The following is a 57,671-nucleotide window of genomic DNA, read 5'->3' on the forward strand; positions in this document are numbered from 1 at the left end:
TTCAGTTTCCGCAATGCCAACAATGGCTATATCGGCTCGGTTAATAACCGCGGCACCACCATGGTGAAGAAATCGCAAATCCACTACTCAAGCAAGCCTAAAACCGTCACCAGTTCACGCGGTGGTTTTGGTCGTCGCGCCGCATCTCGCAGCAGCTTTGGTGGTTAGATGTTTCGCCAACCCATCACTGAGCGGTCAGACTTGGCCGCTCAGGCCGATTACTTCGGCTTCGAGTTCTGCAATATCGATGGCGAAAAGTATTGGGACGAGAGCGCCTATTATCAATTTACCCTGAAGCAAATTGAAAACGACCTGGAAGACCCGACCAACGAGCTCGAGCAGATGTGCCTGGAATTGGTCGATAGGGTGGTTAGGGACGAATACTGGCTAAAGAAGTTTGCCCTGCCCGAGCGCTTTTGGGATTTTGTCGCCACCAGTTGGCATAACAAAGAGCCCAGCCTGTATGGGCGCATGGATTTTAGTTATCAGGGCACAGGCCCGGCTAAACTGCTGGAATACAACGCCGACACCCCCACCTCCATCTACGAGGCGGGTTTTTTCCAATGGCTATGGCTGGAGCAACAGGTAGACAGGGGCGTACTGCCAAGGCGTGCTGACCAATTCAACAGCATCCAAGAAGCCTTGATCAGCCGCTTTAACCACTTCAGCAACCAGGATGCCATCCACCTTGTTCACAGCCGCGATTCGCTGGAAGACAAGGGCACGGTCGCCTATTTGCAAGACTGCGCCTATCAGGGGGGTATGCCAACCATAAGAATGGCCATTGAGGACATAGGCATAGACGCCAAGGGCCAGCTTACCGACCTTGATGACACGCCAATCTCCCTGTTATTTAAACTTTACCCCTGGGAAGAGCTGTTTTTTGATGAATTCGCGCCACAGCTGTTAAGCACGGGTACCCTGTTTGTGGAGCCGCCGTGGAAGGCAGTGCTCTCGAATAAGGCTATTTTACCGCTGCTTTGGCAAATGTTCCCCGGGCATCCCAATTTACTACCCAGCTATTTTGCCGGGGAAGAAGGCGAAGGGCTCGAACAAGGCTATGTCAGCAAACCCTTATTTAGCCGTGAGGGAGAAAACATCACCTGGGTACACCCCAGCAAGGGCCGGGTTCATCAAGGCGGCAGCTACGGCGGTGAGGGCTTTATTACCCAGGCCTTAGCGCCTCTGCCCGTATTTGCCGGCAACCACACCTTGATAGGCTCCTGGGTCGTGGGTCATAAAAGCTGTGGCCTGACTATTCGTGAGGATAATGGCCCCATTACCAAGGACACCTCGCGCTTTGTACCCCATATTATTCTTGGCTAAACATCGGACACAAAAAAACCGCTAACTTAAGCGGTTTTTTTATCGGCATTAAAGAATCTGATTCTCTTTCCAGGCTTGCTCTTTGGCCATGCGCTTTTTACGCTTGTCGCACGGGTCGTCGCAGTCACAGGCTTTTTCTATGCCTACAGAGCCCAGGCCACCACAGCTGCTGGCCATTGATTTGCGTTGAACGATAACACCTACCGCCATCGCCGCGATAATAATCAAAAGCAGACCAAAGGTAAGAAGAAATAGCTGCATTGTCTGTGCCCCTTAAAAATGACAATCAACGGCTGAGTCAGCCACGGGCGTTATTATACGCCCGCTTTAACCTGACTACAAATATGGCTTAAACGCCGGACTTGAATAGGTTTTTAAACCTTCCGATGTTTTGCTGATCAAATACACGGGTAAGTTATTGGCCTCGGCATAGGCTTTAGCGCGCTCCGTACCCATTACCGTTAGCGCCGTAGCTAGGCCGTCGGCAGTCATGGCACTGGGGTGTAACACGGTCACAGACACCAGGTCGTGCTTAATCGGCATACCGGTTTGCGGGTCAATCAAGTGCGTGTATACCTCGCCGTCCATCTCATAGAAGATACGATAATCACCTGAGGTCGCCACGCCCATAGAGCCCGGCTCTAAGGTACGATGGATTTTACGTTCACCCTTTGGCGCATCCGGTTGCTCAATGGCAATCACCCAAGGCTTGTTCCCCGGTTTGTGCCCGGCAATACGCATCTCGCCGCCAATCTCAACCATATAGTTGGCTATGCCTTGGCGCTCAAGTAAGTCTGCCACCTTATCTATACCGAAACCTTTGGCGGTCGCCGAAAAGCTCAGCTCCAAACCGTCTACCGACTTAGCTAAGCCCTGCTCGTTCAGGGTCAGCTTATCAACGCCGATATTGGCGACCATGGCATCAAGCTCAGCCTGCGTAGGTCGCTGCGTCGGGCGCTTATCCGGGCCAAAGCCCCAGAGGTCAATCAAGGGTCCCATGGTCACATCCAGGGTCTTGGTAGAGAAGCCCAAACGGATAGACTCCGCCGTCACGGTGCGAAAGTCCGCACTGATAGCCATCACCTCTCCCGCGCTCAAGCGGTTAAACTGGTTGATTTCCGAGTCGGGTATATAGGTCGACATGGACTGATTCACGGCTTTTAAGGCCTGCTCTATGTCGCCATGTAGATTCAGCGCTGCCAAATGCTCGCCGGTGGCATACAGCTTGATGTTATAGGTAGTGCCCATGGTTTTACCATGCAGCAGTAACTCTTGCTGCTCGGGCTCACCGGCCTTATCACAGCCGCTAAGTAGGCCAAAGGTAAGGGCGAAAATCACTAAGGCCGTGACACGTAGAATAGGTTTCATCTGTAATACTCGCGTGAGAAAAAAGAAAAGGCTCCCTAACCTTAGCTAGGAAGCCCTTATACCTAATGTTAACGAATATACATCGTTAAATTAGCCGCCGAAGTCATCCAGTAGGATGTTCTCGTCTTCAACACCTAAATCTTTAAGCATGTTGATAACGGCCGCGTTCATCATAGGTGGTCCACACATGTAGAACTCACAATCTTCAGGCGCGTCGTGGTCCTTCAGATAGTTGTCATACAATACGTTGTGGATAAAGCCAGTGTAACCTTCCCAGTTGTCCTCTGGTTGAGGATCTGAAAGGGCTACGTGCCATACGAAGTTATCGTTTTCAGCAGCTAGGCCGTCGAAATCTTCTACATAGAACATTTCGCGCTTAGAACGTGCACCGTACCAGAAGCTCATCTTACGCTTAGAGTTAAGACGCTTAAGCTGGTCGAAAATGTGTGAACGCATAGGTGCCATACCTGCACCACCACCTACGAATACCATTTCTGCGTCTGTGTCTTTGGCGAAGAATTCACCGAATGGACCAGAAATAGTTACCTTGTCACCTGCTTTAAGCGACCAGATGTATGAAGACATCTTACCGCAAGGTAGGCTTAGGTTGTTTGGCGGCGGAGTCGCAATACGTACGTTAAGCATGATGATGCCGAACTCTTCTGGGTAGTTAGCCATTGAGTACGCACGGATTGTTTCTTCGTCAACTTTTGACTCTAGTTTGAAGAAGCCAAAACGATCCCAGTCTGCACGATATTCTTCAGGAATATCGAAGTCAGCGTATTTAACATGGTGAGCAGGCGCTTCGATCTGAATGTAACCACCGGCACGGAAAGGTACAACCTCACCTTCAGGGATAGCTAGTTTCAGTTCTTTAATGAAGGTTGCCTTGTTATCGTTAGAGATAACAGAACATTCCCACTTCTTGATACCGAAGATAGACTCTTCAAGTTCAATTTCCATGTCGCCTTTAACGGCAACCTGACACGCTAGACGACAGCCATGACGGGCTTCACCTTTAGAGATGTGGTCAAGCTCGGTCGGTAGGATATCACCACCACCCGATTTCACATCTACGCGACACTGGCCACATGAGCCACCGCCACCACAAGCAGACGATACGAAAATACCGGCATCTGCTAGTGCACCAAGTAGCTTGCTACCCGGTGAAGTTTTAATTGCTTTCTCAGGATCGCCATTGATCCCAATGGTGACGTCACCTGTGGGTACTAGCTTAGATTTAGCTGCAATAATAACTAAAACCAAGATAACCACGATAGCGACGAATACACCTACGCCTAAATATACCTCAAGCATGATTTCTCCTCGCTACCTTATAGTGAAATACCAGAGAATGACATAAAGCCAAGACCCATAAGACCTACAGTGATAAAGGTAATACCTAGACCACGCAGACCGTCTGGCACGTCTGAATACTTCATCTTCTCACGGATACCAGCAAGCAAAGTGATTGCCAGTGCCCAACCCACACCTGAGCCTAGGCCGAAAACCACTGACTCACCGAAGTTGTAGTTACGCTCTACCATGAAGGATACCGCACCGAAAATCGCACAGTTTACCGTGATCAATGGTAGGAAGATGCCCAGCGCGTTGTATAGCGGCGGGAAGAACTTATCCAGAGCCATCTCTAGAATTTGTACTAGGGCAGCAATAACACCGATGAAGGTTAGGAAGCGTAGGAAGCTTAAGTCAGCTTCTGGGAAACCCAACCACTCAAGTGCACCTGGTGCCAATACCGCGTGATAAACCACTTGGTTTACCGGTACCGCAATACCTAGTACGAAGATAACCGCAATACCTAGGCCTAGTGACGTTTTTACTTTCTTAGATACAGCTAGGAAAGTACACATACCCAAGAAGAAGGCAAGCGCAAGGTTTTCAATGAAAACCGCTTTAACAAATAAGTTAAGATACTGTTCCACAACTCGCCCCTTATTTCGCTTCTACTTGGTCTTTCTTATAGGTACGAAGTACCCAGATGAATAGACCGATGATGAAGAATGCACTTGGTGGAAGGATCAATAGACCCATAGGCTGGTACCAGCCACCGTTTTGCACCAGTGGAATGATTTCCACATCGAATAGTGAACCTTTACCGAATAGCTCACGAATGAAACCAACAGTCAGTAGCACTACCGAGTAGCCAAGACCGTTACCAATACCGTCTAGGAATGACATCAAAGGCGGTGACTTCATTGCGTATGCTTCGGCACGACCCATTACGATACAGTTGGTAATGATTAGACCAACGAATACCGATAGCTCTTTTGCAGTTGCATAAGAGAAGGCCTGTAGCACCTGGTCAACCACGATTACCAATGAAGCGATAATCGTCATCTGTACGATAATACGAACGCTTGATGGGATCTGGTTACGGATCATCGAGATAAACAAGCTTGAGAAGGCTGTTACCAAGGTCAATGCGATTGACATGATCAAGGCATTTTTCAAGCTTGAAGTAACCGCCAGCGCAGAACAAATACCTAGTACTTGCAGGGCGATTGGGTTATTGGCGAAGACAGGTCCAAATAGAACCGACTTCATTTCTTTAGTATCAGCCATTATTTCAACGCTCCTTCACGTACTTTCGCAAGGAAAGGACCAAAGCCATGATCGCCAGTCCAGTAGTCAACCGTGTTATCAACACCGTTAGACGTCAGTGTTGCACCAGATAGACCATCAACTTGGTGAGCATTCTTGGCACCACTTTTCACTAGGTCAATAGGAAGCTCTTTTTCTTGCCACTGAGCCGTCCAAGTTGGGTTTTGGATTTCGCCACCCAGGCCTGGAGTTTCGTTGTGCTTGTAGAAGATAAGGTTTTTAACAGTTTCACCGTCGTTTTCTAGCGCTAGGAAACCATACATTACACCCCAAAGACCGTAGCCCTGGATAGGTAGAATGATAGAGTTTACTGAGCCGTCGTCGGCGCGGCTAATGTATACCGGCGCTTCAGTAGTACGACGTTGAATACCCGCTTTATCTTGAGCTTTAGTTAGCTTGATGCTCATTGCCGCATCGAACTTACTTTTCTCAAAATCGTACGCTTTAATCCAAGCGCTACGAGCGTCTTCGTTGTCAAACTGCACTTGTTGGCCGCTTTCAACATTAACAACTAGGGTTTCGATGTTTGCATCAAACGTAGATTGAACGTTTGTAACGCCTTCAAAACCAGCTGCAGCCAGGATATTGCTTTGAATATCTTTAAGCTTGTTTTCTTGCTGTAGTGGACGTAATTGTACTGATGCAAACGATACGATAACCGCACACACCAAACATAGTGACACTACTACACCAAGCGTTTTACCGATTGATTCGTTTTTACTAGCCACGTGCCAATCTCCTCTTGATGTTTGACTGCGCTACGAAGTGGTCGAATAGCGGCGCGAATAAGTTAGCAAATAGGATTGCTAGCATCATGCCTTCTGGGTACGCAGGGTTCACTACGCGGATCATTACCACCATGAAACCAATTAACGCACCGTAAGCCCACTTACCTTTATCGGTGAATGACGCTGAAACCGGGTCGGTTGCCATAAAGAACATACCGAAGGCGAAGCCACCCAGCACTAGGTGCCAATGCCAAGGCATAGCAAATGCTGCGTTAGTTTCAGAACCGATGAAGTTAAGTAGCATTGATGTAACCACCATACCTAGGAAAGTACCTAGTACGATGCGCCACGAAGCAATACGCACATAAATAAGGAATAAACCACCGATAGCAAGCGCTAGCGTCGAGGTCTCACCTACAGAACCTTGAATGAAGCCGTAGAAAGCATTCCACCAAAGTTCCATGTTGGCGTAATCCAATGCACCTGTAGCCGCTTGGCCTAGGTAAGTTGCACCAGAGAAACCGTCAACCGCTGTCCATACCGTGTCACCTGAAATCTGCGCAGGGTATGCGAAGAATAGGAAAGCACGACCCGCTAATGCCGGGTTTAGGAAGTTACGGCCAGTACCACCGAATACCTCTTTGGCAATAACAACACCGAAGGTAATACCTAGGGCTACTTGCCAAAGTGGAATAGTCGCCGGCAGGATTAGCGCGAACAGCACTGAGGTTACGAAGAAACCTTCGTTTACTTCGTGCTTACGAACCGATGCAAATAGCACTTCCCAGAAACCACCCACAGCAAAAGTGACAGCGTAGATAGGTAGGAAGAAACAGGCACCGTAGAACATCTTCGCACCCCAACCCGAATCAGCGGTTAGTTCACCACCGAACAGTTGGAATAAAGCTACTTGCCATGAATCGCCAAGTGCAAAGCCGTTCGCGATTGCGTCAGCCGCTTGGTGACCAATGTTGAACATGCCAAAGAACATGGCTGGGAACGTTGCCATCCACACTAAAATCATAATACGTTTTAGGTCGATGTTATCGCGAACGTGAGTACCGCCTTTGTTTACATAGCCTGGTGTGTAGAAAATAGTTGCAGCTGCTTCATACAGGGCATACCATTTTTCGTGTTTACCGCCAGGTTCAAAATGCGGTTCGATGTCTTCTAAAAATTTCTTCAAGCCCATCTTAACCTTCCTTCTCGATGGTTGTCAGGCAGTCACGAAGGATTGAACCGTACTCGTATTTACCAGGACAAACGAAGGTACACAATGCTAAATCTTCTTCGTCTAGCTCCAATGCGCCTAGGGTAATTGCGCTGTCTAAGTCACGTGCAATCAGGTCACGTAGCAGTAGCGTAGGCAAAATGTCTAGCGGCATTACACGCTCATAGTTACCGATTGGTACCATGGCACGCTTAGAACCACCTGTAGAGGTAGTCATATTGAATAGACGACTTGGTGCAAGGTGACCAAGGAAGGTGCGTGTTACAGAGAACTTGTTGCTACCTGGTGCAATCCAACCAAATAGTTCCTTCTCACGACCTTCAAGCAGTACCGACACTTGCGTGTGGTAGCGACCTAGGAAGGCGTGTGGACCAGTGGCGTTAGTACCAGAAAGTACAGAACCAGAAATCACACGGTTGTCACCGTCTTCTAGTTCGCCCGCAACTAAATCGTCTAGTGCAGCACCCATGTGGGTCTTAACTAGGCGCGGGTTCTTAACGCGAGGACCGGCTAAAGAAATCACACGAGCTGTGTAAATTTCGCCAGTTAGGAAAAGCTGACCGAAAGCAATCCGTCCTGGTAGCCTAGGTGCCAAACCTGCTTAGATGCAGATACTGGATCTAGGTGATGGATGTGAGTACCAACAAGACCGGCTGGGTGCTTGCCACCAAACTCATGTACTTCAACAGAAGCAACTGATGAGCTAGGTACTTGCGCGCCCGCTTTCTTACATACGTACACTTTACCTTCGGTAAGGCGTGAAACCACGGCCAGACCGGCTTCGAAAGCATCAGCATTTTCGGCAATCACAACCACTGGATCAGCGGCTAGCGGATTGGTGTCCATAGCAGTTACGAATACTGAGCTAGGCTTAGCATCTACCGCAGGAACTTTGCTGAAAGGACGAGTACGTAGTGCGGTCCATTGACCAGACTTAACAAGTTGATCGACAACTGTGTCGCGATCTAGGCTTGCTAGTTGGCTTTGGTCGAACTTGGCAAACGTTTCTTGCTCAGTGCCATTAACTTCAATAACAACTGATTGCAGTACACGTTTTGCACCACGGTTGATTTCTTTTACTACGCCGGCAGCCGGTGCAGTGTAGATTACGCCAGGATTCTTTTTATCTTCAAAAAGAACTTGGCCTTTTTTGACTTGGTCATCCACACGAACTCGCATGGTTGGACGCATGCCGATGTATTCTTCACCTAGCACAGCTACTCGTTTAACGGGTTGACCGTCATGAATAACTTGCTGAGGTGCGCCCTCTATCGGTAGATCCAGACCTTTTTTTATGTTGATCATACGCACTTGCATTACATTAAAGGAAAGAAACTTAAAATCTCACCAACCGCGCCGCTTAGCATCGACCGACTGGTACCAAACCGCGTTGTAAATGTAAGGCCAACTCCCCCTAACGACGTTTTAAAAACATCAAAATGAGTAATTATTAACCTACATCAGTAATACAAACGGTATAAAAGAGCACCTATGTCAGCCAGTGTTTCAAGCAACGCAGCGAACTTGTCACACATCTGCCGAATTTTAACATCATTCACGGCGACTATGCGAGTTAAAAAGTAAAAATTATCCAAGGATCAGCGGCGTTCTCGAATGAATAAACTTCAATATAGACCAAAGTCTTAATTCCGCGTGTTCAATTGTAACTACTTGCTAATTAATCACATAACACCGTTACCCAGATACAAAAAAGCCAGTCTTAAGACTGGCTTTTTTAGCAGATACAACCCAATTACAGCAGGTTGTTGATGGCCACATCCGGGTTCACATCCGCGTCATAGTCAACGCCGGCTAAATCAAAGCCGAATAGATGTAAGAACTCTTTGTGGTAACCCACGTAGTCGGTCAGCTCGTCTATGGTATCGGTATCAACCGTATCCCAAATCGTCTGAATGCGCTGCTGCACATCGTCTTCAAGCTCTTTGTAGTTCTGGAACAGGTGACCGCCGTCATCAAAGCGTGGTGTTTCACCGTACAGGTTCTCTTTGAATAGCGCGGTAATTTGCTCTATGGTGCCTTCATAGGTACCGTCTGCTTTCATCACTTTGAATAGTGCTGAAATGTACAGAGGCATAATTGGAATAGCCGAGCTTGCCTGCGTCACTACTGCATTCAGTGAGCTTACATAGGCTTCGCCAGATAACGCAGCAGTCGATGCTTTGATCTCTTGTGCCGCACGGTCCAGGTCTTCTTTGGCTTTACCAATAGTCGCGTGACCATAGATAGGCCAGGTCAGCTCTTTACCAATATAGGTGTAAGCAGTAGTTTTGAAGTTGTCGGCCAATACGCCTGCTTCATTAAGAGCATCGATCCACAGCTGCCAGTCTTCACCACCCATCACTTTAACTGTGTTGGCAATTTCTTCTTCGCTGGCCGCTTCAACGCTCACTTCGTCGATAACACGCTTGGAGGTGTTAAGGTTTTTAGTGGTTACGCTTTCACCGATAGGCTTAAGCGTTGACGAGTAAGTTTCACCTGTTTTCGGGTCGGTACGACGCGGTGACGCCAAAGAGTAAATAACCAGGTCTACTTTACCTAGTTCATTCTTAATGGTGTCGATGGCTTGCGCCTTGATTTCATCAGAAAACGCATCGCCATTGATGTTCTTAGCCCAGATGCCGGCTTCGTCGGCAGCCTGTTGAAAGGCCGCAGTGTTGTACCAACCTGCTGAGGCGGTTTTCTTCTCTGTGCCTTCTTTTTCAAAGAACACGCCCAGCGTTTTAGCGCCATGGCCAAATGCCGATACGATACGAGATGCTAGGCCGTAACCTGTTGATGAACCAATGACCAAAACGTTTTTTGGACCCTGGCCCAAGTCACCTTGGCTTTTTACATATTCTATTTGTTGTTGTACATGTGCCGCACAGCCTGCTGGGTGTGCGTTAGTGCATATAAATCCACGGATTTTAGGCTTAATGACCATGATAAAATTCCATATCTTGCCGAAAAATTAGCGCTAGTGTAGCGACTATTCTTCACTACACAGGTCTGATGACTCGCGCCGGGTGTTTAGTTATCAAATTTAGAACCACCTAAACAGCTCGGCGACTCAGGGGCTTGCCCTTGCTTTTCGCTGAACTCTTCGGGGGTATAGGCATGGATAGCCAGCGCATGAATATGCTCACGCAGCTCCTGTGCCAAAATATCGTTTATAGCGCGATGACGTTGCAGCAGCCGCTGACCGGTAAATTGCTCACTGACCACCACCACCTTAAAATGGGACTCGCTGCCACGGGCATGCATATGGCTTTCATTTTCAACCCGCAGATGTTTGCAGGGAATGGCGGCGCTGAGTTTTTCCTCAATACGCGTTTGCATAGACATAAATAGAGTGCCTGCCAAATACTTAGGTGAGGCTACTATAGCAAAGACGAATCAATGTGGCGAAAGGTTAAATTGATACGCCCCTGAGTCACCTTGCGTTGTTTAGGCAGGCTATGAGCGTAGCAGTGCTGGCTTTGCCCCTTCATAATAAGCAGGCTGCCATTGGTCAAGGCCAAGTCAGTTACCTCACCACTGGCTTTATGGCGTAATTTAAACTTGCGCAGCGCTCCTAAAGATATTGAGGCGATTACAGGATCCGGTCCTAATTCGGGTTCATCGTCACTGTGCCAACCCATACAATCCAGGCCATGGCGATAGTAATTAATCAAGACCGCATTAAAGTGACAGCCCAAGGCACCGTTGAGACGCTGGCGCATGGCGTCGAGCTCAGGTACCCAAGGTGCGGGCTCAAAACGCTGCTGGGAATATTCATAGGCACTGTCGGCATCACCCATATAAAGCTGCAAGCGCGGGATAGCGTGCCACTTGCCATAGACCAAAATACTGGGTTGCTGCCAGGGCAAGGTATCACGTAAATGGGCAAACAATCGCTGTGCCTTAACCTCATCAAGGGCATGAGGCTGATAGCTAAACATGCCTGCTGGCAAGCTCGCCGGTAAGCTCGCAGGCAATTGGTCGTTGTTTTGGGTGTGGGTGTTGGCACGCATCGTGATAAACTAGCGCCATTGTCAGTTAAACCTAAGTGCTCATGATAACATCAGCTCAACTAGGTGGTAATACCTACCACTTACATCGCTTGCCATTACAACAGAAAAACCGCAGCCTGCAGGCCTGGGATGCGGCGGATGAATACCTTGTCGACTATATTAACGAGCATCATGCTGATGCCAAGCGCTTGCTGATCCTCAATGATGACTTCGGCGCCCTGGCCTGCGCCTTTAACCAATTAACTTCAGATTCAGTTAGCGACTCGTACATTGCTATACAAGCATGGCAGCATAATCTCAAAGAAAATAACTTGAATACCGAGCAACTTACGCCGCTGACCAGCCTTGAACCGCTTGCCGACGATTATGACCTAGTGATCGGCAAAATACCGAAAAACATCGGCTATATGCAGCATCAATTGGCGCAATTATCACAAAGTCTGAAGCCGGGTACCCCCGTGGTTCTGGCAGGCAAAACCAAAGCCATTCATACCTCAACCATTAATCTGGTGGAGCGCTATATTGGTCCTGCTACTACCACCTTGGCACAAAAGAAGGCACGCCTTATCACCGCCACCATGCACAATAAAGCGCAGCAAAGCCCCTTCCCCAAAAGTTGGCAACTAGAAGGCAGCGACTTCACCTTGGTCAATCATGCCAATGTATTTTCCCGCGACTCTTTGGATATAGGCGCACGCTTTTTCAGTAATTATCTGCCCCAGTCGAAAAAGCCCATTCGCATTATCGACCTCGGTTGTGGCAATGGTGTGATTGGTCTGCAAACCCTGATTAAATGCCCCGAGGCGCAAGTAACCTTTGTCGATGAGTCGGCCATGGCGGTGGCCTCGGCGCGCCAAACCGTCATAGAAAACCTGCCCGATGAACTGCATCGTTGTGAGTTTATCCATAACGATTGCCTAAGCGGTTTTAATGCCCAAGGTTATGACCTGGTGTTATGTAACCCACCGTTTCATCAGCAAAATGCAGTGACCGATCATATCGCTTGGCAGATGTTTAACGACGCCAAAAAAGTATTGCGTCCCGGCGGTGAGCTTCGTATCGTAGGCAACCGACACCTTGATTACCATGAAAAACTAAAGCGCTTATTCGGCGGCTCCAAACTCCTTGGCTCAAACAAGAAGTTTGTCGTGCTGAGCGCGAAAAAAGTAATAGGATAATTATGTTTAACCGTTTTTCACTGCTGGCTATTATCGCTTTGAGCACGGCACTTACAGGATGTAGCAACCGCTCGGCACAAGCCATCTTAGACCCTTTCTACCAAAGCGGTCAGTTTACTAGCTATAACCAAAGCTTGTCGTTACAGGTGATTGACCAAAGAGCTAAGGCCCCAACCATTTCCATTGCCCAGGGCGAAAATCGTTATCTAATGTCCACCCCGGATTTAAATAACAAGATGCAAAAGGTTTTTACCCAGGCCTTAGAAGCTAACGGCGCACAAATCAGTGCCATGGCTGGCACCCGTATGCAGGTAGCCATTCACACCTTAAACGCCACCGTGATGCAAAATACCGTGGATCACTACAGCGAGGCGCAAATCGCTCTGCAGGTGTTTGTCGAGCGCAATGGTAGTCAGTTCAATAAAATGTATAATGGCCAAAGCCAGTTTCGCGGTCCCTTTGGCTATGATCAGGCCAAGGTTGAGGCGCAACTAAATAAACTTATCGAACAGCTTGTGGCACGCATTATGAGCGACCCTGAGCTTAACAATTACATGCAAAAGGGAGCGATATGAACACTCGCCTCATCAGTGCCTTTTTTACCTTCTGTTTGTTGCTAACGCCCTTGGCGCACGCGGCGGTGCAGGGTGAATTTGTGCAAAAGAGCAATTTATTTCCCCGCGTTGAGTTCACAACCAGCCTAGGCAAAATCACCGTCGAACTGGATCGTTCACGCGCGCCGCTGACGGTGAATAACTTTCTGACCTATGTACAAGACGGCAGCTACAAGGGCTCGGTGTTTCACCGTGTTGAGCGCGATGAAGAAAACGAACGCGACTTTGTGATCCAAGGCGGCGGCTACGACAAAGACTATGACGGCCTGCATGAGAATGACCCCATTTTCAACGAAAGCGGCAGCGGTCTGAAAAATGATATGTACACCATTGCCATGGCCTATCAGGACAGAAAGCCGCACTCCGCCACTCGTCAGTTTTTCTTCAACATGGATAACAACGACCACCTTAACCCAGGCAGTGACTGGGGCTTTTCGGTGTTTGGTTCCGTGGTGGAAGGCTTTGAAACCTTAGATAAAATCATGCGCGTTGAAACCGACTTTCAGGAGAAAATCGGTTACTCCTATGTCCCCAAACAAGCGGTGATTATTTATGATATTAAGGTGCTAGAGGCACAGCCGTACTAACTCTATCAGGGCGAGTCTAATCGCCCTTTTTCTTCTCGCTAATAATAAGAATAAACATGAGCCACACAGCCCTCTCTTTACGCGATTTCACCCAACATTTTCGCGACCGACGCCTGGTCACCGTGTTTATTTTTGGTATCAGCAGTGGCTTTCCCTGGGTGTTGATTGGCTCGGTCATGAGCGCCTGGCTTAAAGACGAAGGCCTCACTCGCTCAATGATCGGCCTGTTCGGCATGGTGTTTGGCGCCTACTCCATTAACTTTTTATGGTCGCCTCTGGTCGACCGGGTGCGCATTCCATTGCTCACCGATTGGCTGGGTCAACGCCGCAGTTGGATCTTATGCTGTCTCTGCATTGTGTTTGCTGCCACCCTGAGCATGGCGTTTGTCGATATCAGCGAGCAACTATTTGTTATAGCTCTGCTGGCACTGATTATTGCCATCGCCTCTGCCACCCAGGATATTGCCATTGATGCCTACCGTATTGATATACTGGCCGAAAATGAAAGTGAAAAAATGTCGGCGGCGGCGGCCATGGCAACCAGCGGATGGTGGACCGGTTATGCTCTGCTCGGCGCCATGCCCTTTTATGCCGCGGATATTCCCGGGGTGGATTGGCCGGATGTGTATTTGGCTTTGGCGGTTATTGTGGCGCTCTTGATCGTCTATGTATTCTTTGCCCAAGAGCCCGAGTCGAATCGCGAACATGTGCATGCTCAATTAGAGCAACAGTATCAGCAACAACTCGGTAAACATGCCTCCATCTTACCGCGCTGGGTGAATATAGTGTTCGCCTGGCTTGGGGTGACCATTATAGAGCCGCTGCGCAGCTTCTTTACCCGTAACGGGGTTAAAACCGCCCTAGCCCTGCTGGCCTTTATCTTCCTCTTTAAGATTGGCGAAGCCTTTTTGGCGCGTATGTCCATCGTCTTTTATAAAGAAGTGGGCTTTAGCAACTCGGATATCGCCACCTTTTCCAAGCTCGGCACCGCGGTGCTGACCATTATTTTTGCCTTTTTAGGCAGCCTCTTTAACAGTCGCTTCGGCATAGTAAAGGGCTTATTTATCAGTGGCGTCGCCATGGCGGCATCGAACCTTATGTTCTCCTGGATTGCCGTCGCGGGCCCTAAACTCTCACTCTATGCGCTGGCCATATTACTTGATGGTTTTACCCAGGCCTGGTCTTTGGTGGCCATGGTGGCCTTTATTTCCATGCTCTGCGATCGCGCCTTCAGTGCCACCCACTATGCCTTGCTTGCCTCTTTGGGCAATCTCGGGCGCACCCTGCTGTCCGGTTACAGTGGTGTCATAGTCGACGATTGGTTGCACGGCGATTGGTCGATGTTTTTTATTCTTACGGCGCTGATGGTAATACCGTCTTTGGTGTTTTTGTTCTTGATACGTAAACGCTTGTATCAGTTAGAGCGGCAGTTTCATGAAAATGGAAGGAATGCCAAGGGGCAGGAATAATACCAATTCTGTTAAGTATGTGCTCAGAGATAGCGCTAGATAAATGATGTGCTAACAAGATTTTTTTATATGTAGTTATTCTACATCGAAAAATTTCAACCTAGTGAGCATGATATTTAGCCCGCTAGAATGATTAGCTATTTAAGTGAATTGGGATAAAACTATAGAGCCCTTCCTGGGCTCCAGAAAATAGGCTTTCAATGCTTATTTGAGTAGCGCTAACCCTTCATAAGGATCCACATCCAGTGCTTCGCAATAACGCATAAATTCAATCACGTCCAAGCGACGTTCCTGATTTTCAATTTTACCTATGAATGAATGCGGCGTACCCAGAACTTGTGCCAAGCTGCGCATGGTATGGCCTTTCTCGTGGCGTTTATCTTTCAGCCACTTGGTTAGTCTTCCATTTTCCTCGGAAGAAACGGTTTTACCCATCATAATTACATCTCCTACTAGATGAATTAAAGTTTCTATAATTATTAGCGAATGAAATTTGCCCGTCTCATTCAGCCAGTATTAAAGCACATGTCCCATTTTAGGTATAGCGTATGTACAAAAGTTTACCTAATTTCGGCGCGAAATAGTTTGCATACCTTATTCAATAAAATACTACTGATAAATTAGATAGATAGCTCTAATTTATCAGGCCTGCGCTAAGTCTTTAATTTTTCTTTAGAGGGTAGGAATTTTGCGCTAAAATTGAGTTAAATCGTCATTTTTGGGGAAAAGATGTTTCGTTTGCTGTTTTTGTTGCCCGTGATTCTCTGCGCCGCTTGGTGGCTGTTTCTCAATGCCAACAATATTCCCCTAAAACAGGGCCGTAAGGGGTTCTTTTATATAATTATATTCTCATTGTTCGTCTTGGGCTTTTTCACCTTGATGGTGTACATAACGAACAGCGATTTATAGACATCAAAAATAAAAAAGCCGCATAAGCGGCTTTTTTCAAATTTATCTTAATTGCGTGGTTAAACGCTAAAGCTGGCACCACAGCCACAGGTGGTCGTGGCGTTCGGGTTGCTAACGAAAAAGCGCGAGCCTTCCAAACCTTCGGTATAATCCACTTCACCATCAACCAGGTATTGCAAGCTCATAGGATCAACAACTAGGGTCACACCATTTTTCACAATTTGCATATCGCCCGGGTTGGCTTCCTCGGCAAAAGTAAAACCATATTGGAAACCAGAACATCCGCCGCCGGTGACATAAACACGCAGCATTAGCGAAGGGTTTTCTTCCTCTTCGATCAACTGCTTAACGCGCGCTGCTGCGGCATCACTGAATTTAATTGGAACTTGCTCGGACATACCGTCTCTCTCACTACCTATTTGTGCAAATTATCTAATACCCGACTAAGTTAATCAAGTATTGGCTGCACCGCCTTGGTTTTTAGCCCCTAAGGCTAAAATACAAAGTCGCAAACCCTGATACTAAACAAGGATTTATTAGATAAGCTTTGATAAACTACTGTTAATAACCCTAGCCCCATCAAAGCCCAGAGGAATTGGTATGCATCTAGAGGCGCTGAGACGTCGCCTTGCCCGGCCAAAAACATCGGCACAACTGTGCTTATTAGGTATTGCCGCCGGCCTTATCGCTGCGGGCCTGATCATCATGTTTCGCCTGACGATTATCATAGCGCAGAACCTGTTCCTCGATGATTTCGACGACTTTACCACCCTCAGTGAACTGCAACGCTTTTTACTCCCGGTAGGCGCCGCCTGCGTTATTGCTTTTTTTGCCTATCTGACCGGCTTTAAGCATTATCGCCTGGGGATCCCTTTCGTTATTCACCGTATGAAGATGCACTATGGGCAAATGCCATTTTACAACACGGTGAACCAATTTTTTGGTGGTGCCCTGGCGCTGATCAGCGGCTTTTCCGTGGGCCGTGAGGGCCCCTCGGTGCATATGGGCGCTACAGGTGCCAGTATTCTCGCCAATCAGTTACACCTGCCTTATAACGCCATGCGTACCTTGAGCGGTTGCGGCGTGGCCGCCGGCATTGCTGCCTCCTTCAATACACCGCTGGCGGCGGTGATCTTCGTAATGGAGGTGGTCATTCGTGAATACAAGGTGCATATCTTCGTGCCCATTATGCTAGCTGCTGTGACCGGTGCCCTGGCCACTCAGTTTGTTTTTGGTGCCGACTCAGAACTGGCATTGATTAGCGTAACCCCCTTGAGTTTTTGGCATTACCCTTACCTGGTGATCTGCGGCATGACCTTGGGTGCCGTGGCCTATGCCTTTAATAAAAATCTGATGCTGATTATCCGTACCTTTAAACCTCTCTCCATGTTGCCACGGTTGTTAATCGCCGGGGTTATCGCCGGTGGCATAGGCTATTTGGTGCCCCAGGCTATGGGCTCAGGCATGAGTGCCATTACCATCGCCATGACCTCCCCGGATAATGTGCAGCTGCTGCTAACCATATTAATCGCCAAACTGCTGGCCACCTTATTCGCTATCGGTTTGGGGATCCCTGGCGGTATTATCGGCCCGGTTATCGGCTTGGGCGTGGTGATGGGCACACTCATGTCCTTCTTTGCCCACCTTGTGGCGCCGGGCACAGATGTGGCCGGTACCTATGGGGTATTGGGCATGGCCGGCTTACTGGCCGCCACCCTACACGCTCCTTTGGCGGCGTTAACGGCTGTGATGGAGCTGACCTCCAGCCCGCAAATTATCGTGCCCGCCATGCTGGTGATAGTGACCGCCTATGTCACCGCCTTGCAGGTCTTTGGCAATCGCTCCATTTTCTTGCAACAGCTGGATTTCCAAGAGCTCACCTATCAGGTTTCTCCCGCCAAAGAAGCACTGCAAAAGGTCGGCATCATGGCGGAAATGAATGAAAACTTTAAGCTGCTGTACTCCGCCGACAAGGAGCAGATCAAGGAATCCCTAGCGCACCTTGATGGGCAAACGCCACTTATCGTCTACGACGAAGATAACGGCTACCGCCTTGCTGAATACGATTTAAACCTGATGTCTGAAGAAAACATCAATATTCTCTATGTTGAACTCGATGGTGTAAGCTCTCAGGCCACCTTGGCCGATGCCTTTGATATTCTTAAAGATAAGCGCAGTGGTGCTGTCTATGTGTATGATATGCACGATGAAAAAGAAATCGTCGGTATTTTACGCTGGGATCAAATTCGCCACATCCTCACCATTCGTAACGCCCTATTGTAAAAAGGAAGTCCCATGACCTTAGTGTTAGTTTACAAAGCCCTGCACCTGTTTTTTATGGTTGCCTGGTTTGCCGGTATTTTCTATCTGCCTCGGCTGTTTGTGTACCATGCTCTGAACGAAGAAAAGTCCTGCAGCGCCATGTTAAAAGTGATGGAGCGCCGTCTGCTGTTTTTCGTCACCCCTTTTGCTATTTTGACCGCCGTTTTTGGGGGGCTACTCATAGCGGAATATGGCCGCGAATGGTTCCGCGCCAGCATGTGGCTGCACTATAAACTGGCGCTGGTCTTGGTGCTCTATGCCTACCACGGCTACTGCTTTAAATTACTGGCCGATTTCAAGCATGATCGCAACACCCGCAGTGATCGTTTTTACCGCATTTTTAATGAATTCCCGGTGCTTATCCTCGCGGCCATTATCTTTTTAGCGGTATTGAAACCAGTACTCTAAAAATACCGAAAAATTTGCTATAGTGCGCAGCCAAACGCGGTGGCGTTTAAATGCCAGGGGCGCACTTGCAAATTCGCCCCTTGGTAGAACACCGAATTATTTACTTTAACGTTTGGGACGACCTCCATGCTACGCTTTCAAGGTGAACACATTCTCTCTGTAAATCAACTCGATAGAGACAGTATCGAGCATATATTTGCAGTCGCAAAACGGATGGAACCTTATGCCAAAAAACAAAAACGCACTAAGGTGCTAGAAGGCGCCATTCTTGCCAACCTGTTTTTTGAACCCAGTACCCGTACTCGCGTGAGCTTCGGCACCGCATTCAATCTGCTTGGCGGTTTAGTGCGCGAAACAACCGGCATGCAAAGCTCGGCACTGGCCAAGGGCGAGTCTTTGTATGATACCGCCCGGGTTATTTCCGCCTATGCGGATGCGGTGGCCATGCGCCACCCGGATGCCGGCTCGGTCGCCGAGTTTGCTACCGGCTGTAGCGTCCCCGTTCTTAACGGTGGTGACGGTCCTAATGAGCACCCAACTCAAGCCCTGCTTGACCTTCTAACCATAGACCGCGAACTCAGCCGTTTTGGCCAAAAGGTCGATGGTATGCACATTGCCCTGGTGGGTGATTTAAAATACGGTCGCACCGTACACTCCTTATCTAAGCTGCTGTGTCACTACAAAGATGTTCGCTTTACCATGGTGGCGCCGGATGGCCTGCAAATGCCGCAGAGCATTCTTGATACCGTGACCAATGCCGGTCACCAAATCGAACTGGTGGATAAAATGGAAGGCAATCTGGCCGCCGATATCGTCTACCAGACCCGTATTCAGGAAGAGCGTTTCCCCAGCCAGGAAGAAGCCAATAAATACCGCGGTGGTTTCCGCATCAGCCAGGCGATTTACAATGCCCACTGTAAGCCAAGCTCGGTATTGATGCACCCATTGCCGCGCGACAGCCGCAGCGATGCCAATGAGCTGGATAACGACCTAAATAGCAACGACAACCTGGCCATCTTCCGTCAGGTACAAAATGGCGTGCTGATCCGCATGGCCTTGTTTGCACTAACCCTGGGCGTTGACAACCTGGTCGAGAAACATGAGACCACTGTGCCCTGGTTCAGCCGTAAACGTGAAGATTAATTTGCCAACCTAATAGGAAGCAACATGAGCAAAAGCCAAGATTTATTTACCCGCGCCCAAGCCTCGATCCCTGGTGGCGTGAACTCTCCAGTCCGTGCTTTCAACGGCGTTGGCGGTACCCCATTGTTTATCACCCATGCAGAAGGTGCCTACACCTTTGATGCCGACGGTAACAAATACATAGACTACGTAGGTTCTTGGGGACCTATGATTTTGGGTCATAACCACCCGGAAATTAAGCAGGCCGTGCACGAAGCGGTTGAGCGCGGCCTAAGCTACGGCGCGCCTACCGAAGCGGAAATCGATATGGCCGAAAAGGTCAAAGAACTGGTACCGTCTATCGACTCGGTACGCATGGTAAACTCGGGCACCGAAGCCACCATGAGCGCCATTCGTCTGGCTCGTGGGTACACGGGTCGCGACAAGATTTTAAAATTTGAAGGCTGTTACCACGGTCATGCCGACTCACTGCTGGTAAAAGCCGGCTCTGGCGCCCTGACTTTAGGTGTGCCTAACTCACCGGGTATTCCTGAAGACTTCGCCAAGCACACGCTGACCGTGTCTTTCAACAACCTAGATGAAGTAAAAGCGATTTTTGCAAAGTACCCAGAAGAGATCGCCTGTATCATCATCGAGCCGGTTGCCGGTAACATGAACTGTATTCCGCCGGTTGAGGGCTTCTTAGAAGGCCTACGTGCAATCTGTGATGAATATAAGAGCGTGTTGATCTTCGATGAGGTAATGACAGGTTTCCGCGTCGCCCTAGGTGGCGCCCAGGCTTATTACAATATCACTCCGGATCTAACCTGTTTAGGTAAGGTGATCGGCGGCGGTATGCCGGTGGGTGCCTTCGGTGGTAAGAAAGAAATCATGGATTACATTGCCCCGGTAGGCCCGGTTTATCAGGCCGGTACCCTGTCTGGCAACCCAATTGCTATGGCCGCAGGTCTAAAAGCCCTTGAACTTCTTAGCGAGCCAGGTTTGCATGAAGAGCTGGAAGCGAAAAGCAAGGCCATCTGTGAAGGTTTCCAAGCCGCTGCAGACAAAGCCGGTATCCCACTTACTACCAACTATGCCGGTGGTATGTATGGCTTCTTCTTCACCGATGCCGACAAGGTAACCAGTTACCAGCAAGCCACCGAGTGCGACTTAGAGCGCTTTAAGCGTTTCTTCCACCTGATGCTTGAAGAAGGCGTATACCTTGCTCCTTCTGCGTTTGAGGCGGGCTTTGTGTGCCAGGCACACGATGACGAAGCCATCGCCCAAACCATAGCGGCGGCCGAGCGCGCCTTCGCTAAATTGTAAGCTGGCAATGAATACTGAAACCGCCGTCTTGGCGGTTTCACACTACTGCAAAGACTTTTGCTTTACCGCTTACCCCAGTACCCAGTCATTGGTTTGTAGCTCAAAAAACCTTACAGTCGCTTACAGATTAACAGCCCACCCGAGATTACCCATTACCACCCTGTGAGTGCAGCCATCCCATAATGACAGCGCCCGCACCTTGATGCGCACGGCGCCTACTGGGCATATCGCACCTTGTTCACCTTGGCTTATGCCCACCAACAAAGCGCTGTGTCAGGCATTGGCAATGAAATAAGGGCACAAGAAATTGCCCTCTATAATGAGCTGACTCAATTAATGCCAAACCGAGCGACCATGATGGCAAACTCGACGGCGCAGACAATTTCTTTTCTCAACCGCTATACCCTGGGCAACTGCGATTTGATGCTACAGTTTGCCCATCAAAGAAGGAATCAATTGATGAATGAGTTAGCGACCATAGCTCCTGCCACCGAGTAGCCGCACCGAGTCAGTACCTTAGCTAAGCCGAAGGTAAGCCTAAGGTAAGCAACGCATAACACCCATAAAAAAACCGCCGATGGGCGGTTTTTTTACATTCAGTGCGCGCCCTTAAGGACGCACACAGCTAGGTCTGGGGTTAAATTCGCTGGCCCGTATCGGCAGTTGAATCACCTTGCCACACCCTGGCGGTGCCTGCATACCGGTTTGCTCGTTAATAAAGGCCCAACGAATCCCCTCTGGACGTTCATCGGCAATGGACTGCGGATTTAGCTGGCGCAGATAACGAATATACATCTCCAAGGCGCCCACCGCACCGGTCAGGCCGGTACTTTGGTTATCATCGCGTCCCAACCAGGCCACGGTCACGGTATTTTGGTCAAAACCGCCATACCAACTATCACGCAGATTGTTACTGGTGCCGGTTTTACCCGCCAACTGTATGGTGGGGAAATGCTTATTCAAACGTTTACCCGTGCCGTCCTTGGTCACCCGCTTCATACCATATTTGGTCATATACATGGCATCCTTAGGGAAGCGCTGTTGCCACTGCGGCTTGTGCTGATACAGCAGCTTGCCGCCGTTGTCGGTCAAGGCCGAAATACTGGTTAAACGGGTATAGGCACCGTCGTTTGCCAAGGTGGTATAAAGTTGTGCCACCTCATAGCTGGACAGCTCCAAGGCCCCCAGCAGCAAGGAAGGAAACTGGTTGATATGACTTTCCACACCCAAACCTTCTAAGGTGTTGGCCACCTTGTCGACACCAATATCCAGGCCCAGATTCACCGCCGGAATATTAATACTGTTGCTAAAGGCCTTATACAGCGGCAAGGCACCTCGGAATTGGTGGTCGAAGTTATCCGGACGCCAAACTTTACCGCGCTCGTCGGTGATTTCCAGCGGCTCATCATGCAGCAAGGTACCGAGATTATAACGCGGCACCTGCAAGGCGCTCAGATACACGGCCGGCTTCACCAAGGAGCCAATATTACGCTTAGTATCCAGCACCCGGTTAAAGCCGGAATAACGCATATCACGACCGGCAACCAGAGCCGAGACCCCACCTACCTGACGATTCACCGAAAGCATGGCTGCTTCAAGTTGCTCGGTTTTCGGGCGCTTCTCTAAATAAGGCAAGGACTGAGCGATGGCATCTTCCATGGCTTCCTGCTTTTGCAGGTCCAGGTAAGTAAAGACCCGCACTCCGGCATCCAGGGTTTCCTTGTCGGTGAGCAACTCCTTCAACTGGCGATTAACCAGCTCTAAATAACCCGGATAGGTTTTGTCTATATCCCGGCGCATAGGCGCAACATCCAGCGGACGATTAAGGGCATTACGATATTCTGTGGTGCTGATAAGGCCATCTTCCGCCATCAGCCTGAGTACCAGATCGCGACGCTCCATGGTGCGCTCTTCATAGCGGCGAGGGTTGTAATAAGATGGCCCTTTAACCAAGGCCACCAGCAGGGCTATTTGGTCAAACTCCAGCTCGTCGATGGGCTTGGAGAAATAAAACTCCGCCGCCAGACCCATACCATGTACACCCTTGGTGTATGACTGTCCTAAATAAACCTCGTTTAAGTAGGCTTCAAGGATTTCGTCCTTGGTATAACGATAATCAAGAATAAGGGCTATCAAGGCCTCGTTGATTTTGCGCACCAGTGAGCGTTCACGAGTAAGGTAGAAATTTTTTGCCAGCTGTTGGGTCAGGGTGCTGCCACCTTGCACCGTGCGGCCGGCGCGAATATTGGCGTAAAGAGCACGCATAATGGACCATAAGGACACCCCATGGTGCTTATAGAAGTTGCGGTCTTCAACTACCAGTAAGGTGTCTTTTAGCAAGTCTGGGAATTTATCGAGCGGCACAAATTCGCGGTCCTGAGTTTCGTCATTACCGATACGGGCTATTTGCACCGGCTCCAAACGAGCACTCTCAAGACGTTGACCTATATTGTTTTTGACGCTGGCAACCTTGTTGCCGCTAAAGCGCAGCTCAATAATACGGGCCTCTTCATTGGCGTCGGCAAACTCGAAGGCACGACGATAAATACGCAAGCGGGTTTTGCTTTGCTCATATTGGCCGGTGTGATTGAGCTTGGTTACCTGGGTATAGTTAAGGCGCTTAAGCTCCCATTCCACCTCGTCCATGGACAGGTATTGCCCCGGGTAAAAGGTCATGGCGCGGGCATATACCTGAGCCGGCAACTGCCATTTATTGCCCTCGAACTGTCGCGTTACCTTGGCATCAAGGTAGATCATATACAGGGCCACGCTGATAACAGTGACCAGGGCGATTTTCCAGGCTAAGGAAAATAACCGCTTACCCAGGCGCCTCATTTTTGACGGAGGTGCGGCCTTAGGTTTTCTCTTCGGTTGTTTCTTTGTCGGTGTCTTTTTTGTCGCCATAGGATTGAAAATGCGTGGCTTGAATGAAAAATTGGTGGAAGCTTAACATACTCATGAACAAAATTAATTGCCCAAGAGTATGCCAAGACAGGGTGCAGGTTAAGGCTAACCAGGGCTAGCTTAACTGGTACTGACTTTTGTTAGCTTATCAAAATCAGAATATATCTGACTCAGAGGCAGGCAGAGCTGTGCGCTTGGCTGTCTGCTCAGTTAGAAGGGCTTAGCGGGTTGATACCCATAGGGCATGAATAACCGCAGGCAAAAAGAATAGAAAGCACAGAATAATATTGATAATTAAGTGCTTACCGGCACCGGCCTTTAGAAATACGGCAACGGGCGGCAAAAAGATTGAAAGTATGATCAGTAGTAATTTATTGTCCATGATTGGAACCTTTTAAAGGGACTGAAAATGGAATTATAGTCATAAAAAACGGCGAGATAAACTCGCCGCTGCAAGTAATAACTAGCTGATTAACTTGAACGTACCGATACAAACTCGGGATAGGCATCGATACCGCAATCATGTTGATCCATACCACTGAGCTCTTCTTCCTCACTCACGCGGATCCCCACCGTACTTTTTAAAATTCCCCATACCAGAGAGGATGCGACAAAGACAAAGCCAAAGATACATAAGATACCGATAAACTGAGTCGTGTAACTGGCCTCACTATTAGACAGAGGCACCAGCATCAGGCCAAGCGCTCCGCACACGCCGTGCACCGAAATAGCCCCCACGGGATCGTCGATATGCATCTTATCCAAAACCACAATGCTGAAGACCACCACCATGCCACCTATGGCACCAAGCAAGAGCGCCAACAAGGGCGATGGCGAGGCCGGATCCGCGGTGATCACCACCAAACCCGCCAGTGCACCATTGAGCACCATGGTCAAATCTGCCTTGCCCCAGTAGGTTTTACATACCAGTAGGGAAGCAATGGCACCGGCCGCAGCAGCAGCATTGGTGTTAAGCATGATTTTGCCCACCGCGGTAGCATTTTCCGCATCACTGATAAGCAGTTGCGAGCCACCGTTAAAACCAAACCAGCCCATCCATAGGATAAAGGTACCCAAGGTCGCAAGCGGCAGGTTAGAACCGGGAATCGGATAGATTTCACCATGCTTGCCATATTTGCCACGACGCGCCCCCAGCAGCAAGACCCCAGCCAAGGCTGCAGCGGCACCGGCGCCATGCACTATGCCCGAACCGGCAAAGTCGACAAAACCCATGGCCGACAGAAAACCGCCGCCCCAGGTCCAGTAGCCCTCAATGGGATATAGCAGGCCGGTCATGACCACACAAAAGATCAAAAAAGCCCAGAGTTTCATGCGCTCGGCTACGGCACCGGAGACAATGGACATGGCCGTAGCCACAAAAACCACTTGGAAGAAGAAATCAGACTCCAGCGCATGATCGGCGTCACTGGCCTGAGTGCCAATCAAGGAGCCAAAGCTGGGCACAAAACCGCCCTCGCTGTTACCCACATACATGATGTTGTAACCAACCAGCAAAAACATGGTACAGGCAATGGCATAAAGGGCGACGTTCTTGGTCAGGATCTCTGTGGTGTTCTTCGAACGCACCAAGCCGGCTTCCAGCATGGCAAAGCCCGCCGCCATCCACATAACCAGCACGCCGGAGATCAAAAAGTAAAAGGTGTTCAATGAGAATTGTAATTCAACTATGGTGTTTTCCATGACTGCGCCCCCTAAATCGCTTCTTCATCAAGCTCACCCGTTCGGATGCGCACGATTTGCTCAAGATCGAAAACAAATATCTTGCCGTCGCCTATTTTGCCGCTGTTGGCAACCCGGGTGATCAGCTCTACTACTCGCTCCACATTGTCGCTACGCGTGGCAATCTCGATTTTAATTTTGGGAATAAAGTCCACCCTGTACTCGGCACCTCGGTAGAGTTCGGTATGCCCGCGCTGGCGGCCAAAGCCCTTAACATCCACTACCGTCATTCCCTCTATTCCCAGCTCTGCTAACGCTTCTCGCACTTCATCGAGCTTAAATGGCTTGATGATGGCACTGATCATTTTCATATGGCCCCCTCGTAGGCAATTCGGTTTATTATTCTTCCATCAGATAAAATCAATCTTTGTGCCAAAATATTTTCTCTTTAATTAACAGTAAGATAACTTTTGATGCGCACAAAAAACGCACCAACTTGGTGCGTTAAAAGGGGGTTTTTGCCAAAGCTGTGCAAGGCACAAGGCCACAGCCCGTTTACTATGAAGCAATGAGAATAAGCATGGCTGCTTTTCCAGCCTCAAACGCCGGCAGCAACACACAATAGGCTTGAGCGCCGCCAACCGCGAGTCAGCTTAACTAGTTAACTTTCAACGTAAACATACGCATTTTTAGACCATAATGGACACTTTGACTTTACCCTTCACCACAGTTAGGCTGCCGCTTTCCCCTGCCGTTAGAGAGCAAAGTTATGGCTAAAATCATCGTCTCCGGTGCCACCGGGCTGCTGGGCCGTGCCCTTTTTACGCACCTAACCCCCACTCATCAGGTAACAGGCTTGGGTTTTTCCCGCGCACAGGCACCCATTGTCAAAGTAGATCTGTTTGATAAAGAGGCCATCAGCACCCTGTTCGCAACGCATCAACCGGACTTTTTTATTCACAGCGCCGCCGAGCGCAATCCGGACAAGTTCGATAATGACCCCGAGCAGAGCATCCAATTTAACTGCGCGGTCACCGAGCATATTGCCAAGTGCTGTGAGCAGTTCACTTGTAAGCTGATTTTTATTAGCACCGATTATGTCTTCGATGGCCGCAACCCGCCCTATGCTGAGGACGCCGAGGTAAACCCGTTAAATCTTTACGGCCAATCCAAGGCGCGCAGCGAAGCCGTATTGCAAGCGCACTACCCGAGCGCGGCCATTGTTCGCATTCCCGTGCTCTACGGTGAAGTTGGTTATCTCGGTGAGTCGGCGGTAACCGTCATTGCCGAGCAACTGCAAAACGGCGTCACCCACTTCGATAATGAATGTCAGCGCTTTCCCACCGACACCGCAGATATCGCCAATGCCTTGGCTGGCGCCATAACCACCTTGGGCTCTGAGCTAGAAGGGATCTATCACCTCAGTGCCCAGGAGCGCTTAACCAAGCTGGATATGGCCAAAGCCATGGCGCCGCTTTTGGACCTGGACGCAAACACCTTGAGCCCAGCCCCCGTAGCAGCCGCTAACAATGCCGCCACGCGCCCCTTGAATTGCGCCCTTAAAGACACGCGACTTGCCTTACATGGAATTGAAATAAACAACGATTTTGCTAAGCGCATCACCGAGGTGCTAACGCCCCACTTATCGCAATAACTTGTAGTTTCCAATGCAAGCTCCTTTAATGGAGCGAAAAGAAAAACCAAAAGGTAAATCATGTTTGCAACCCATCTAAAAGCCGTGGCCCTGTCTTTGGCCGTGGTGATCGCCCCATCGGCGCTGGCCGAGGTAGACCAACATAATGCCGCGGCCCATGGTCGCCAAATCGATATCGACAGCAAGGTCATTACCGAGCATAAGGCCCGCATTAACGGCGAGCGCATTTCTTATAGTGCCGAAACCGGCACTCAGCCGGTATGGAATGACAACGGCGATGCAGTCGCCACCTTGCACTATACCTACTACAAGCGCGGCGGTGTGGATGACGATACCAAGCGCCCGCTGTTGATTTCATTTAACGGCGGCCCGGGCTCTGCCTCGGTCTGGATGCACCTAGCCTACACCGGCCCCAAGGTGCTAAAAATCGACGATGAAGGTTACCCGGTACAGCCTTATGGCGTAAAAGAGAATCCTTACTCGGTACTGGATGTGGCGGATATCCTTTATGTGAATCCGGTGAATACAGGTTATTCACGTGTGCTGGCCGGTGCCGATGGCAAACTGCCTAGTCGCGATCAGCAAAAAGACATGTTTTTTGGCGTTAATGCCGATATTAAATACCTGGCCGAATGGTTAAATACCTTTGTCAGTCGCCACAATCGCTGGCGCTCACCTAAGTTTTTAATCGGTGAAAGCTATGGCACCACCCGCGTTGCCGGTCTGGCGCTGGCGCTGCAAAACAGTCAGTGGATGTACCTTAACGGCGTAGTCCTGGTTTCACCTACCGAGATTGGTATTAAGCGTGAAGGCCCGGTAGAAGCGGCCAACCGCCTGCCCTACTTTGCCGCTACCGCCTGGTATCACAAGGCGTTGGACGCCGAGCTGCAAGCCCTTGACCTGGATGAGCTATTGCCTCAGGTTGAAGACTTTACCGTCAACGAATTGATCCCCGCCATAGCTAAAGGCGGCTTTATCGGCGCCGAAGAAAAGCAGCGTATTGTCGCGCAAATGGCGCGCTATGCTGGTGTATCGCCGACTTACGTGGAAAACAACAACCTGGATATTCCCACCTCGTCGTTCTGGAAAGAGTTGCTGCGCAGCCAGGGTAAAACAGTGGGCCGTCTGGACTCACGCTACCTGGGCATAGACAAGCGCAACGCCGGCGACCGCCCGGACTACTGGGCCGAGCTAACCTCTTGGTTGCATTCCTTTACCCCGGCCATCAACTACTATCTGCGTGAAGAGCTAAATTATAAAACCGACGTTAAATACAATATGTTTGGCTCGGTTCACCCTTGGGATCGCAGCAACAACAACACGGGTGAAAACCTGCGTTTGGCCATGGCGCAAAACCCTTATCTGAATGTGCTGGTTCAAGCCGGTTACTTCGACGGTGCCACCAACTATTTCGATGCCAAATACACCATGTGGCAACTGGATCCAAGCGGCAAGATGAAAGAGCGCCTGAGCTTTAAAGGCTACCGCAGCGGCCATATGATGTATCTGCGTCGCGCCGACTTAGAAAGCTCCAACAACGACCTGCGCGACTTTATTATCAATGCCCTACCGGCAGAAGGGGAAGCGGCCAAGTACTAAAAATTTGGAGCTGCTAAACCGCAACTGCGCCGCGCTTTTTAGTGCGGCGTTTTTTATGCCTTATGGGCGCCTACCGCTAGGTTTTTTCTTTTTAAATAAAAGGATTTATACTCAAGCCTAAGTGTGATCGAGTCGCCAACAGCACTGCCAATGATGGCCATGGGATAGATGAGTGAACAATATCGCCATTCGTTATTAATAATTATCCTGGTACTGATCACTGTGTTTCTAGCCATACCAGGTGTGAGCTATTCCTTATCTCAAACTGTTTAAATTTTAATATAAGAGCCCTATGCAATTTGACGAGCAACGTGTTGACATTCGAAAGCGAATGCGAAACTTACGCAAAAAGCTTACTCCAGAAGAACAAAAAAGTGCCGCGAACGCGCTGAAAATTAATATTTCTCAAGTCATAAAAGACCCTAAAAGCGCTCGAGTAGGCACCTATTTAAGCAATGATGGCGAACCCAATCTAGCCCCCGTATTTCAATGGCTATGGCAAAATAAAGCGACTCCATTTCTACCCATTCTCCACCCCTTTACCGGGGTGCATTTGCTCTTTCAGAGATATGAAGAAAATTCACCCATGAGCACTAACCGCTATGGTATCTTGGAGCCCGAGTTGAATTGCAGTCATGTAAGCCCCGTTGCGGCGTTGGATTTTATCCTAACCCCCTTGGTGGCTTTTGATAGCCAGGGTAATCGCTTAGGCATGGGTGGCGGATATTACGACCGCACCTTTGCCCAGATACCACCGGATGCGCCCCATCGCCCCAAATTAATCGGCGTGGCGCACCAATGTCAGCACCTAGATACGCTGCCGGTGGCCAGTTGGGATGTGCCATTAGATTACATTGTCACCCCAGAGCGAATTTATTGCCCTCACGGGTAGTGGTACAATAGTCCACAACCTTAGCTATTAACTCATTTGCGAGCACAACATGACTCAAGACGAAATGAAAAAGGCGGCCGCCTGGGCCGCACTCGATTATGTAAAGAAAGACACCATTGTTGGTGTGGGCACCGGTTCAACGGTTAATCACTTTATTGATGCCCTGGCAACAATGAAAGACGATATCCGCGGTGCGGTATCTAGTTCGCAAGCTTCGACCGAACGCCTAAAGGCTCTGGGTATCGAAGTATTTGAATTAAATGATGTTGATAGCCTGGACATTTATGTTGATGGTGCCGATGAAATCAATGGCGCTAACGAAATGATCAAGGGCGGTGGCGCCGCGTTAACCCGCGAAAAAATCGTGGCCGCCGTGGCTAAACAGTTTATTTGTATCGTCGATAGCAGCAAATTGGTCGACACCCTGGGCGATTTTCCACTGCCCGTTGAAGTGATCCCCATGGCCCGCAGCTATGTGGCCCGCGAAATTGTAAAACTTGGCGGTGACCCTGTTTATCGACAAGGCGTAGTGACAGATAACGGCAATGTAATTTTAGATGTGCACAACCTGCAGATCACAGATGCCAAGTCACTGGAACAAACTTTAAATCAGGTTGTTGGTGTGGTTACCAACGGCCTATTCGCTCACCGCGGCGCCGACACAGTGATCATCGGCACGCCGGAGGGCCCAACTACACGTTAGAGGAATGAGGAACATGAGTAAGGTATCGTTAGCAAAAGATAAAATTAAGATTCTCTTGCTGGAAGGTGTACACCAAAGCGCAATTGAAACACTCAAGCGCAACGGCTACAGCAATATCGACTATGTCAAAACATCGTTACCTGAAAATGAGCTCATCGAGCGTATCAGCGATGCCCACATTGTGGGTATTCGCTCACGCACGCAAATCACCGAAGCGGTACTGGACGCGGCACAAAAGCTGATTGCCGTGGGCTGCTTCTGCATCGGCACCAACCAGGTGGATTTAAGCGCTGCCAAACAACGCGGTATCGCTGTATTTAACGCGCCTTTTTCCAACACCCGCTCGGTCGCCGAACTGGTATTGGGTGAAATCCTGCTGTTATTACGCGGCATTCCTTTACGCAACGCCATGGCCCACCGCGGTCAGTGGTTAAAAACCGCCGAAGGCTCATTCGAAGCCCGTGGTAAAACCTTAGGTATTATAGGTTATGGCCATATCGGTACCCAGCTTGGCATCATGGCCGAAAACATAGGTATGACGGTGCAGTACTATGATATCGAAGACAAGCTATCTTTGGGTAATGCCCAGCAGATCCAAAACCTGACCCAGCTATTGCAAAGCTCGGATGTGGTGAGCCTGCACGTACCGGAAACACCGCAAACAAAAAACCTCATCGGCACCGCCGAGCTGGCAGTGATGAAAAAAGGCAGCATACTGATTAACGCCTCGCGCGGCACCGTAGTGGATATCGATGCCCTGGCCGAAGCTCTGGAAGATAAAAGCCTCTCTGGCGCCGCCATCGATGTATTCCCGGTGGAGCCAAAATCAAATGACGAAGAGTTTATCTCGCCGCTACGCCAATTCGATAATGTGATTTTGACTCCGCATGTGGGTGGCTCAACTCAGGAAGCGCAGGAAAGCATTGGTGTTGAGGTAGCTGGCAAGCTGGCCAAGTACTCGGATAACGGTTCAAGCATGACGGCTGTCAACTTCCCTGAGGTAGCCCTGCCGGAGCTGGCTAACCGCAGCCGTCTGCTCCATATTCACCAAAACCGCCCGGGTGTGCTAACGCAGATTAACCAAGCCTTTGCCCAGCACGGTATCAACATCGCCGCTCAGTACCTGCAAACGGACGAAAGCATAGGCTATGTAGTTATCGATGTAGACAGCGACCACTCGGAGGTGGCGCTAAAAGAACTGAGTGCCGTAGACGGCACCATTCGCGCCCGTATCTTGCACTAAGCTATCAACAGCAGTGCTCATATATGAAAAAGCACAGCCTAGGCTGTGCTTTTTTGTGCCTGTAGATTTATTAATTAGTCCAAGTCGGCGGCGCTGTGGCGCTCGCGCAATTGCTCATCTTCGTCGCCCCAAGTGCGATTAACGCGTCGACCGCGCTGTACCGCAGGGCGTTGTTCAATTTTCTTCGCCCAGGCAAGTAAATGACGATATTCATGCACGGATAAAAACTCGGCAGCATCGTACGCCTTGCCCAGCACCAGAGCACCATACCAGGGCCAGATAGCCATGTCGGCAATGGAGTATTCATCCCCGGCCATGTATTCGTTTTGTGCCAAGTGCTTATCTAGCACATCCAACTGGCGCTTGGTTTCCATGGCGAAACGGTTAATGGGGTACTCCATGGGCTCCGGCGCATAAGCATAGAAGTGACCAAAACCACCTCCCACGTAGGGGGCACTGCCCATTTGCCAAAACAACCAGTTCATACACTCGGTTTTAGCCTGCGCATCCTTGGGAATAAAGGAAGAAAACTTCTCTGCCAAATACAGCAAAATAGAGCCCGATTCAAAGACCCGGGTCGCCGGTGAGGTGCTGGTGTCTAACAAGGCGGGGATTTTTGAATTTGGGTTGATGGCGACAAAATCAGAGCCAAACTGCGAGCCTTCACTAATTTCAATCAGAAATGCATCATACTCGGCATCGCTGATCCCCTTGGCCAGCAGCTCTTCAAACATAATAGTTACTTTTTGGCCGTTGGGAGTGGCCAATGAATAAAGCTGAAACGGGTGTTGCCCGCGCGGCAAATGCTGTTCAAAGGTTGCGCCGGATGTTGGTTTATTCAGACTGGCCCATTTGCCGCCATTTTCACTATCAAACTGCCAAACCTTGGGCGGAGTATAGGGGGTTGTGCTCATGAATGCTCCTTTGCATTATTTTGCGCCATTGAGCTACTAGACCTATGGTCGAAGCAAAATATTACAAGGGGTAATAAATTCTGAGATTGAGTAAGTCACGGCCACCGCATAGCATTGAGAGAGCTTGTATGTTAAAAGTGAGTTAAACAAGGAAAGACCCATTTGGTCGAGAGTAATTTGTTAGTAACTATGAAATGGACAGAGCCAAAAGAGATTGCCGCCGCGCGCGCAAAATTACAAAACCAAGCGGAGTACCACCCACTATTGATCACCATATCGGCCATTGGGTACGCTCTAATTCCATTGATTCTAATACCTCTCTCAGCTTTATTAACAAACAAAGCGGTGATGTGGGACTTCACACTGCTGGCCATGCTGTTCTGTATGGTCGCAGGCCCAGCAGCTGAGCTAATCTCTAAATGGAATCGAATAGAAATACTTACCATTTCTTTGAGTGAAACGTCCGTCATCATTACTGGCACAAAATATTCTCGTACAGAGGATTATAAAGATTTAATGGGATGGTCACTGACAGATATACCGAATGCTGCAGTTCCCGATGGAAAGTTAATCATATTTGGCGACCCTCAGGGTTTTAACTTATCCATAGGTGTTCCCAAAAACATTTCACTCCATGATATTCGAAAATATCTCTCCGAAAAATTAACAGAGCTTGAAGCCCGTGAGCTTCCAAAACAGAAATATCTAGGTTGACGCCAACAAAACAGCTACGAAAGAAAATACAAGCACTGGCTAACTGTCATTACAGCCAAGTAATAACCCTAATGAGGTAAAAGTGGATCTATTCGATATATTTCAGCAGTATCGTCTTGAGCAAACGAAAACCGAAGCAGCCAAGCGAACTAGGCAGGTTGACCGCAAAGCTACAGATAATCAATACGATATCGTTGAGCTGCAAAGCAAAGTCGACCACCTTTCTCTGGTTTGCATGGCCATGAGTGAGCTCCTTGAAGAGGTTGGCTTTAACCGAGAACTGCTCCTTTCGAAAATGAAAGAAATTGATCTACGGGATGGTACATTGGATGGTAAATTTGCCCCTGCAAATGTATGCGGTAGTTGCGCACGGGTTGTCTCGGCTAGACACTATACTTGCCTTTATTGCGGCACTAAAATTGATAAAACAAGTGCGTTTTAGGGTGGGATACAAGGCAAGGTGTACAGAAAGCTGCGCCCCTAACTAAAGCTTAGGCGCTGTACCCCATATACATAAAAACGGGCTGAGAATGCACAAAAAAGCCGGATTAATATCCGGCTTTTCCTAAACAAACCCTAAAAGGTTATTTACCCGAGGCCTTTAAATTAAAATACTTGGCCAACTCTTCTGGGTGACCCATCAAGGTCATCATCTGCTCATTGACCTGGGCCACGGTTGTGCCCTCGGGTAAAGACACGGAAACCTTAAACTGCTCTGTGCCTTCGATAAAACCCAATGCCGCATCACGCAAAGTTTGCGGCGCTGGCGACATGCTTAGATGCTGCTGCGCCTGTTGCTGAAACTGCTCGTAGGTCAGGCCCTGCTCGGCAATCACCCTTTGTATCAGGTCCTTAAGTTTGCCGTTATTGTCCAGCTTAAAGCTAAAGCTTTTCGGCACCAACTCGGTCATGGTCGTCATCAACTGGCTTTGTAGCGCCAGTTGCTGTTGCAAATTACCCTGCCCGTTTTGTTCTAGCTCTTCAAATTGCTGGCGCAGAGCCATCAGCGACTGAGAGTTGGTCATGGCAAAGCTGAACTCAACATCGGCGAGCTTGCCGGCATTGATCACGGTCTTAGTGTCGGCATCACCGTTATCGGCGCTGTAATTAAATTCGCTAACCACATTGATACGCTCGCCGTCGAGCTCCTGCATCTCCACCACCACAGGGCCCATAAAGGTCATGTTATTTATGGCCATGCGAGTATTATCGCTCGCCTGCATCGGATTGAAACCCGCTAACTCTATGCTGTCGATATCAGCAAATTGCACACCATCAGGCCCTTTAACCACGACCCTATTAAGCTCCAGGCTTTGGTTGAAGAGGTTGCTACTTATTTCCTTATAGCGCACATCCAGGCCGGTTTGGGCCTGTAGCTGCAATAAGTAGTCGTCGACGTCTTTGCGGGCTTCTTTACTGACATAATAATTAGCGTAGCTATAACCGCCAAATGCCATGGCCCCGAGGGCGGCAACAATAAGTAGTCTCTTCATACTAAGTTCCTTTGGAGCTGTCCACGCTCCGAGTTAAATTAAGGGCACAACCCTAAAATAATGCTTCGAGAGCCTCGCTGAGGCTGGCAACCGCCTGCACCTGCATGCCCTCTATCGGCTCTTTCGGTTTATTATCTACCGGCACTATGGCCCGTTTAAAGCCGTGTTTGGCGGCCTCGCGTAAACGCTCCTGACCGCTGGGTACGGGACGAATTTCACCGCCTAGGCCCACCTCGCCAAACACCACCAATTCTCGCTCCAAGCTGTAGTTCTTAAAGCTGGAAACCAGGGCCACAATTAATGCTAAATCGGCACTGGTTTCTGATACCTTAACGCCGCCAACCACATTGACGAAAACGTCTTGATCCGCCACCTGCAGGCCACCATGGCGGTGCAGCACAGCCAAGAGCATGGCCAAACGGTTTTGCTCTAAGCCCACGGTCACACGACGGGGGTTAGCCAACTGAGAATAGTCCACCAGCGCCTGCACTTCCACCAACAGCGGACGCGTCCCTTCCCAGATCACCATGACCAAGGAGCCCGGCGTCTGCTCCTGGGAGCGATTTAAAAAAATAGCGGAGGGGTTTTTAACCTCACGCAGCCCCTGACCTGTCATGGCAAACACACCCAGCTCATTGACCGCGCCAAAACGGTTTTTATTGCCACGCAGGGTACGAAAACGGCTGTCGCTGCTGCCCTCGAGCAAGATAGAACAATCGATACAGTGCTCGAGCACCTTAGGACCGGCCAGAGAACCGTCTTTGGTCACATGACCCACCATAAGTATGGCAATCTGGTTTTGTTTGGCAAAACGGGTGAGGTAAGCGGCGCTTTCACGTACCTGAGAAACACTGCCTGGGGCCGATTGAATATCGGCCATATGCATCACCTGAATAGAGTCGATAACCATGATGCCAGGTTTTTCACGCAGCGCCAGCTGGCAAATGGTTTCCACATTGGTTTCCGCCAGGGTCTGCATCTTATCGGTAGGCAGGCCCAAACGTTTGGCGCGCATGGCCACCTGTTGCAGCGACTCCTCGCCGGTGACATACAAGGTTTTCATGTTCTCGGCCAGGCCACACATGGTTTGCAACAAGATGGTACTTTTACCGGCACCCGGCTCACCACCGATCAAAATGGCGCTACCCGGCACCACGCCTCCCCCGAGCACCCTATCAAACTCGATAAAGCCGGTGGAAAAGCGCGGCAGGCTTTCTAAGTTAACTTCGTCCAGGGTTTGAATTTTGGCTTCTACCTGGCCGGCATAGCCGCTGGTAGCACTGCTGCGGCCGGTGTTTTTAACCGAGGGCACGCGAAATTCGGTCACCGTGTTCCAGGCCTTACATTCACTGCACTGGCCTTGCCAGCGCGCGAACTCGGCACCACACTCGTTACATACAAAGGCTGTTTTCTTTTTTACCATAGTGAGGGCATAACTTTTACTTGGGTTGTGTTTAAACCTTGCGCTTAAACTTGCGTAATTAAAGAATAAACAATAATTTGACTGTCAGTATAACGGTTTTTCACCTCTGGGTAATGGTTTAATAAGGGCGCAAGGGAATGGGTGTCCTGCCATAAACGAGCTGATACCGCGCCTGGTGCAGGTGTATATAGGCGCCCACCCAAGTCTGGTCGAGCACCCTATTAAGTGGTTACAAAGTATTGGTTAACGTGCCGGAATAGTTAAAAAATAAAGCAGTTGTGCCAGGCTGCCAGCGGTGATCGCCGCAGGGGCCTCGGCCACCACCTTAGCCTTACCATGCACCGCCACGCCTAAACCGGCCTGATGCAGCATCGGCAGATCATTGGCACCATCGCCTATGGCCAGAGTTTGTGCTTTTGCCAGGCCCAGCTCATCGCGATAGGCACACAGAAAGCGTGCCTTTTCCTCGGCATCGACGATTTTCCCACTCACAGTGCCCACTAAGACCTGACCATCATCATCCAACTCATTGGCATGAATACGGTCCAGATCTAACAGCCTTTGCACCTGAGCGGCAAAGGGCACAAAGCCCCCAGAAGCTATGGCCAGATGCCAATTATGCTGTTTCAAAACCTCACAGACCTGCTCTATGCCGGGCATAAGCGGTAACTGGCTTTGTAGTTCGGCCACCAGGTCTAACGGGATCCCCGTTAACTTAGCGACCCGCTGGCGCAGGCTGGCGCTAAATTCAAGTTTTCCGGCCATGGCCTGTGCGGTCACCGCCGCCACTTCTTCATAAACGCCACCTAGGCGGGCAATTTCATCGATACATTCAATGGTAATGGCGGTGGAGTCCATATCCATCACCAGTAATCCGGGCTCGCTCAGCTTAGGCGGATTAACCAGTGCCGCGCATTGCACGCCATTATCGGCGCCATATTGCTTAAGTTGCTGCGCCAATTCCGGCATCCCGCCATGCACGACAAAGACAAAGGCCGGAGGCAAATCACTGTCGGCTTCAAAGCGGCAAACGGCGCTGACTTGACCGGACCATTGTTGTAATTGTTGTATTAAATTAGCCACTTGCATACCCAGTTGAAAACCGAATAGCAGTACATAAGTTGGGGGTTGAGGCGCGTTTTCTGCCACCAAAGACGGATGGTCGATGTCATACCAAAGGTTTAAACTTAGCTGATTACTTAAGGACAGATCGTCTTGCTGTGCTAAAGTGGAAAAGGCAATATTAGGCTGTGACATCAAAGGCTCCCAGGCGAAATGTAGTCGTGATACGGCATTGCCAATTTAATCACCGATAGCCACGAAAGTCAGTAACCACATGAGTGATATGAAAAATAAACAAGTAAAAAATCCGGTGCGCAGCTCGCGATGGCAACGTCTTAGACGCTTGATCTTTGCCGCGCTGTGTTTTGTGTTACTGACCTGGATGGCCTTTAACACCAGCTTTCAGGGTCACCATATGCTTTACCAGCAAGGCTATCACAGTGCCAAAAGCCTGTCGCAGCAGCTGGCGCTGACCGCAGCTGTGCCGTTGGAGCAAAACAACAAGCCTCGCTTGGGTGAGCTGGCCAATCAACTCAGCAGCGATGCGGTGATCCAAAGCGCGGTTATTTACGATATACATGGCACGGCTCAGGCACACAGCGAGGCCTACAGTCCCTATCAATCTGATTTGGGGATCACTCAGGCTACACCGGGGATCAGCAAGCTTACACAACCCATAGTGGTGCCTATCACCTCGCCACAAGACAACAAACCCATAGGTTTTGCCCGGGTCAACTACCTGCCACAAACAGCTATAGACACCAGCCACCGCTATATTCATGAGGTGGGTCGCCAGGTGCTGCTGATGCTGTTTATTTGCTGCATCTTTACCTGGCAACTTGGGCGCGGTCTAAAGCGCTGGCAGTTAAAGCGCTACTTTCGCACAAAAGCCAAGCAGTTTAGATAAAGCTGCTCGCTTAAGGCCTCATAGTCCTGCCGTTGCAACAGCGCGGCCAGGGCTAAAAACACATTAGGTATGCGCTCTGGGGTATTTCTTTGCCCCTGATAACCACACAAGGGCATGCTGGGCGCATCGGTTTCGAGTAGCAGATGCTCGACGCCCACATGGCGCAAAGCTTGCTGAGTTTTTTGTGCTCTGGGATAGGTGATGGTGCCCCCCACCCCGAGTTTAAATCCGGCCTTGATGTAACTTTGGGCCACCTGCTGTGAGCCGGAAAACGCATGGATCACACCACCGAATTTGGGCGGGCAGCGCTTAAAGCTGGCAGCGATTAGGTCGTGACTTTGCCTGTGGTGGACAATCAACGGCAGCTCAAATTCATTGGCCAAAGCGATTTGCGCCTCAAATAGGCTTTGCTGTTTCTCTAGCTCACCGATACTTCTATCCAGACCACATTCGCCAACGGCGACAAAACTGTCGCGATTGGCCGCAATTAAATCACTCAGCTCGGCGATATGCGAGTCGTGATGCTGGGCAAGAAAGTATGGGTGCAGGCCGGCGCTGATATAGGTCGTGGGGTATTGTTTGGTGAAGGTCAGCAGATTTTTGCATTGTGCCAGGCTCACGCCCGGCACCACAAGGTGTGTGACTCCCAGCGACAGAGCATTGGCAATACACTGCGCCCTATCCTCATCGAATTCACTAAAATCGAGATGACAGTGGGAGTCAATAAAGCGCATCAGGGGTTTAAGCGCTCAACACGCCAGCTGTTATCTTCCTGGCGAATATACATAAAGCGGTCGTGCAGGCGATGGGCGCCGCCTTGCCAAAACTCCACCTTGGTGGGCTTTACGCAATAACCGCCCCAGAAATCCGGTAAGGGGATCTCCCCCTTGGCAAACTTGTTCTTCATTTGCGCGAATTTTTCCATCAGCACCTGACGTGAAGACACGGGTCGGCTCTGGCTTGATGCCCAGGCTGCGAGCTGGCTTTCTTTAGGACGGGATAAGAAGTACTTGGCCACATCGGATACCGGCAAGGGCTGAGCTTCGCCATAGACTATTACCTGACGCTCAAACATATGCCAGGGGAAATGCAGGCTGATCTTGTTGTTCTTCGCCAATTCACTGGCCTTACGCGAGCCGGTGTTGGTAAAGAAAACAAAGCCGTTCTCATCCAGATTTTTCAACAACACAATGCGCTGCGAAGGCTGACCATGCTCATCTACGGTCGCCACCACCATGGCCGTTGGGTCTGGAATTTGCGCCTTTATGGCCTGCTCTAACCACTTCTCAAATTGCGCAATGGGCGTGGCCTCGAGCATGCTCTCATCCAACCCGCCTTGTAAATATTCACGACGAATATCATCAAGTTTCATAGCAAATCCTTCTAATTATCACCGCCGTCTAAAACACAAATGGCAAGGCTAAAGCCGCAAATATAGGTTGTAGATCGGAATTTAATCCCGACAAACGAACTCTCAGCTATCTTGTCGGCGCAGAGCACCGACCTACAAATCACATCAGCAAGTGTAGGAGTGCTAGCTAGGCAGAGAAATGATTTATGTCAAGGAGCATACATAAAGTATGTGACTCTGACTCAATCATTTCTCTAACGCAGCTAAAGCGAACTACAGGCCGCCTGATTCAGCAAGTGTAGAAGTGCTGACAAGGCGGTACTCTTTTTTATACCTAGGAACATACATAAAGTATGTGACTAGTGTTCAAAAAGAGTACTAACGCCGTCAAAACGAACTACACGCCGCTGAGATTACATTTGCTCCATAACCTCGATGCCGAGTAAATCTAGACCTTGGCGTAAAGTCTTCGCCACCAGCGAGCACAGCACCAAACGGCTGTTCTTATCTTCCTCGCTCACACCCTCTTTTAATACCGGGCAGGCTTCGTAGAAGCTCATATACAGGCTTGCAAGCTCATACAGGTAACCACACAATACGTGCGGCGTAGCGTCACCGACCATTTGATCCAGCACTTCTTCAAACTGCATCAGTTTAATGGCCAACGCTTTTTCCTGTGGCTCGGCAATCACTACCGGTGCCTGATGCGCGGCGCTGTCGATGCCGGCCTTGCGGAAGATACTCTTAACACGAGTATAAGCATATTGCAGGTAAGGAGCCGTAGCACCTTCAAAGCTCAGCATGGTGTCCCAGTTAAAGATATAGTCGCTGGTACGGTTCTTCGCAGATCCGCATATTTCACCGCGCCAATACCCACCTTAGTGGCGATCTCTTCCTGCTCCTGGTCATTTAACGGCGACTCACGCTCAGACAGCTTGGCCTTAGCACGCGTCACCGCTTCATCAAGCAGGTCAGCCAGTTTTACCGTACCGCCGGTACGGGTTTTAAATGGCTTGCCGTCTTCACCCATCATGGTACCGAACGGGCAGAATTCGTAGCTGGTTTCGTCGCGTAATAAACCGGCCTTACGGGCAGTGATCTCAACCTGGCTAAAGTGCAGGCTTTGACGGGCATCTACGAAAATCATGATGCGATCCGCACCTAGCTTCTGTGAACGATATTCACAGGCCGCAAGGTCGGTCGTGGCATATAGGAAGCCACCACCAGATTTTTGCACGATAAATACCGAAGGCTCGCCGTCTTTGTTGGCCAGCTCATCAAGGAATACCACCTGGGCACCTTGGTCTTCTTTGGCAATGCCTTGTTCGCGCAGCACATCGATCATGCGCTGTAGCTCGCTGTTGTAGGCACTTTCCGCGTAGATATCTTCACGCTTAAGGGTCACATTCAGCTTTTCGTATACCTCTTCTGAGTGCTTCACGGAAGTGTCGATAAACATCTGCCATAGCTTGTCGCAGTGAGCATCGCCTTGCTGCAGTTTTACCACGTACTCACGGGCACGATCGGCAAAGCCTTCTTCATCGTCGAAACGCTTTTTCGCGTCACGGTAGAAGCTCTCAAGGTCGGCCAGGGCCACCTTTTCCAGGTCAACACCGTCATTAAGCAGGTCTTCTAGGTGCGCAATCAACATACCGAATTGCGTACCCCAGTCACCCATGTGGTTTTGACGAATGACTTTGTCGCCACGGAACTCCAGGGTGCGGGCAATGGCATCACCGATAATGGTTGAACGTAGGTGGCCCACGTGCATTTCTTTGGCCAGGTTAGGTGATGAATAGTCAACCACAACCGTGTCGGCTTTCGCATGCTCGGCCACACCCAGTTTGGCGTCCTGGTTGGCGCTGGCAACAGACTCGGCCAGGAACTCAGGCTTAAGGTGAATATTGATAAAACCCGGGCCGGCGATTTCAACCTTATCCGCTAAATCAGATACGTCTAGCGCATCGATAATTTTTTGCGCCAGTTCACGAGGGTTGGTTTTTAATTTTTTGGCCGCGCCCATGGCGCCATTAATTTGATAATCGCCGAACTGTGGACGCGTGCTTTGCGTTACCGCTGGATTAGTGCCTTCTTCAAGCCCCGCAGCAAGCATGGCGGCATTGGCTTTGTCGATTAAAATTTGTTTAATGTTCATCGTTGCAGTTACCTTGCAATTGGGCCAGCATTACGCTGGCCGAGATAAATTAGGGGCGATTAGTGTTCACGGGTCTCACTGAAGTTCACTTCAGGATAGCGTTCCATCGACAGATTTAAGTTTACACGGGTTGGCGCTATGTAGGTGAGGTTATCACCGCCATCAAGAGCCAGGTTCGCTTCACACTTACGTTTGAATTCTTCAAACTTCTTCACGTCAGCGCTTGATACCCAGCGCGCAGTGTTAACGTTCACGCTCTCATAAATGGCATCTACCTTGTATTCCGCTTTTAAGCGCGCCACAACCACGTCGAACTGCAGCACACCTACGGCACCTACGATCAAGTCGTTGTTGATAAGCGGGCGGAATACCTGCACCGCGCCTTCTTCTGAAAGCTGTACCAAGCCTTTAAGCAATTGCTTTTGCTTCAGTGGATCTTTCAAACGAATCCGGCGGAACAATTCAGGGGCAAAGTTTGGAATACCGCTGAATTTGAGCTTTTCCCCGTCGGTAAAGGTATCACCGATTTGAATGGTGCCATGGTTGTGCAGACCTATGATGTCGCCAGCGTAAGCATCTTGCGCGCGCTCACGGTCACCGGCCATAAAGGTTACGGCATCGGAAATGCTCACCTGCTTACCTAAGCGCACATGGTTCATCTTCATGCCTTGGGTGTATTTACCCGATACAATACGCATAAAGGCGATACGGTCACGGTGTTTCGGGTCCATATTGGCCTGAATTTTAAAGACGAAGCCAGTGAACTTCTCGTCTTCTGCGCTCACTTCGCGCTCATCGTCGGTTTTACGCGGCATAGGTGCCGGCGCCCACTCGGTTAAACCGTCAAGCATATGGTCAACACCGAAGTTACCAAGTGCAGTACCGAAATACACAGGCGTTAGCTCACCGCTTAGGAACATTTCCAGATCAAATTCGTTTGACGCACCTTGCACCAGTTCGATTTCTTCACGCAGTTGCTCAGCCAGGCTCTCACCCACGGCGGCATCTAGCTCGGCGCTGTCCAGCCCCTTGATGGTGCGAACCTCCTGAATGGTATGGCCGTGACCCGTTTGATACAAGATGGTCTCATCACGGTGCAGGTGGTATACGCCTTTAAATTCTTTACCACAGCCGATAGGCCAGGTGATGGGCGCACACATGATGTTAAGCTCAGTTTCCACCTCATCCAGAAGCTCCATTGGGTCACGAATATCGCGGTCCAATTTGTTCATGAAGGTAACTATCGGCGTATCACGTAAACGCGTTACTTCCATCAGCTTACGAGTACGGTCCTCTACACCCTTGGCGGCGTCGATCACCATCAAACAGGAGTCAACGGCGGTCAGGGTACGGTAGGTATCTTCCGAGAAGTCTTCGTGTCCCGGGGTGTCCAGCAGGTTAACTAAGCGCTCATTGTAAGGAAACTGCATCACAGAAGTGGTTACCGAGATACCACGCTCTTTTTCCATTTCCATCCAGTCCGATTTGGCATGCTGGTTAGAGCCTCGGCCCTTAACCGTACCGGCCTTTTGAATGGCCTGACCGAACAGGAGTACCTTCTCGGTGATGGTTGTTTTACCCGCATCCGGGTGAGAGATGATCGCAAAGGTGCGACGCTTATTAATTTGCTGTATTAATTCTGACATGCGGTCACTTATGAGCTGTCGACCCAACCACAACGAGGCGGTTAAGTCGCAATTAAATTTTAAAGACATTAATACGCGAGATTATACCGACTTTAGGGTGTGCACAAAAGCGTCGAATACAAGTAAAAGTGACTTCGTGACCCACCTATGTGTATTATTGCTGAGCATTTTGTATAATTTTTTTGTTGTGGCGATTACCATAACGCGCTCAGGCTATTTTAAGACGTTGCAAGGAGGCGCACCGTGAAAACAAGCAAGCTCAGTATTCGCTTATTGTGGTACATCACTCCTGTGGTGATCTTGCCCTTGCTGTTTTTAGGTGGTTTTACCCTTACCAATGTCACCAGCTCCTCGGAGCAACAGGCGCAGCTGATCGTCAGCCGCTTTGTTGAGCAGCAGCAGAACAAGGTGTTTCATTCGCTCAATGTCTATCATTCCACCACAGAACTGCTTAGCACCTCGCCGGTATTGCAAAACTTTTTACACCAGCTCAATCACCCCAAAAGCTCCTATACAGCGCATCTGGGTGCCCTGCTCGATGTATTTAGCAGTTATACCGAGGCCTACCCGGATATTCTCAGCATTAACTTTATTTCCAGCAAGCAGGAAAGTTACGCTTACTTTTCCACCACGCTGCAAAGTGCGCCTCCGCAATATCCGTTTTTCGAGCAATTGCTGACCAGCTCTTTGCGCCGCCAGCAGTTTATGGTGCAAGAAGACAATGGCGAAACCAGCCTCTACTTTGCACAAAAGGTGTTTGCCCCGGACTACCATTTGGAGCGCCCTGTGCTGCTGGGCCACATTATATTACGGGTACAGCCGACGGTTTTAAACACCGCAATTTTAGAGGCGCCCTATAACAACACCTTGAATTTATTGCTGACCGAGCAAGGTAAGGTGCTGTTTAGCTCTAACCACACCTTGCTTGGCAAAACCCTTAGCAAACAGGATTTAGAGGCCATAGATCTCTGGGCCGACAATGGCCGCCTCAATGAAATTGTGCTTGAGAGCGTCGATAAGACGGAGCGTATGCTCTATGGCGTGCAAATGCCCGACGGCCATTATTTCGTTACCAGCATCCCGAAAAAAATGCTCTACCAGGCCGGTAAGCTGATAAGTCTCATCACCGCGCTGATCGTGCTGATCTCCATTATCACCCTGCCGGTGTTGATCTTTATCGTGGTGCGCAACTTGCTACTTAACCCCATAGAGCAACTGGGGGCTGCCAGTCACTGTGTCGGCAACAACAATCTGGCCGTGCGCCTTGATGACACCCGCACCGATGAGGTCGGTCAGCTGTTTAGCGACTTTAACAACATGGTAAGCAAGATTTATCACTCCCAGGTCGAGCTAAAAAATTACAAAGACACCTTGGAACAAAGAGTTGAAGAACGCACCCTGGAGCTGGAGCAAACCAATAAAGCGCTGGAACAGGCCATTGAACAGGCGGAGCAGGCCAACCAGCTAAAAAGCCGCTTCTTAGCCAATATGAGCCATGAAATTCGCACTCCCTTAACCGCCATCATGGGCTTTACCGAGCAGTTGCTGGAGAACTGCCAGATTGATGATGACAAGGTGCAACACCAGCTTGCAACCGTACTGCGTAACTCGCGTCACCTGCTGGAGCTAATCAACAACATCTTGGATCTATCAAAAATTGAGGCAGAAAAACTGGCGGTGAACCGCGAGCCAGTGTCACTCTATGAGCTGTTTGACGACTTAAACTCCATAGTCGAGCCCCAGGCGCAACAAAAACAGCTGGAGTTTGCCATCAACTACCAGTTCCCCTTACCCAAATACATTAACAGCGACCAAACCCGCATTAAGCAGATCCTCCTTAACATCCTCACCAATGCGGTTAAATTTACCGCCCAAGGCCAGGTGCAATTGGAGGTCAGCTACCACGACGACTTGCTTGAGTGCGTAGTCAGTGACACCGGCATAGGTATCTCAGATCAAGAGCTAACCCGTATCTTTAAGCCCTTTGAGCAGGCCGACACCACCACCACCCGTCGCTTTGGCGGCAGTGGTCTGGGCCTGTGTATCGCGAAAAACCTGGCGCAATTGCTTGGCGGTGATGTCCATGCTCATAGCCAGCAGGGCATTGGCAGTCGCTTTACCATTAGAATCAAGTGTAACCAGGTGTATGAAGCCCAAGACTTCTATTATGGTGCCGAAGAAATGCAGCCGGTCAGGGAGCCTATGCCGACCTTAAGCTGGCAGCAGTTTGACGGCGAAATTCTGGTGGCCGAGGATAATCAGGACAACCAAGCGCTTATCTCTTTGCTGTTAGAGCGCTGGGGGATCACCCCGGACTTTGCCAATAACGGCGCCGAAGCGGTGGAAAAGGCCTTGGTTAAAGACTACCAGCTGATCTTAATGGATATGCAGATGCCGGTGATGGGCGGTGAAGAAGCAACGCAAATGCTGCGCCATGCCGCCTACGACGGGCCTATTATTGCGCTGACCGCCAACGTGATGAAACATGATATTGAGCGCTATTTAGCGGCGGGCTGCGACAAGGCACTGGCCAAACCCATAGACAAGGAGCAGCTTGAGCATACTTTGGCCACCTACTTAAGCCTGCAGCAGGAGGCTAACTCCAAGTGGGATGACATATTAAAAAGTGAGCGCTTTTTACAGATCAATGAAAACTACAAGCAAAAGCTCCCCGATTATCTTGAACAGGTCTTGGCCCATCAAGAAGCTAAAGAATGGGAGCAATTGCAGGCCATTGCCCACAGCATCAAGGGCAGTGCCAGCTGCTTTGGCTTTAACGCCGTGGCCGATGCCGCCAGCGAGCTAGAATTATCGCTGCGCAACGGCGAGTGTGAGCACCACGAATATCCGGTACTTAAACTTGAGCACGCCATTCGCTTTGTTTTAGAAAAGGATGCTACCAAGCCCCTGTAGGCCGACTTAAAAGGCGTTAGTGTTACGGAGTAAGATATGCACATAGAATTAAGTGCCGCCCCCTCAGAAGCGGATTTAAAAACCATCAGTCAGGGAATCCAGTCTTTTAATCAAGACCATCTGCCAGATCAGCTGGTGTTCGAGCCGGATACCCGCTTTGCCGCGTTTGCGCGCAATGACAAGGGTGAGGTGGTTGGCGGCATTCGTGCCAATGCTTTTTGGAATTATTGCATTATCGAGCTACTGTGGTTGTCGGCGCAAACTCGTGGCAGTGGCGTGGGCTCACGCCTAATGGCCGCGGTTGAAGCTCATGCCAAGGCTCAAGGCTTTAACTATATGCGCACGGAAACCTTGGACTTTCAGGCCAAGCCCTTTTATGAAAAGCTTGGCTATAAGGTATATGGAGAGTTAGCGGATTGTCCTAAGGGACACACAACCTACTGCCTGATTAAAGCGCTCTAGTTAAAGCGCTCAGCTTAACTATCTGAAGTATTCGACTGTGCTTAATTCGCACATCATCAGGGTGGCATCCTCACCATCGGGATAATATTTCTTGCGCACGCCGTTGGCGATAAAACCACATCCTTCATACAGGGCGATGGCGGCCACATTGCTTTCGCGCACTTCTAAAAACAGCAGCTCAGCATTACGCGCGTTCGAGTCCTTAATGAGCGATTGCATCAACACCTTACCCAGGCCCTGCCCTTGTTGGCTCGGCGCAACACAAATATCCACCAGGGTGATATCGGGGCCAGCTTGCTCGGCGACATAAAAGCCCAACAGCGTGTTATCAATGAAGAGCCCGGTGCAAAAATAGCGTCCGGACATACAAGAGCGCATCAGCGTTTCGCTCCACGGGTGGCTGTGACAGGCTCGCTCAATTACCATCATATCCGCCAGGTGTTGTTCGCCTAAAGGCGCCAGGCTATGCATGGCTAAGTACCTGCTCGCATTCACACAATTGCTGCCACAGGGCCTGCTTATGTGCCACTGATAAGTTATCACTTGGAAGGTAAACGCGATTGCCTTGTAGTTGTGGTGTACTTACATTGCCTAGGTGCACTTCGCTACCCGCAGGAAGCAGGCGCAAAATATCCTCGGCCAGAGTGCCAGACAAGGGTTGTGAATCTTTGACTTGTTCACCATCAAGAGGCTGTGTGTCTTGTGTTCGATAAGCTGCACGTAAGCGCACCGGCTGTATAGCAAAAATATCGGCTAACTGTGATTGCATAGGGAAATTATTAACTGCATTTGGCGGCTGCCAGTGTAGCGTAAAGACGCTCAGGAAAGAAGTGGCAGGGGCGGAGAGATTCGAACTCCCAACCGTCGGTTTTGGAGACCGCTGTTCTACCAATTGGAACTACGCCCCTGCAATGTCGACGCATTATAATGAGCTTTTTATAAAGGTAAAGAAAAAATATCACCGCACCTGTTCAATTGCTTTGAAAATAAACAACTGTAGAAAAAACAGTCTATTTTAGCCGTATTAAGGCGTAAATACCCCACGCAGCAACTGCTGCGCTCTGGCAATCCTGGGGCTACGCAACGCCCCCGCCCGCCAACACAAGTGATACTGTATCGCCGGGTTTGACTGAGAGCCGCCTATGGCGACTAAACGTTCGTGTTTTAAATCATCATTCACCAGGTACTCGGGTAACACCGACCATCCTAATCCCGCCAGCACCAGGGTACGTAAGCAACGCAGATCTGGGGCGGTGATAATCTCATTTAAGTGCCCCAAGAATAAACCATTATGACTTACCCATTGGCGCACCAGGGTACGGCCCAGATCATAGGCCACCAAGGGTTGCTCACTTAATACCAGCTCCAGGTCCTGGCTCATTTGCCGCGCCCTGGCTGGGCTGGCGACCAAGAAAACCCGCTCCTCTCCCAGTAAACAGTAATCCAGTTGCCCGTCTTCCGGAGGCGTTAAACACAAGGCAAAGTCCGAGTTACCATCTTTCAGAAAGGTAAACATGTCGTCATCGTGACTGGGGTGTAAACGTATTTGCGCCCCGGCATCGGTGAGCGGTTGCAACTTTGGGGCAAGCATACTCGAGAGCATATCTATGGGGCCGTTTATATGTATCACCCCGTCTATTTTGCTGCCGTGCGACTTCATTTTTGCCAACACGCCTTCGGCATAATCCAGGGTGTCTCCCAGTTGTATCGCTAGTTCATCGGCAATACGGGTTGGCCGCACTCCGCGCACATGACGAACAAACAAACGGTGATCCAATTGCGACTCGAGTGAAGCGATATGACTGGAAACCGCAGGTTGAGTGATATGCAAAACATCGGCGGCCTTGCTAAAAGAACGCTGACGGTAGACCTCAACAAAGGTGCGTAGTTGGTGAATGGACATAAGCTTCAGCTATAAATTAAATTATATTAAACCAATTTTAGATTATTTTTCCTCTATCTGCTTCTCACGCATACTGGGTCCCAACACAGTAAGAGCCAACAAGGTAGCCAGTATGATTTATTCAACCACAGCCATTGCCAGTGGTGGTCGCGATGGCAGCGCCAAGCTAGCCGACGACAGCCTGACCCTTACTATGACCACACCGGGTACCAGCGCACCTGGGCATAACCCGGAGCAGCTGTTCGCCATGGGGTATGCAGCCTGTTTCGACAATGCCCTTATTCTCACTGCCAAGCGTTTGAAGATGGCACTTAAGGGCTGTCAAACCCAGGTCACCGTGGGCCTGGACAAGGTCGCCGAGCAGTATCTGCTTGATGTAACCATAGATGTTTCAATAGAAGGCCTAGAGCCAACACAGAGCGAGCAGCTTATCGCCCTGGCCCATGAGGTTTGCCCTTATTCAAATGCACTGCGCGGCAATGCCAAGGTGCGCGTTAAAAACCTTGAACAATCCGCCTGAAGATAAATTTTGGAGTCCGTATGAACACAATGAAAGCCGCCATGTATACAAATACAGGCCACCCCGCAGAGGTGCTAGACGCCCGTGAAATAGCCATTCCCGAGCCACAGGCGGGGGAGATCCGCGTGCGTATGACACGCTCGCCCATACATAACCATGACATCATGACCGTTCGCGGCGAGTACGGCAGCCTACCCGAGTTGCCCGCCATCGGCGGCAGTGAAGCCGTAGGCATTGTTGATGCACTGGGTGAGGGCGTTGTAGGCCCCGCTGTTGGCACACGAGTAAACGTGGCCGGCGCCGCTGGCACCTGGGCAGAGTACTTTATTGCTCCTGCTATGGCGGCGGTGCCGCTGCCGGATAGCATCAGCGACGATATCGCCGCGCAATTATTAGCCATGCCGATGAGTTCGGTAATGGCGCTTAATAAAATCCCCGCCAAAACAGGTGATTGGATCGTGGTTAACGCCGCCAACGGCGCCGTCGGCAAAACCGTGGCCCAAATAGCCAAAGGCCGTGGCCTTAAGGTACTGAGCCTGGTTAACCGTGGCAGCTCCAAGGCGCAACTTGACGAGCTGGGTATTGGCAACGTCTTTGCCATGGACGAAGCCAATTGGTTTGAAAGTGCCCTCGCCGCTATTGACGGCCCCGTGGTCGGCGGTATCGAAATGATTGGCGGTGAAGCCGCCCGTAAGCTGATTAACCTGGTCGGAAACGGTGGTACTGTCCTGTCTTTTGGTGCCATGTCCAACGAGCCCATGGCGGTGGATGCGGCCGATCTGATCTTTAAGGAAATCACCGTAAAAGGCTTTTGGGGCATGGTGGAATTCAGCCGTTTAACACCGGAGCAAATCACCGACTCGGTACTGGAGCTGATTGGGTTAGCCGAGCAAGGCGAACTAACCTTGCCGGTTCATGAAACCTTTGCCATCAAGGACATTGCTAAAGCCGGTGCCACCTATGACCAGCCGCGTCAAGGCAAGCTCATGATTCAGCCTTAAGCAAAGAAATTCAGAGTAAGTCATTTAAGTAATGTGACGTCAAAAGGCCCCAACCAGGGCCTTTTTTTTGTCCATGAGCAGCACACCTACAAATATAGGTACAAGAGGATTGACACCCTTGTAGGCTGCTTGCTATTTTCCTTAACGGCCTATTTGGCATTGAAACGGATGCCAATAAAAATCAAATGGATAGCGCTTTTATAGGCATGGCTTATGGCCAAAGCGCTAACAAGCAAATAAGGACGTTAAGATGAAAAAAGCCAATAACTGGTTAGTACCCTTGTGCACCGCCCTCGCCCTGCTGGCAAGCACGCCGACTCTGGCAAAGAATTACCTAAATATCGAAGTAGCGGATGAAATACTGGCACTGGGAGAGCAATACCAGCTGTCGCTCAGCGAGAGTATTCTCAACGAGAAAAAACATGAGGTGAACAAGAAGCGCCTCACCTTTATGCCCGAGGACGACAAGGTCTTTTACGAATTTACACTTAGCATCAAAAAAGACGACAAAGTGTGGATCAGTGATGTCTTTATCTTTAGCAACCAAAAGAACTTTTTAGACTTTAACACCCTGCTTTTTTCAAAGCTTGTTGATGAGAGCGACTTTTATCATCTTGATCACAAGGCCGGATACAATTTCTTCTCGTCTTATTCGCAGCATATCCCACAAGGCTATACCAAGTTAAAAGCCGAATACGACAAGGGCCTGCCGCACTATTTTAGCTACACCAGCGCATCGACCGACTACCAGGCTTACCTGGCAAATATTTATCCTTTGTCGGAAAAATTGAAGAAGGCGGTTAAGGACACCCAGGCGACTAAGGTCACACCCCATGAAGAGATCATTACGGACTTTATCAGCGCAGTAAACGCCAAGCGCTCGGCACCATTATTAAAGTATCGCGACCCCAAGGCTTCAGAAAAGAACAAGGATATTTATAAGCGTGGACTGCAAACCCTGTTCGCCTACTTCGATAAAATTGGTAACCCCAGCAAGTTCGAGGTGGCTCAACACAGGCGCTATGAAAACATCAATCAGCCTGGTGTTGATTACTACCTAGTCGAAATTCTTGAACACAATGGACAGCTGGATAACAAAATAGAGATGGAGTTTTTCTTTAGCGATGTGCACGGCAAACGCTACATCAAGGAATACGACATTACGGGTATTCATTTTCAATAACAAAAAAGGGCTGATATCAGCCCTTTTTTAGTGTGCTTATCTCATTGAGAGATAGTCAACATAAATAACAGCTAGTTAGAAACATGATCCTTCTCGATATCATCATCTATACCATCTACAGAATTTTTTTGATTTTTTGCTGCTCGTCGACGCTTTAATTCGGCTTTGGCCCAGGCTGAGGATTCTGCCATATCACGACGAAGCTCTTGTATCTCTTCAACACTCAGCCGTCGCGGAGCAGATCTAGTTCTATCCACCTTGTGCCTCCAACTTGTCACTGTAAATTTTAGATTGTTTTTCATACACATCTTGAAAGCCAACAATACTGCCCAAAGATTATACAAAGAGGAATAACCTCATTAAAGAAAAGGACTAAATCATGGGTTTGAAACCAGGGCCTAAACCAATAGCCAAGTCGACCGGCAAGCCAGATCAACGTCGACGTGACAATAAAACAACACCAGGAAATACTCCAGGCTTAAAGCCGAGTAAATCCTCAACTAAGTAAAACTATCCCAATATAGAGTCAGAGCAAGTGGTACTGATACCAATTCACTTAAATAGCTAATCATTCTAGCGGGCTAAATATCATGCTCACTGTGTTGGAATTTTTCTATGTAGAATAACTACATAAGAAAAATTCCGCCTTGTGATCATCTCATTTATCCAGCGCTATACCTGATCGCATACTTAACAGAATTGGTATGACTCTTGTTGACAACATTCTGTATGTTGCTATTTCTAAATCGTAAATGCCCCAAGCTAATGTGCCACTAGCAAAAAAAAGTCCGCAATGACGCGGACTTAAATTTTATTTAGTGCTTGTTAATGCCAGACCTTTCTGGCCTAACAATTATTCCCACTCTATTATCAATAGAACAATAAATAAAATATAAAACAATACCTTGAAGAACAACCCAATCAAAAAGAACCATGAAAAATGCCATGCATCGTAAAAACGCTCAAGATGTCGGATTAGCCTCTTCAGATAGCCAACTCACCCGCATTACCATCACAAACATCCAGCTCAACTAGGAGGCCTCGGGCGGCTTTGACAAAGCACCTTTCGCCAAGAGCTGCATGTTGAGACGCCCCCCAAACACGCCAAACACCATTTCTGTGTTCACGACAGCAGCAGCCACAGCATTTCCACTGGTGATACTTTTGGCATTTCCTACAAGGTGTTTGACTCGCCTGCGGGCGAAAACCTGTTGTTTGTCACCACCACACCAGTGCACTTAGACCCGCTCGCCATTCGGCCAGCATCGAACGGCTGGTCGCACTTGAACCCAGGTTTATGTACCTGACCCACTACGGGCCGGTGCAGCCGACGGCCGCGAATGTCCGGCAGTTACTGGTATCACTGGATGCCTTTGTCGCCATCGCCGAACAACTCGCCAGCCCGCTTGAAGGTCGTCACCAGCGCATTGCCGAAGCCATGCTCGACTGGCGACCATCAACCCGGCGGCAGACCTGCAACAGGCCCGCGCCTGGCTGGCAACAGATACCGACCTCAACACCCAGGGGCTGGAAGTCTGGCTGGACAAATCCAAGTCACTTTGAATCTATTAAAGTCCCGAAAAAGCTGCTGTCCGGGTAACCAAGAACTCTGATAGCAGCATTTTCATCAATAATGACTTCGACCTCGTTAGCGTCTTCTGGTGGCTCCAGAGGAATTCTGCCCCCCGCCAAGTAAATTAATTCCTGATTTGACGAGCCTCTCCAACGAAGATTCGTATTCCTTAAAGAAGAAGAGTAGCGACCGGTTATCATCAAGTCACAATCTTCTCTGAGCAACGCCCAGTCCTTGCGTTTTACTAGCTCACTATACGTAAAACCGGTATATAAAACCGTCGAGCAGCCCGAGTAGCGCCTGATAGACCTTAATAACCAACGTGTGCTTGGTGCCTGTTGTAGAGGCTCACCTCCAAGTAGGGTTATGCCATCAATATCCCTGTATTGAAGAATTTCATCCAATAATTTCTCCCGATGTATCAATTGGTTAGACTTAAATGACCACATCTGCTGATTCCAGCATCCTTCACAAGCTAACGAACAACCCTGGAGCCAAATAACGTAACGTTTACCAGGGCCATATATATGGCTTTCTGGTTCAATATGGGCAACGTTGAAGTATTCGCCGTAATCTTTGGCCACGGCTACACCATCCGGGTCAGAACCAGTTGGATCTGGCCTTTACTGTTGGTAGTTTCCTTAATGGAGTACCCTTGGGCTTTAGCCTTGGCAATAGCCTGCTGGCGCGTTGCTTCAACACGGGCTTTACGTTCTTCTTCAAGGCGAATTCGTTCCTGCTCGGCCAGTTTTTCCAGATGCTTTTCATAAGCAGATTCGTAAGCACCACTCAAATCAGTCAGAAATCTGGAAACCTTGATATAGCCCTTTTCTGAAAAGCGATCGACGGTACGACCTGCGTACTCATCTGAATCATGCATCATTACCCAACGATCTCGCTCAAACCGAAATAGCTGGCGGCCGTTGTAATCACTACGATTCGTTAGAATATCCCCAATCTGAAGTCGATTGCGCTGAATAAGATCAACATCACTTGAAGTGACTCTTTGTGGTTCAGCCCCAACCGCTGTCAGAGCCTCCATCAGCACTTCTTCAATCACAAATGGAGTAGCAGTTTTGATTACAGCACTCATCAGGATTTCCCCCTGAGCGACTGAACCCGAGCCGTTTGTTGAGGCTGCTGCAGAGAATATTCATCGGTCTTCTTGACGCTGCTGACGACACCTTCCAGATTGAGTAATTCATCCAGCGCTTCCAGACAGCTTTCGCCTTTGAAGCCACTGGTCTTGGCAGAAATGGCACCATCCTCATCAATTGTCAGGGTAATTTTCTGCTCAGGCATTGGCAGACTCCTTGTCGCATACAACTTTTGCGTTCAAGCGTATAGCATCCAATCTGGCCTGATTAATCTGATCAGTATCAAATACCACCAAATAACGATTCTGCTGATATTTTCGTAGTTCCGTTCCTTCTACGGGCAGCTCTTCTGATGGCCACAGGAATTGGTTTTCAGCAGCTGTATTACCTTTCAGACCGAGCTGTTTGGCAAAGGCATCAGATGCTTGTTTCGGCTGATATACAAACGATGAACCGTGTTCATTCAGTGCTTTTTCTGCTCGCTCCTGTTCAGCTCTGCTGCTATCCAGTGCTTTTTGAGCCTCCTGAATATCACGCTCGATTTTCTTCACGCCTTGTTCATAATCAGCCAGGCAGCGTTCAAAAGCACTGTAATGCTTTTTCCAGACCTTTTCCTTGATGAATGTTTTCCAGTTGTTTGCCTGCCTTACATCCATGGCTTGCAGAGCTTCTCGTTTGACTTTTATACAGGCCTGGCGAGCCTGTTGTTTTAATTCTTCACGTCTGGATTTGGCTTGTTGAATAGCCTCCTGTCGAGCCTGCTTTTCCAGCTCATCAGCGTCTTTTGGTGCTGCCAGAGGTATCTCTGGCAAAGCTTCTGCAAAAAACTGTTCAGGCTTGAGGTCGTTGACTTCGATCTCATTCACCTGCTGAACTGTCAGCTTTTCGGCAGCTGCAACCCAGCTATCGCTGAATTTTCGCTCAACCTGCGAAGTGGCCTCGGCCTTATTCTTTTCCAACTGTTCAAGATCAGACAACTTCTGTTTCAACAACTCGTTCACCTTCGACTGTTCGGCTTTTAATGCATCACGACGCTGCTCCCAGCGCTGGTTTTGCTCGGCTTTATCCAGCTCCTGCTCAGTATCGGCACCACGCTTGCGAATTTTATCCTGCAAGGACTCTAATTGCTGGCGATGCAGCTCTCGTTCTGCCGGTGTAGCCTTTGTAACGGACCAATCCTTAAGAGTAAGGATTTCCTGATTCAGGGATTTCACCGATTGTCCCTGCCCGAGTAAGAACCCTTTGATAAAACCTCTTAACTTGTCAGCGATGCCTGCTTGCTGTTGGTCGATGTTGGACTGGGCAGAAGTCAGTACTTCAAGTCGTTGCTGCCAATCTTTTTCTGAGCTTTTCCAGGCCTGATACAAGTCATCCGGCTTTGCACACTCCGGACAGTAAGGTGGGTGTACGACCACATCATAATCAATAAAGTGGGCAAGCTGGCTGCGTTGCCAAGCCGTCACCCCGGATGCCAGCTGTTTGGCATCATCACTCAGGAAGCTGTCGATACTCTGGGTGCTGATATCCTCAAGCTCGATTTCACGAACGTCCTCAACTATACATTCCAGACCCGGTTGTTCAGCGAAACGGAGTCGTTGTTGATAATCGCATTCGCCTATCGCTGTTTTGGCTTGATATTGCCAGGCGGCCTCCTCAAAGGCCTGTTCGTATGCTTGCTCAAGTTTATGGCTTTGCTGTGTTGATAGCTTTAAGCACCAGTTGGCAGCAGAAAAATCCGTTTGATCTGGCAGTAGCCAGTTACCCTCATTCGATAACAACAATGAAGGCATCCGGTTATCGCTAAGCACAACGCCTGTACGAGCCTGCTTTGAAATTTCACTGGACTGAGTTCCCAATAGCAACCGCCAGCTGTTGCCGGAAGCACTAAAGCCGGAATGAGTAGCAGCTTGCAGATGCTCCAGCGTATCGCTCAGGCAATCGTGTAAGGTGCCGCATAGCTGATGGGAGTGATTGGTAACGACAGCGCCATCCGGATGCTGAACGCTGGATTGCTGCTGGTTCTGTTGCAGGTATTCCTCGTTGCTGTGCTCCCAGAACAGTTTACAGAAGCTACGGAAACTGTCATCGATCTGCTGCTGTTCCAACTGGATTCCCCAGGCAGGTTGGTCAGCAGATACCAGTGGCTGACCAGACATCAACAGCCACCCTTGAGCCTGAGTGGTGGTGTGATCCACCAGCATCAGAGCACCTTTCTGGCTTACGCCTGTGCGAATAAGACAGCGGCCAGACAACACGTCAATTGCCACCTTGTTGGCATTTTTCTCGCCCAGCAGCAGATAAATACGAATGCCTTTTTCTGCCTGCTCTTTGATGGCCTGAATCAGCGATTCGTCTTTCAGTTGCTCACAGGCAATCAGCAGGGTCAGACGAGCCATGGAGATAATCCGGCTGAGAAACTCACTATTTGGCATCGGCAAAGCACTACTGAAGTCTGCATCAAACTCCTGTTTGCTGAACAAAGCCGGTAAATGCACGTTCTGGTAATCGATTCGAAATTGTTCCTGACGAGGTACGATCCGTGTCATCAAAAAGCCTCCGCTACGGTGTTATTGATCTGGTCTTGCAGATATCGAGGCAGCGTTGCCACCTCTTTCGGAGTGAAGGTCGGTGAGCCATCAACAATGAATTTCCCACTATTCTCGCGAATAAAATCCAGCCCGCTGCTGCATTCCCAGCACCAGGTGTGCTCCGCACTGACCAAAATCCAGTAGCGACCGTGGTTATCATTTTGCTTTTGCAGGATTTCGCGCGACCAGTTTGGTGGCAGTTCTGCTTCTTTTCCGTGTTGCCTATCCAGCGTCAACAGCAAGCCTTCGGCATCTGCAAAACGAGCAGCCACATAACTCAGGTTGCGGCTCTGACGTGAGGTATGTACATAACGATCTGAATAGATGATGTGTTCAATGTATTCGCCTCCTGACAACTGTTTAAACAGATCATCGAGAGCCAATGGATCACCGTTTACCAGACTGATCGGCATGCGTAGCTTACGGCTTCTGGACGGAGTCAGATCGGCCATCGCCGCAATATGCCAATACGCCAGTGGCTGACTTTCGCGAGATAGCTCTGACAACAATGACTGCTGTTCTTTAAGTGGCAGTTCAAAGTGATTCAAGGCGATATGGTCCAGCCATTCTGACTGCTCTTTTCGAGCCACTGACGATGAGTGGTACTTGCTGCTGTAGAAGTCTCCCAGCCAGAAACTCTGCCAATCTTCAGCATCGGCCTGATCAGCTGGCTGAATGGGAACATATTTGGCCTGAACCGACTGAAATCCCCCCATATTGGTCTTCAGACCTGTGCGATTCAAACTGCCGATCTGGAATTTCTGCACAGCTGATGGATAACGCCGAATCGACTCCAGCGAACTCTGCAAGCGACGGTCTTTAGGCAGCCAGTGGCCGTCGAATTCTCCAGCGATAGCCGCCATGACAT

58 protein-coding genes, 1 tRNA gene and 2 pseudogenes (2 of these 61 cut by a window edge) are annotated in these 57,671 nt (G+C 49.5%); 26 read left to right on the forward strand and 35 right to left on the reverse strand.

From position 1 onward, the window contains the following. Positions 1–168, forward strand: the end of a protein-coding gene (locus C2M24_RS02465; protein ID WP_105213206.1) for a DUF1190 domain-containing protein. The gene continues 420 nt to the left of window position 1, outside the view; only the last 168 of its 588 coding nucleotides appear in the window; its start codon lies beyond the left edge, outside the window; it ends in the stop codon at positions 166–168. Beyond that, positions 169–1,326 carry a glutathionylspermidine synthase family protein gene (locus tag C2M24_RS02470; RefSeq protein WP_105213207.1) on the forward strand — a complete coding sequence of 386 codons (1,158 nt, stop codon included), beginning with the start codon at positions 169–171 and terminating at the stop codon, positions 1,324–1,326. Between the two features lie 48 nt (positions 1,327–1,374). Here the strand turns inward: C2M24_RS02470 and nqrM are convergent, their stop codons facing one another. The 11 genes and pseudogenes from nqrM to C2M24_RS02525 form a co-directional block, all read right to left on the reverse strand. Beyond that, positions 1,375–1,587 carry a (Na+)-NQR maturation NqrM gene (gene nqrM / locus C2M24_RS02475; protein ID WP_105199703.1) on the reverse strand — a complete coding sequence of 71 codons (213 nt, stop codon included), beginning with the start codon at positions 1,585–1,587 and terminating at the stop codon, positions 1,375–1,377. Between the two features lie 75 nt (positions 1,588–1,662). Continuing rightward, positions 1,663–2,694, reverse strand: a complete 1,032-nt coding sequence (locus tag C2M24_RS02480) for an FAD:protein FMN transferase (protein ID WP_105213208.1) — start codon at positions 2,692–2,694, stop codon at positions 1,663–1,665. A gap of 90 nt (positions 2,695–2,784) precedes the next feature. Then, positions 2,785–4,011 carry an NADH:ubiquinone reductase (Na(+)-transporting) subunit F gene (gene nqrF, locus C2M24_RS02485; protein ID WP_105199701.1) on the reverse strand — a complete coding sequence of 409 codons (1,227 nt, stop codon included), beginning with the start codon at positions 4,009–4,011 and terminating at the stop codon, positions 2,785–2,787. A gap of 17 nt (positions 4,012–4,028) precedes the next feature. Continuing rightward, positions 4,029–4,637, reverse strand: coding sequence for an NADH:ubiquinone reductase (Na(+)-transporting) subunit E (gene nqrE / locus C2M24_RS02490; RefSeq protein WP_105188154.1), 609 nt, complete (start codon positions 4,635–4,637; stop codon positions 4,029–4,031). 10 nt (positions 4,638–4,647) lie between these two features. Beyond that, on the reverse strand, positions 4,648–5,277 hold the full coding sequence (locus tag C2M24_RS02495) for an NADH:ubiquinone reductase (Na(+)-transporting) subunit D (RefSeq protein ID WP_105199699.1): 630 nt from the start codon (positions 5,275–5,277) through the stop codon (positions 4,648–4,650). Next, positions 5,277–6,044, reverse strand: coding sequence for a Na(+)-translocating NADH-quinone reductase subunit C (locus C2M24_RS02500; protein WP_105199698.1), 768 nt, complete (start codon positions 6,042–6,044; stop codon positions 5,277–5,279). Before C2M24_RS02500 ends, C2M24_RS02495 begins: the two co-directional genes overlap by 1 nt. Continuing rightward, positions 6,037–7,236, reverse strand: a complete 1,200-nt coding sequence (locus C2M24_RS02505) for an NADH:ubiquinone reductase (Na(+)-transporting) subunit B (RefSeq protein WP_105213209.1) — start codon at positions 7,234–7,236, stop codon at positions 6,037–6,039. Before C2M24_RS02505 ends, C2M24_RS02500 begins: the two co-directional genes overlap by 8 nt. Before the next feature lies 1 nt (position 7,237). Further along, positions 7,238–8,580, reverse strand: a pseudogene (locus C2M24_RS02510) (Na(+)-translocating NADH-quinone reductase subunit A). A gap of 448 nt (positions 8,581–9,028) precedes the next feature. Next, a complete protein-coding gene (gene fabV, locus C2M24_RS02515; protein ID WP_105199695.1) occupies positions 9,029–10,219 on the reverse strand; it encodes an enoyl-ACP reductase FabV in 1,191 nt (396 codons plus the stop codon). Positions 10,220–10,305: 86 nt separating this feature from the next. Beyond that, positions 10,306–10,620 (reverse strand): BolA family protein, encoded by a 315-nt coding sequence (locus C2M24_RS02520; RefSeq protein WP_105199694.1) that lies wholly within the window; start codon positions 10,618–10,620, stop codon positions 10,306–10,308. Positions 10,621–10,655: 35 nt separating this feature from the next. Next, positions 10,656–11,288: an alpha-ketoglutarate-dependent dioxygenase AlkB family protein gene (locus C2M24_RS02525; protein ID WP_105213210.1), complete on the reverse strand. Its 633-nt coding sequence runs from the start codon at positions 11,286–11,288 to the stop codon at positions 10,656–10,658. A gap of 41 nt (positions 11,289–11,329) precedes the next feature. Here C2M24_RS02525 and C2M24_RS02530 point away from each other — a divergent pair, with 41 nt between their 5' ends. The 4 genes from C2M24_RS02530 to C2M24_RS02545 are packed head-to-tail and all read left to right on the forward strand — an operon-like array spanning position 11,330 to position 15,136. Next, positions 11,330–12,466: a methyltransferase gene (locus tag C2M24_RS02530; RefSeq protein ID WP_105213211.1), complete on the forward strand. Its 1,137-nt coding sequence runs from the start codon at positions 11,330–11,332 to the stop codon at positions 12,464–12,466. Positions 12,467–12,468: 2 nt separating this feature from the next. Then, positions 12,469–13,041 carry a YajG family lipoprotein gene (locus C2M24_RS02535; protein ID WP_105199691.1) on the forward strand — a complete coding sequence of 191 codons (573 nt, stop codon included), beginning with the start codon at positions 12,469–12,471 and terminating at the stop codon, positions 13,039–13,041. After that, on the forward strand, positions 13,038–13,667 hold the full coding sequence (locus C2M24_RS02540) for a peptidylprolyl isomerase (protein WP_105213212.1): 630 nt from the start codon (positions 13,038–13,040) through the stop codon (positions 13,665–13,667). Before C2M24_RS02535 ends, C2M24_RS02540 begins: the two co-directional genes overlap by 4 nt. 56 nt (positions 13,668–13,723) lie before the next feature. After that, a complete protein-coding gene (locus C2M24_RS02545; protein ID WP_105213213.1) occupies positions 13,724–15,136 on the forward strand; it encodes an AmpG family muropeptide MFS transporter in 1,413 nt (470 codons plus the stop codon). Between the two features lie 204 nt (positions 15,137–15,340). Here the strand turns inward: C2M24_RS02545 and C2M24_RS02550 are convergent, their stop codons facing one another. Next, positions 15,341–15,574 (reverse strand): helix-turn-helix domain-containing protein, encoded by a 234-nt coding sequence (locus tag C2M24_RS02550; RefSeq protein ID WP_105199688.1) that lies wholly within the window; start codon positions 15,572–15,574, stop codon positions 15,341–15,343. Between the two features lie 291 nt (positions 15,575–15,865). On the opposite strand from C2M24_RS02550, the gene C2M24_RS16120 reads away from it, so the two are divergent. Then, positions 15,866–16,045, forward strand: coding sequence for a hypothetical protein (locus tag C2M24_RS16120; protein WP_105199687.1), 180 nt, complete (start codon positions 15,866–15,868; stop codon positions 16,043–16,045). Positions 16,046–16,104: 59 nt separating this feature from the next. Here the strand turns inward: C2M24_RS16120 and erpA are convergent, their stop codons facing one another. After that, complete coding sequence (gene erpA / locus C2M24_RS02560; RefSeq protein WP_105199686.1) at positions 16,105–16,443, reverse strand: iron-sulfur cluster insertion protein ErpA; 339 nt, start codon at positions 16,441–16,443, stop codon at positions 16,105–16,107. Positions 16,444–16,645: 202 nt separating this feature from the next. On the opposite strand from erpA, the gene C2M24_RS02565 reads away from it, so the two are divergent. The 5 genes from C2M24_RS02565 to C2M24_RS02585 all read left to right on the forward strand — a co-directional run bounded on the left by C2M24_RS02565 (position 16,646) and on the right by C2M24_RS02585 (position 21,721). Beyond that, positions 16,646–18,328, forward strand: coding sequence for a chloride channel protein (locus tag C2M24_RS02565; protein WP_105199685.1), 1,683 nt, complete (start codon positions 16,646–16,648; stop codon positions 18,326–18,328). Between the two features lie 12 nt (positions 18,329–18,340). Next, a complete protein-coding gene (locus C2M24_RS02570) occupies positions 18,341–18,775 on the forward strand; it encodes a CopD family protein (RefSeq protein ID WP_105213214.1) in 435 nt (144 codons plus the stop codon). 126 nt (positions 18,776–18,901) lie between these two features. Further along, a complete protein-coding gene (locus C2M24_RS02575) occupies positions 18,902–19,918 on the forward strand; it encodes an aspartate carbamoyltransferase (protein ID WP_105199683.1) in 1,017 nt (338 codons plus the stop codon). Between the two features lie 24 nt (positions 19,919–19,942). After that, a complete protein-coding gene (gene hemL, locus C2M24_RS02580) occupies positions 19,943–21,223 on the forward strand; it encodes a glutamate-1-semialdehyde 2,1-aminomutase (protein WP_105199682.1) in 1,281 nt (426 codons plus the stop codon). Between the two features lie 270 nt (positions 21,224–21,493). Next, positions 21,494–21,721, forward strand: a complete 228-nt coding sequence (locus C2M24_RS02585) for a hypothetical protein (protein WP_105213215.1) — start codon at positions 21,494–21,496, stop codon at positions 21,719–21,721. A gap of 111 nt (positions 21,722–21,832) precedes the next feature. Here C2M24_RS02585 and mrcB read toward each other — a convergent pair whose 3' ends face one another. From mrcB to C2M24_RS02605, 4 genes are all read right to left on the reverse strand, one after another. Further along, positions 21,833–24,127, reverse strand: coding sequence for a penicillin-binding protein 1B (gene mrcB, locus C2M24_RS02590; protein WP_105213216.1), 2,295 nt, complete (start codon positions 24,125–24,127; stop codon positions 21,833–21,835). A gap of 220 nt (positions 24,128–24,347) precedes the next feature. Next, complete coding sequence (locus C2M24_RS02595; RefSeq protein WP_105199678.1) at positions 24,348–24,509, reverse strand: YqaE/Pmp3 family membrane protein; 162 nt, start codon at positions 24,507–24,509, stop codon at positions 24,348–24,350. 89 nt (positions 24,510–24,598) lie between these two features. After that, entirely contained in the window at positions 24,599–25,828 is a 1,230-nt protein-coding gene (locus tag C2M24_RS02600; protein WP_105199677.1) for an ammonium transporter, read from the reverse strand. Between the two features lie 11 nt (positions 25,829–25,839). After that, entirely contained in the window at positions 25,840–26,178 is a 339-nt protein-coding gene (locus C2M24_RS02605) for a P-II family nitrogen regulator (protein WP_105199676.1), read from the reverse strand. 398 nt (positions 26,179–26,576) lie between these two features. Here C2M24_RS02605 and C2M24_RS02610 point away from each other — a divergent pair, with 398 nt between their 5' ends. The 5 genes from C2M24_RS02610 to serA all read left to right on the forward strand — a co-directional run bounded on the left by C2M24_RS02610 (position 26,577) and on the right by serA (position 31,898). Continuing rightward, complete coding sequence (locus C2M24_RS02610) at positions 26,577–27,461, forward strand: dTDP-4-dehydrorhamnose reductase family protein (RefSeq protein ID WP_105213217.1); 885 nt, start codon at positions 26,577–26,579, stop codon at positions 27,459–27,461. A 60-nt stretch (positions 27,462–27,521) separates the two neighbouring features. Beyond that, complete coding sequence (locus tag C2M24_RS02615; protein ID WP_105213218.1) at positions 27,522–29,060, forward strand: S10 family peptidase; 1,539 nt, start codon at positions 27,522–27,524, stop codon at positions 29,058–29,060. Positions 29,061–29,352: 292 nt separating this feature from the next. Continuing rightward, complete coding sequence (locus C2M24_RS02620; protein WP_105213219.1) at positions 29,353–29,952, forward strand: 5-formyltetrahydrofolate cyclo-ligase; 600 nt, start codon at positions 29,353–29,355, stop codon at positions 29,950–29,952. Between the two features lie 49 nt (positions 29,953–30,001). Further along, positions 30,002–30,655, forward strand: coding sequence for a ribose-5-phosphate isomerase RpiA (gene rpiA / locus C2M24_RS02625; protein ID WP_105213220.1), 654 nt, complete (start codon positions 30,002–30,004; stop codon positions 30,653–30,655). A 13-nt stretch (positions 30,656–30,668) separates the two neighbouring features. Further along, positions 30,669–31,898 carry a phosphoglycerate dehydrogenase gene (serA, locus tag C2M24_RS02630; RefSeq protein ID WP_105199670.1) on the forward strand — a complete coding sequence of 410 codons (1,230 nt, stop codon included), beginning with the start codon at positions 30,669–30,671 and terminating at the stop codon, positions 31,896–31,898. Between the two features lie 74 nt (positions 31,899–31,972). On the opposite strand, the gene yghU is transcribed toward serA, so the two are convergent. Next, on the reverse strand, positions 31,973–32,812 hold the full coding sequence (gene yghU, locus C2M24_RS02635; protein WP_105213221.1) for a glutathione-dependent disulfide-bond oxidoreductase: 840 nt from the start codon (positions 32,810–32,812) through the stop codon (positions 31,973–31,975). A 189-nt stretch (positions 32,813–33,001) separates the two neighbouring features. Between yghU and C2M24_RS02640 the strand changes: the two genes are divergently transcribed. Together C2M24_RS02640 and C2M24_RS02645 are read left to right on the forward strand one after the other, a co-directional pair. Next, entirely contained in the window at positions 33,002–33,526 is a 525-nt protein-coding gene (locus C2M24_RS02640) for a hypothetical protein (RefSeq protein ID WP_105213222.1), read from the forward strand. Between the two features lie 82 nt (positions 33,527–33,608). Continuing rightward, positions 33,609–33,968: a hypothetical protein gene (locus C2M24_RS02645; protein ID WP_105213223.1), complete on the forward strand. Its 360-nt coding sequence runs from the start codon at positions 33,609–33,611 to the stop codon at positions 33,966–33,968. 142 nt (positions 33,969–34,110) lie between these two features. On the opposite strand, the gene C2M24_RS02650 is transcribed toward C2M24_RS02645, so the two are convergent. From C2M24_RS02650 to serB, 3 genes are all read right to left on the reverse strand, one after another. After that, the gene (locus C2M24_RS02650; protein WP_105213224.1) at positions 34,111–35,019 is read right to left on the reverse strand and encodes a hypothetical protein; all 909 of its coding nucleotides are present in this window, start codon (positions 35,017–35,019) and stop codon (positions 34,111–34,113) included. A gap of 52 nt (positions 35,020–35,071) precedes the next feature. Next, a complete protein-coding gene (gene radA, locus C2M24_RS02655) occupies positions 35,072–36,442 on the reverse strand; it encodes a DNA repair protein RadA (RefSeq protein ID WP_105213225.1) in 1,371 nt (456 codons plus the stop codon). Positions 36,443–36,685: 243 nt separating this feature from the next. Continuing rightward, entirely contained in the window at positions 36,686–37,699 is a 1,014-nt protein-coding gene (gene serB, locus C2M24_RS02660) for a phosphoserine phosphatase SerB (protein WP_199775683.1), read from the reverse strand. 88 nt (positions 37,700–37,787) lie between these two features. Between serB and C2M24_RS02665 the strand changes: the two genes are divergently transcribed. Then, positions 37,788–38,411, forward strand: coding sequence for an AhpA/YtjB family protein (locus tag C2M24_RS02665; protein WP_105199770.1), 624 nt, complete (start codon positions 37,788–37,790; stop codon positions 38,409–38,411). Here C2M24_RS02665 and C2M24_RS02670 read toward each other — a convergent pair. The 4 genes and pseudogenes from C2M24_RS02670 to prfC form a co-directional block, all read right to left on the reverse strand. Beyond that, the gene (locus C2M24_RS02670; protein WP_105213226.1) at positions 38,378–39,145 is read right to left on the reverse strand and encodes a TatD family hydrolase; all 768 of its coding nucleotides are present in this window, start codon (positions 39,143–39,145) and stop codon (positions 38,378–38,380) included. The genes C2M24_RS02665 and C2M24_RS02670 overlap by 34 nt on opposite strands. Then, complete coding sequence (gene pdxH / locus C2M24_RS02675) at positions 39,145–39,783, reverse strand: pyridoxamine 5'-phosphate oxidase (RefSeq protein WP_105213227.1); 639 nt, start codon at positions 39,781–39,783, stop codon at positions 39,145–39,147. The genes C2M24_RS02670 and pdxH overlap by 1 nt, the downstream gene beginning before the upstream one ends. Positions 39,784–40,175: 392 nt before the next feature. Then, a pseudogene (gene argS / locus C2M24_RS02680) lies at positions 40,176–41,917 on the reverse strand (arginine--tRNA ligase). Between the two features lie 59 nt (positions 41,918–41,976). Then, a complete protein-coding gene (gene prfC, locus C2M24_RS02685) occupies positions 41,977–43,563 on the reverse strand; it encodes a peptide chain release factor 3 (RefSeq protein WP_105199662.1) in 1,587 nt (528 codons plus the stop codon). Between the two features lie 243 nt (positions 43,564–43,806). Here prfC and C2M24_RS02690 point away from each other — a divergent pair, with 243 nt between their 5' ends. Then, positions 43,807–46,476 (forward strand): ATP-binding protein, encoded by a 2,670-nt coding sequence (locus C2M24_RS02690; RefSeq protein WP_105213228.1) that lies wholly within the window; start codon positions 43,807–43,809, stop codon positions 46,474–46,476. A gap of 36 nt (positions 46,477–46,512) precedes the next feature. Then, positions 46,513–46,938: a GNAT family N-acetyltransferase gene (locus C2M24_RS02695; protein WP_105213229.1), complete on the forward strand. Its 426-nt coding sequence runs from the start codon at positions 46,513–46,515 to the stop codon at positions 46,936–46,938. A gap of 18 nt (positions 46,939–46,956) precedes the next feature. Here the strand turns inward: C2M24_RS02695 and rimI are convergent, their stop codons facing one another. From rimI to C2M24_RS02715, 4 genes are all read right to left on the reverse strand, one after another. Continuing rightward, positions 46,957–47,409, reverse strand: a complete 453-nt coding sequence (rimI, locus tag C2M24_RS02700; protein ID WP_105213230.1) for a ribosomal protein S18-alanine N-acetyltransferase — start codon at positions 47,407–47,409, stop codon at positions 46,957–46,959. Beyond that, positions 47,402–47,707: a hypothetical protein gene (locus C2M24_RS02705; RefSeq protein ID WP_105213231.1), complete on the reverse strand. Its 306-nt coding sequence runs from the start codon at positions 47,705–47,707 to the stop codon at positions 47,402–47,404. Before C2M24_RS02705 ends, rimI begins: the two co-directional genes overlap by 8 nt. 62 nt (positions 47,708–47,769) lie before the next feature. Continuing rightward, positions 47,770–47,846 (reverse strand) — tRNA-Trp (locus C2M24_RS02710). Positions 47,847–47,962: 116 nt separating this feature from the next. Beyond that, a complete protein-coding gene (locus C2M24_RS02715; protein ID WP_105213232.1) occupies positions 47,963–48,841 on the reverse strand; it encodes a LysR family transcriptional regulator in 879 nt (292 codons plus the stop codon). Between the two features lie 112 nt (positions 48,842–48,953). Between C2M24_RS02715 and C2M24_RS02720 the strand changes: the two genes are divergently transcribed. From C2M24_RS02720 to C2M24_RS02730, 3 genes are all read left to right on the forward strand, one after another. After that, a complete protein-coding gene (locus C2M24_RS02720) occupies positions 48,954–49,361 on the forward strand; it encodes an Ohr family peroxiredoxin (RefSeq protein ID WP_105213499.1) in 408 nt (135 codons plus the stop codon). A 20-nt stretch (positions 49,362–49,381) separates the two neighbouring features. Further along, positions 49,382–50,362, forward strand: a complete 981-nt coding sequence (locus C2M24_RS02725) for a zinc-binding dehydrogenase (RefSeq protein ID WP_105199656.1) — start codon at positions 49,382–49,384, stop codon at positions 50,360–50,362. A gap of 250 nt (positions 50,363–50,612) precedes the next feature. Further along, complete coding sequence (locus C2M24_RS02730) at positions 50,613–51,545, forward strand: hypothetical protein (RefSeq protein WP_105199655.1); 933 nt, start codon at positions 50,613–50,615, stop codon at positions 51,543–51,545. Between the two features lie 71 nt (positions 51,546–51,616). On the opposite strand, the gene C2M24_RS02735 is transcribed toward C2M24_RS02730, so the two are convergent. Continuing rightward, entirely contained in the window at positions 51,617–51,847 is a 231-nt protein-coding gene (locus C2M24_RS02735) for a hypothetical protein (protein ID WP_199775684.1), read from the reverse strand. Between the two features lie 995 nt (positions 51,848–52,842). Here C2M24_RS02735 and C2M24_RS15945 point away from each other — a divergent pair. Further along, entirely contained in the window at positions 52,843–53,145 is a 303-nt protein-coding gene (locus tag C2M24_RS15945; RefSeq protein WP_158683680.1) for a hypothetical protein, read from the forward strand. Here C2M24_RS15945 and C2M24_RS02745 read toward each other — a convergent pair. The 5 genes in view from C2M24_RS02745 to C2M24_RS02765 are tightly spaced (at most 2 nt apart) and all read right to left on the reverse strand, a layout consistent with a single transcriptional unit that may run on beyond the window. Beyond that, positions 53,100–53,702 carry a 4Fe-4S single cluster domain-containing protein gene (locus C2M24_RS02745; protein ID WP_105213234.1) on the reverse strand — a complete coding sequence of 201 codons (603 nt, stop codon included), beginning with the start codon at positions 53,700–53,702 and terminating at the stop codon, positions 53,100–53,102. The two genes, C2M24_RS15945 and C2M24_RS02745, sit on opposite strands and share 46 nt — an antisense overlap. A 2-nt stretch (positions 53,703–53,704) precedes the next feature. Further along, entirely contained in the window at positions 53,705–54,211 is a 507-nt protein-coding gene (locus tag C2M24_RS02750) for a hypothetical protein (RefSeq protein WP_105213235.1), read from the reverse strand. Then, complete coding sequence (locus tag C2M24_RS02755) at positions 54,211–54,420, reverse strand: DUF2997 domain-containing protein (RefSeq protein ID WP_105213236.1); 210 nt, start codon at positions 54,418–54,420, stop codon at positions 54,211–54,213. Before C2M24_RS02755 ends, C2M24_RS02750 begins: the two co-directional genes overlap by 1 nt. After that, positions 54,413–56,761: a hypothetical protein gene (locus C2M24_RS02760; protein WP_105213237.1), complete on the reverse strand. Its 2,349-nt coding sequence runs from the start codon at positions 56,759–56,761 to the stop codon at positions 54,413–54,415. The genes C2M24_RS02755 and C2M24_RS02760 overlap by 8 nt, the downstream gene beginning before the upstream one ends. Further along, positions 56,761–57,671 carry the 3' portion of a hypothetical protein gene (locus C2M24_RS02765; protein ID WP_105213238.1) on the reverse strand. Its footprint extends 796 nt past the window's final position, so only the last 911 of its 1,707 coding nucleotides appear in the window; its start codon lies off the right edge, out of view; it ends in the stop codon at positions 56,761–56,763. The genes C2M24_RS02760 and C2M24_RS02765 overlap by 1 nt, the downstream gene beginning before the upstream one ends.

Origin of the sequence: Pseudoalteromonas sp. T1lg22, from assembly GCF_002964645.1 — a bacterium.
Taxonomy (GTDB): Bacteria; Pseudomonadota; Gammaproteobacteria; order Enterobacterales; family Alteromonadaceae; genus Pseudoalteromonas.

Coding starts and splice junctions, on each gene's coding strand:
- C2M24_RS02525 (WP_105213210.1), bottom strand. CDS start 11,288: ATGCGTGCCAACACCCACACCCAAAACAACGACCAATTGCCTGCGAGC.
- nqrF (WP_105199701.1), bottom strand. CDS start 4,011: ATGCTTGAGGTATATTTAGGCGTAGGTGTATTCGTCGCTATCGTGGTT.
- C2M24_RS15945 (WP_158683680.1), top strand. CDS start 52,843: ATGTACCTGACCCACTACGGGCCGGTGCAGCCGACGGCCGCGAATGTC.
- C2M24_RS02715 (WP_105213232.1), bottom strand. CDS start 48,841: ATGTCCATTCACCAACTACGCACCTTTGTTGAGGTCTACCGTCAGCGT.
- C2M24_RS16120 (WP_105199687.1), top strand. CDS start 15,866: ATGTTTCGTTTGCTGTTTTTGTTGCCCGTGATTCTCTGCGCCGCTTGG.
- C2M24_RS02565 (WP_105199685.1), top strand. CDS start 16,646: ATGCATCTAGAGGCGCTGAGACGTCGCCTTGCCCGGCCAAAAACATCG.
- C2M24_RS02530 (WP_105213211.1), top strand. CDS start 11,330: ATGATAACATCAGCTCAACTAGGTGGTAATACCTACCACTTACATCGC.
- serA (WP_105199670.1), top strand. CDS start 30,669: ATGAGTAAGGTATCGTTAGCAAAAGATAAAATTAAGATTCTCTTGCTG.
- C2M24_RS02650 (WP_105213224.1), bottom strand. CDS start 35,019: ATGAAGAGACTACTTATTGTTGCCGCCCTCGGGGCCATGGCATTTGGC.
- C2M24_RS02570 (WP_105213214.1), top strand. CDS start 18,341: ATGACCTTAGTGTTAGTTTACAAAGCCCTGCACCTGTTTTTTATGGTT.
- C2M24_RS02620 (WP_105213219.1), top strand. CDS start 29,353: ATGCAATTTGACGAGCAACGTGTTGACATTCGAAAGCGAATGCGAAAC.
- C2M24_RS02520 (WP_105199694.1), bottom strand. CDS start 10,620: ATGTCTATGCAAACGCGTATTGAGGAAAAACTCAGCGCCGCCATTCCC.
- C2M24_RS02550 (WP_105199688.1), bottom strand. CDS start 15,574: ATGATGGGTAAAACCGTTTCTTCCGAGGAAAATGGAAGACTAACCAAG.
- C2M24_RS02615 (WP_105213218.1), top strand. CDS start 27,522: ATGTTTGCAACCCATCTAAAAGCCGTGGCCCTGTCTTTGGCCGTGGTG.
- C2M24_RS02535 (WP_105199691.1), top strand. CDS start 12,469: ATGTTTAACCGTTTTTCACTGCTGGCTATTATCGCTTTGAGCACGGCA.
- radA (WP_105213225.1), bottom strand. CDS start 36,442: ATGGTAAAAAAGAAAACAGCCTTTGTATGTAACGAGTGTGGTGCCGAG.
- C2M24_RS02695 (WP_105213229.1), top strand. CDS start 46,513: ATGCACATAGAATTAAGTGCCGCCCCCTCAGAAGCGGATTTAAAAACC.
- C2M24_RS02735 (WP_199775684.1), bottom strand. CDS start 51,847: ATGAAAAACAATCTAAAATTTACAGTGACAAGTTGGAGGCACAAGGTG.
- C2M24_RS02545 (WP_105213213.1), top strand. CDS start 13,724: ATGAGCCACACAGCCCTCTCTTTACGCGATTTCACCCAACATTTTCGC.
- rpiA (WP_105213220.1), top strand. CDS start 30,002: ATGACTCAAGACGAAATGAAAAAGGCGGCCGCCTGGGCCGCACTCGAT.
- C2M24_RS02755 (WP_105213236.1), bottom strand. CDS start 54,420: ATGCCTGAGCAGAAAATTACCCTGACAATTGATGAGGATGGTGCCATT.
- C2M24_RS02760 (WP_105213237.1), bottom strand. CDS start 56,761: ATGACACGGATCGTACCTCGTCAGGAACAATTTCGAATCGATTACCAG.
- C2M24_RS02575 (WP_105199683.1), top strand. CDS start 18,902: ATGCTACGCTTTCAAGGTGAACACATTCTCTCTGTAAATCAACTCGAT.
- C2M24_RS02670 (WP_105213226.1), bottom strand. CDS start 39,145: ATGCGCTTTATTGACTCCCACTGTCATCTCGATTTTAGTGAATTCGAT.
- rimI (WP_105213230.1), bottom strand. CDS start 47,409: ATGCATAGCCTGGCGCCTTTAGGCGAACAACACCTGGCGGATATGATG.
- C2M24_RS02495 (WP_105199699.1), bottom strand. CDS start 5,277: ATGGCTGATACTAAAGAAATGAAGTCGGTTCTATTTGGACCTGTCTTC.
- C2M24_RS02750 (WP_105213235.1), bottom strand. CDS start 54,211: ATGAGTGCTGTAATCAAAACTGCTACTCCATTTGTGATTGAAGAAGTG.
- C2M24_RS02665 (WP_105199770.1), top strand. CDS start 37,788: ATGAAAAATAAACAAGTAAAAAATCCGGTGCGCAGCTCGCGATGGCAA.
- C2M24_RS02705 (WP_105213231.1), bottom strand. CDS start 47,707: ATGCAATCACAGTTAGCCGATATTTTTGCTATACAGCCGGTGCGCTTA.
- serB (WP_199775683.1), bottom strand. CDS start 37,699: ATGTCACAGCCTAATATTGCCTTTTCCACTTTAGCACAGCAAGACGAT.
- C2M24_RS02470 (WP_105213207.1), top strand. CDS start 169: ATGTTTCGCCAACCCATCACTGAGCGGTCAGACTTGGCCGCTCAGGCC.
- C2M24_RS02725 (WP_105199656.1), top strand. CDS start 49,382: ATGAACACAATGAAAGCCGCCATGTATACAAATACAGGCCACCCCGCA.
- C2M24_RS02600 (WP_105199677.1), bottom strand. CDS start 25,828: ATGGAAAACACCATAGTTGAATTACAATTCTCATTGAACACCTTTTAC.
- C2M24_RS02505 (WP_105213209.1), bottom strand. CDS start 7,236: ATGGGCTTGAAGAAATTTTTAGAAGACATCGAACCGCATTTTGAACCT.
- hemL (WP_105199682.1), top strand. CDS start 19,943: ATGAGCAAAAGCCAAGATTTATTTACCCGCGCCCAAGCCTCGATCCCT.
- C2M24_RS02595 (WP_105199678.1), bottom strand. CDS start 24,509: ATGGACAATAAATTACTACTGATCATACTTTCAATCTTTTTGCCGCCC.
- C2M24_RS02640 (WP_105213222.1), top strand. CDS start 33,002: ATGAAATGGACAGAGCCAAAAGAGATTGCCGCCGCGCGCGCAAAATTA.
- fabV (WP_105199695.1), bottom strand. CDS start 10,219: ATGGTCATTAAGCCTAAAATCCGTGGATTTATATGCACTAACGCACAC.
- C2M24_RS02610 (WP_105213217.1), top strand. CDS start 26,577: ATGGCTAAAATCATCGTCTCCGGTGCCACCGGGCTGCTGGGCCGTGCC.
- prfC (WP_105199662.1), bottom strand. CDS start 43,563: ATGTCAGAATTAATACAGCAAATTAATAAGCGTCGCACCTTTGCGATC.
- nqrM (WP_105199703.1), bottom strand. CDS start 1,587: ATGCAGCTATTTCTTCTTACCTTTGGTCTGCTTTTGATTATTATCGCG.
- pdxH (WP_105213227.1), bottom strand. CDS start 39,783: ATGAAACTTGATGATATTCGTCGTGAATATTTACAAGGCGGGTTGGAT.
- C2M24_RS02605 (WP_105199676.1), bottom strand. CDS start 26,178: ATGAAAATGATCAGTGCCATCATCAAGCCATTTAAGCTCGATGAAGTG.
- C2M24_RS02720 (WP_105213499.1), top strand. CDS start 48,954: ATGATTTATTCAACCACAGCCATTGCCAGTGGTGGTCGCGATGGCAGC.
- C2M24_RS02540 (WP_105213212.1), top strand. CDS start 13,038: ATGAACACTCGCCTCATCAGTGCCTTTTTTACCTTCTGTTTGTTGCTA.
- C2M24_RS02730 (WP_105199655.1), top strand. CDS start 50,613: ATGAAAAAAGCCAATAACTGGTTAGTACCCTTGTGCACCGCCCTCGCC.
- yghU (WP_105213221.1), bottom strand. CDS start 32,812: ATGAGCACAACCCCCTATACTCCGCCCAAGGTTTGGCAGTTTGATAGT.
- C2M24_RS02480 (WP_105213208.1), bottom strand. CDS start 2,694: ATGAAACCTATTCTACGTGTCACGGCCTTAGTGATTTTCGCCCTTACC.
- mrcB (WP_105213216.1), bottom strand. CDS start 24,127: ATGGCGACAAAAAAGACACCGACAAAGAAACAACCGAAGAGAAAACCT.
- erpA (WP_105199686.1), bottom strand. CDS start 16,443: ATGTCCGAGCAAGTTCCAATTAAATTCAGTGATGCCGCAGCAGCGCGC.